The organism is Marinospirillum sp., from assembly GCF_014859565.1.
In genome coordinates this window covers 1-42,068 of the sequence record NZ_JACUUA010000011.1, presented here as the reverse complement: position 1 = coordinate 42,068, position 42,068 = coordinate 1, and the positions used below count along the sequence as shown (strand labels likewise).

Sequence of the window (42,068 nt, the reverse complement as noted above, 5' to 3'; positions counted from 1 at the left end):
AAGTTGGAAGCCTCGCCCGTGGCGCTTTAGCGCTTAGGGCGGGGAGCAGTCACGGCCGTGAAGAAATACCGCCTTCCATAAACCTTGCTTGTGTGACAATAGGTGAATATAGTAAACAAAAGTATTTTTTTATGAAGAAGGGATACCATGCCGCGCAAAACCACATCTGCAGGAGTGACTCAACAGCAGGGATTCACCCTGTTGGAATTGCTTATGGTGCTGGGTTTGATTGCTATCATAGTGGGAGTTGCCATGCCAGCCGGACAGGCGATGATTGAGCGTGGACGATTAACAGCCATCACTAACGAAGTCTACGGGGCGCTTCTTTATACCCGCAATGAAGCTACCCGGCTTAGACGTAACTATCGCCTGTGTTTTGTTAGCAGCTCTACAGCCACTGCTTGTAGTACCACAGCAACCAGCCGGTTAGGAGTGTTTGCAGTTACAGGCAGCACCTTAACCCTGAGCCGAGTATTTGACCTGACGCCCAGCACAGAACTGGAATTTTTCGGTGTTACAGATAGGCAATTGAATTTTCATGGGCTGGGTAATCGTCAGGTTGCTGCTGATAATGCCACTGTCTACTTACAAACCACTGCTGGCAGCCGAAACAAGCAGGTAGAAGTTTGTTTTAATGGGCGCATTGTCATCCGTGAAACCAATGATTCCAGTGAGTGCCAATAATGAAAAACCTTGGCAAGCCAAAAAAACAACAAGGATTCAGCCTGATCGAAGTGCTGGTTGCAGGGTTGGTCATCACCGTTGGGCTAATGGCAATGGTGACACTACAGGTTAGAGGGCAAAACCAAGCTTTGGCAGCCCACCAGCGCAGTCTGGCCGGCTTGTACTCACAGGATATGCAAGAAAGATTGCGGGCGAACTTGTGTTTTCTAAGCGTTGAAGTTAGTGATTTAGAAGATCCTGCAGAGTTAGAGAGCTTTATAAATGATACGGGTACTGATGGATTAAACTCTTTTCTGTCGGGCTTGCATGAGGAGTGGCGGGCTGACCATATGACGGGTTCTCGCAGCGGGTGGGTTTCAAGTTTAGCTGCTGATTTTGCTGATAAGGATCCTTCGCCAGCTGATGAGCAAGCAGGCAAGGTTGTTGAGGATGGTTACTGGCGTTTTACCTTGACGATTACCCCTACCGCACCCATGAAGGACAGCATTACCCAAAGCCTGTTGATTAATTATTGGTCGGGAGGTTGCAATGAGTAATAACCGACAACAGGGTTTTACGCTGATAGAACTGCTGGTGGCACTGGCAATTGGTGCTTTGCTGCTGATGGGTATTGCCTCCAGCATAGCGGCCATTACCCAGGCACAAAACCTCACCCGTGATTATGAACAAGTACAGGAAACACTGCGCTTCACCACCAGTCTGATCAGTCGCAGCTTAAGAACAGCGGAAGTGCTGGCTAATGACACAGCAAATAATGCAACCACAACGAATAATCAGCTTTCTGTGAAGCGCATGGGTGCAGCTGGACGACTCAGTTGTATCGGTGAAGAACCAAGTGAAGGTGTTGAGTTCTTTGAAACCTACTATCAACCGGCAGGGACAAACCACCTTGCTTGTCGTGTGGGCGCAACCACAGAAATCATTGCTTATGACATTAGTAGCTTTGAACTGAAATGTTTGATTTACCACCATGTAGACCAACAGATGCTTGCTCATTATGAGGACTGTGCCGGAGCAACACATGCTGAAGTTATAGCTGTCAGAGTGAAACTGGCTTTTGATGCAACAGAATTCAGAAGGTTGGAAGGTTATTCTGATCACGTATTTACCGCAACTCTGCGAAGCCGATTAAGAGAGCGGGCAACCCAGTAAGCTCAGGAGAAAAGCATGGGTTCAGTAAAACAGGTAAAGGTAAATCGTACCACGCCTCAACAGGGCTTTATTTTGGCGCTCTCCCTGTTAATGATGCTTTTTGTCGGATTGGTAGTCATTACCAGCACCGAACGATCTGGACGGTTTTGATGGTGAGTATGGTTTTGAGAACACTGTAAATACGGTGTACAGCTCGGAAGCACCAGACTTCGATTTTGCTTTTTAACTTTCAGGCAGGTGGGTTATGAATTATCAATATAAACAACAAGGCGGCTTTATCCTGGCCCTGGCCTTATTGATGATGCTGTTTATTGGCGTGATTGTTGTATCTTCCATCGACCGTACAGGTGTGGAGCAGCGTGTTGCGACAACGGTTCAAAGTAGACCTAGCTTGGAATCAGCAACTGAGGCAGCTCTGTTAAGGGTGGAGCGGCGCTTGGCGGCAAGTGACTGTAACCTGACCAGCTTAAATGCATCTGCTGCATGTATTCAAAATGCTTTCTCTACGGATGCAGGGTTGGCAGATTTTTTGAATTTAAATGAATATGGCGATGGCGATGGAACATTAAATAGCAAATATCGTTTTAATCAGTCTCCAGATGTTTATTATTGGATTGATGAGAATGTTGTGTTGATAGATCAGTCAACTTCTCCTTGCACAGGAAGTGCTCTTGGTTCATCTTGTAAAATTAGAGTTGTGGCACGTAGCCAGTCTGGCTCAGACTTGAATAATCCTATTTTAACTCTGGCTGCCGCTGTTAATTTGAAAATAAGCATTCCACAATTCCCACCAAATTCGCCTGTTCAGGATCTTTTTGATCTTCTTGATAACCACCCACAAACCATATTTCTTGGCTCAGGGCAGCCTCCTGAAAAAGCAAATCCTAACCAAAGTAATTGCATTGGTGGGACTGGCCCCAATTGCCAAGGTGGAAAGAATATAGATGATTTAACTCCTGGTGATTATGCCGCATTTGATGATCAGGATATTCTTGATGGAATCTGGGCGCAGCTTTCATCTATGGAGGGCTATGGTTTTCCAGTTGTGAGGTTACAAGCTCCGCAAGGAACAACGGCTAGCTTCTCCCTTGATAATATAAGCTCAATGACCATCATTATTGTTGAAGGTAATGGTGATGTGACCTTCACCGGCAAGGCAAAGGATGAAGATACCAACCAGAACTTTCCTGTACTGCTAATGAGTCAAGGAACCGGTACGCTGACTTTGAATACTGAGGGTCAGAATAGTATGTCTGGTTTGATTTTTGCCCCTCATTCTCGTGTTGCAAGTGTGCAGGGTACGCCACAGCTGGGTTTGTCGGTCATTTCCAATTCGCTTTATCTGGCGCAAAGTACGGATTTGTTCGGTTCTAATCCAAATGAAGACTTTCCTGATAAAGTTGAAAGTAATACTAGTATTGATGGGGATCTTGACTTTGATTACTTTTGATTTGGTTTTGGATTAAAATTATTTTCCCTGCGTTGCGGTGTAAGTGATGGCCGGTCTAATCACCGGCCTTTTTGTTTTTTCATTTTGGTTTTGTTTTTGGTGTATGCCTTATCCCTTGGGGGTAAACCTGTGTGCTGGGTCAGCACTGGTTTAGCACCTTTTTTAAAGGCTTCTGCTTTAGTGGTGCCCTTGATCGGGTCAGTCGGGGGAATCAGGTGTTTTTTGCCGTAACCGATCAGGTCGGCACGCCCCATACTTTTTAAGGCTTCACGCAACAGCGGCCAGTTTTTGGGATCGTGGTAACGCAAAAATGCCTTGTGCAGGCGACGCTGACGCTCACCCTTGATGGCATCCACCCTGTCACTCTTGTAGTTCACCTTGCGCAGTGGGTTGCGTTCGCTGTGGTACATGGCGGTGGCGGTAGCCATGGGTGAGGGGTAAAAAGCCTGCACCTGATCAGCGCGGAAGTCGTTGCGCTTCAGCCAGAGTGCCAGGTTCATCATGTCTTCATCAGTGGTGCCGGGGTGGGCAGCAATAAAGTAGGGAATCAGGTATTGCTCTTTACCTGCTTCCTTCGAGAACTTGTCGAACATTTGTTTGAAGCGGTCATAACTGCCGATGCCCGGCTTCATCATCTTCGATAATGGCCCTTCTTCGGTGTGTTCCGGTGCAATTTTCAGGTAACCACCCACGTGATGGGTCACCAGTTCTTTCACATATTCAGGTGATTCCACTGCCAGGTCATAACGCAGGCCGGAGGCAATTAATACCTTTTTGACACCGGGTAACGCACGGGCTTCGCGGTAGAGTTCTATCAGTGAAGTGTGGTCGGTGTTCAGGTTCTGGCAGATGCCGGGGTAAACACAAGAAGGTTTACGGCAAGCGGCCTCGATATCCGGGTCTTTGCAGGCCAGACGGTACATGTTGGCAGTGGGGCCGCCCAGATCAGATACGATGCCGGTGAAACCCTTGACCTGATCACGCATGGCTTCAATTTCCCGCAGGATGGAGCCTTTGGAGCGGTTCTGGATGATGCGCCCTTCGTGTTCGGTGATGGAACAGAAGGTGCAGCCCCCAAAACAGCCGCGCATGATGTTGACGGAAAAACGGATCATTTCCCAGGCTGGGATACGGGCATCACCATAAACCGGATGGGGTGCACGGGTGTAGGGCTGATCAAAAACAGCATCCATCTCTTCGGTGGTCAGCGGAATCGGCGGTGGGTTGATCCACAAATCCTGCTCTCCGTGTTTTTGTACCAGTGCACGGGCATTGCCGGGGTTGGTTTCCAGATGCAATACCCGGTTGGCGTGGGCGTAGAGCACCGGGTCTTTGGCGACTTTTTCAAAGCTGGGCAGGCGGATCACGGTATGGTCACGTCCTTCCCCGCGAACCTGTTTTTCCAGGCGTTTGCGCTCTGCAGCCTGTTCAGCGGTCAGTAGTTCCAGCGCTTGTTCGGTTTGTGAATCAAAAAGTGGACTGGTCTGTTCACCTTTCTGCTGCTCTATGGCGCAGGCTGCCGTGTCCTGAGTATTCACGTAGGGGTTGATGATCTGATCCACGCGTCCGGGACGATCCACGCGGGTGGAGTCAATTTCCAGCCAGTCCTGCGGGGTGTCTTTGCGGATAAACGCTGTGCCGCGTACATCAGTGATTTGTGCAACTTCTTCACCCTGGGCTATACGGTGCGCCACTTCCACCAGTGCCCGCTCGGCGTTGCCATACAGCAGGATGTCGGCCTTGGCATCCAGCAGGATGGAGCGACGTACCTTGTCCTGCCAGTAGTCATAATGGGCAATGCGGCGTAATGAGGCTTCAATGCCACCCAGTACAATCGGCACATCACTCCAGGCTTCTTTGCAGCGTTGGGTGTAAACCAGACTGGCACGATCCGGGCGCTTTCCTGCCGTACCACCGGGAGTGTAGGCATCGTCAGAACGTATCTTGCGATCAGCCGTGTAGCGGTTGATCATGGAGTCCATATTGCCTGCAGTTACACCAAAAAACAGCTCGGGTTTGCCGAGTTTCATGAAGTCGTCTTTGGATTGCCAGTCCGGCTGGGCAATGATGCCGACCCGGAATCCCTGGGCTTCCAGGGTGCGCCCGATCACCGCCATACCAAAAGAAGGGTGATCCACATAAGCATCCCCGGTGACCAGAATGATGTCACAACGATCCCAGCCGAGTTGATCCATTTCTTCCCGGCTCATGGGCAGGAAAGGGGCAGTACCAAAACATTCAGCCCAGTATTTGGGGTAATCAAAAATCTTGCGGGTGCTGGCTGGTGTGATGTTAGTGTGTGTGGCAACAGATGCAGGCATGGGGTATCCGGGGTGCAGCAGAGGGGAAATTGATGTAGATCATTTTAACTGATCCAGGGTGAAGCGTCAGGTAAAAAAGGTTATCCTACGGCCAGTTTTTCTGGAGATAGGTCATGCAGTGTTTCAAAAAGCCAGTTCAACTGGTCTGTGGTGGGTTATTACTGATGGCAATGGCTTTGCCTGTTGCTGCGTCAGATGTTGCCACTCTGGCTGGTTTGCGCTTCAGTCAGGCCAGTGGTGTTTTTAGTGGTATTAAGGATGACACCGCTACGGGAGTCGGTGCGGTGTTGGGTGTCAGTTATCCGCATTACCGAGTTTATGCTGACTTGAACCTATATAGCTGGGATGAGGTGAATACCCGTACCATACATGCCAATTATGAGCGGCTGTGGCATGTAGGTAGCGACTGGCAGGCTTTTGCTGGTGTATTTGGTGGGGTGGTGGATTTTGAGCTGGGTTCAGCCTTGCGTGGCAAAGATGATTACCAGTCCGGCTTGTCTGGTGGTGTGCAGGTTGGTGTGCTACACCCTGTTGGACGTGGCTGGCAGTTAGAAACAGGTGTACGCTACAACCATTTTAGTGTGGAAACACCCAGCGCTGCACTGGATCGAGACGTACGGCTGAACAATCAGGTTGAAGCTTTTTTAGTTTTGAGTTTTTCATCCTGAGCTGCTCAGAATTGGAAGCCTAGTTTTATGCCTATCCATTCTGGTTCGGCTGAGTAACCCACACCGGGTTCAAAGCGCTGGTATGCGGGGCTGTATATCAATTGGCTGTAAGCCCCGCTGGTTGGTTTATCGTCTCCAAGAGCACGATTGATACGTGCCGACAGGCTACCTGCAGGGTTAAGAAACACCAGGGTGCTTTTGCCAAGAAAGCGAGAACCTAATAGCTTGCTATTATTAGCTTGGATGCGTTGCTCCCAAGTATAGAAGGCTTCACCTACTATAGATCCGATCAGGGGGGTAACAATGATGTCCTGTTTTGATGGGATTTCTGCGAGCGCCTCAATACCCATTTCCCATAAGAAGGTAGACATTAAAAAGGAATAGCCGCCTGATTCAAGTGGGGTCAAGCCTTGGTTGCGTGCTACCATATAATAAACAGCACCAAAATACGGGTGGCCGATGTAATTGAGTTGCCACTCGTCCTGATCCCATACCGGGCCATCTTTGTTGTTCTGAACCCAGTTATCACCCAGCTTGCTGAAGGTCATTTCACTGCGATCCCATTTAGAAATGCTTTCTGGCAGGGCGTAGATTATTGCCATAATCCCCAGTGACATAATGCCTATGTTGCGTGTTTCACGAACCATGCCCTGGTATTTAGGGGGCTGCGATTGATCCGCGAGTGGATTTGCTGCTAGCTTCATATCCATGCTTGGTTGAATATTAGCCAGGTAAGAATAAGCCAAGCTGTTATATGGAAGCGTCGGTTCACTTTGGATTTGTGACCAGACAGGAAAACAACAAAAAAAGAGGCTAAGAAGGAAGTATCTTCTGGTCAGCATGATGTTCTTGAATACCGAGGGATTGAATAAATTTAAGGCGGGATTGTAGCATAAAAAATAAGGGCGGCTAAGCCGCCCGAGGGTCTTTCCATTGCGCTATCCGTGCTGACTGCACATCCAGTTGCAGTCTCCTTTGGGGTGTTTCCCGAAATCCTTGTCTGCATTAATTCGGCTGACCTGCCTTCAGCTTTCCAAAGCTGTCCGGTTGCTCTAGGGTCTGGTCTTCCTGACCTCCTTTGACCTTGCAACTGGCTTCCCTTTATCCTTGTCATCCTGCTCCTTGCTCCCTGACAACACGTTCAGATTAACACTTTATGGCAGGATAGGAAGGGGGTGAAAGTGACTGACATGAATATGCGACTAATCTTTATCTACTTTAAAATCAATTGGATAGATAAAAAAATTGATCTGTATCAAGTGGTTTTGATGCAACTACTGCTGTTAGCACTCATGTATGTATGCTATTGCGTACAAAGAAAAACCGGCTGATGACAGCCGGTTATCACAACAGGAACAAATAAGGCGGAGTTTTTAGTTGCTGATGACCGCCTCCATATCCACACCTTCCCGATCCAGCATTTTTCTGAGGCGTTTTAGTGCTTCCATCTGGATCTGCCGAACCCGCTCACGGGTGAGGCCAATTTCACGACCCACTTCCTCCAGCGTGGTTGCTTCATGGCCGCGTAATCCAAATCGCCGAGTCACTACTTCGCGTTGTTTTTCTGTCAGTTCTTCCAGCCAGATTTCTACATTGTTACAGATGTCTTCACCCTGGATATGGTTCAGCGGATCGCTGTCACCTTCACTGGTCAGGGTTTCCAGCAAGGGTTTGTCAGCCTTCTGGCCTGCCGGATAATCAAAGGAGGTGTTGCGTTCGTTTAATCCCAGCAGCCTTTTGATGCTTTCAACCGGTTTGTCCAGATGGCGGGCAATATCTTCCGGTGTGGCTTCATGATCCAGCTGTTGTGACAGCTCGCGTCCGGCGCGCAAGTAGGTGTTGAGTTCTTTGACCACATGAATGGGCAGGCGCACGGTGCGTGTCTGGTTCATTAATGCCCGTTCGATAGTCTGGCGAATCCACCAGGTGGCATAGGTGGAAAAACGAAAGCCACGTTCAGGATCGAACTTTTCTACTGCACGGATCAGGCCGAGATTGCCTTCTTCTATCAGATCCAGTAGGGATAATCCCCGGTTGTTGTAACGCCGGGCAATTTTAACCACCAGCCGCAGGTTGCTTTCAATCATCCGTTTACGTCCAGCGGCATCACCCTTACGCGCCAGGCGGCCAAAATAAACTTCTTCTTCCGGGGTTAACAGGGGAGAGGCACCAATTTCATTCAGGTAAATCTGAGTGGCATCCAGCGAGGTGTTGGGTGTCAGAGAATCATTTTCGAGTGCCTGCTCAAATTCTTCCGCCTCACTAAGCTCAGTGTCGTTCAGCTGGAGCTCATCACTGTCTTCATCAAGCAGCTTTGCTTCAATATCCAGTGGCTCTTTGGTAAGAGTTGCAGAGATGTTTTTTTCGCTTCTGGTCATAACCCGCTCCTTTGGTGTTGCAGGGCAGAATCAAGTCAGAAGACAGACTCTGCTTAGGGTGACTTCAGTACATTCAAAAACTTGCAATTAATATGCCGGAAAAGATTCACCATGTTTATTTGTTGCGTGGTGCCAGCCAAAGCACTAGCAGCCAGCCACCCAAGGCTAAAATTACGACAGGGATGAGGTGGGAGGGTTCCCCGGTAATTTGAGTATAACTCCAGGGAAGTAACACTTGTGTGTCTAAAGGGATCATTTTTCCTTCTGGACTGATGCGGTAATGGGTCAGTAGTTGCCAAGGCCAGATATGGCTGAGTGAGGCAATCACAAAACCGAACAGGGTGGCAAAAGTGGCTGCTCGGTAATGCTCAAATAACCAGCCCAACAGGTGGGAAAATGACAGTAGGCCAATGCCCGCACCACCAGCAAATGCAAACAGCAGTGGCAGGTTGGCTGCTTTTAATGCCTCGATCAGTGGGCCGTAAAGCCCCATCACCAGTAATAAAAAGCTACCGGATATTCCGGGTAGAATCATGGCACAAATAGAGATCATGCCAGCCAGAAAAAAAGTTAACGGAGTAATCTGTCCGATACTGGGTAACAGTAATCCCAGTAAATTGGCTAGCACCGCACCCAGGGCAATAAAAAACAATCGACTGAATGTCCAGTGAACGATCTGGCGAGAAATGATAATGCCGGAGCTGGCAACCAGACCAAAAAAGAAACCATTCAGATGATGCGGATAGGTCACCAGCAGCCAGCTGATCAGGTGAGCCAGCAACAACAGGCTGGTGAACACACCGGCCAGCAGAGAAAGCAAAAAAGTGCCATCCACCGCCTGATAAATGCCCTTTAAACCACCCTTCCTCCAGGCAGCCAGCAGTTGCCAGTCAAAGCTGCGCAGGCAGTTGATCAGGCGTTCATAAATGCCGGTGATAAAGGCTACGGTGCCACCGGAAATGCCTGGCACTACATCCGCAGCACCCATACCCATGCCGCGCAGATAAATTTGCCATGCTTTCATCGACTGACTCCCGGTAACAGCGGGACAAAGTGAACCGGCTCAATATCCTGACGCAGCATACGGCCTCCTTTTTTATCAAATACACTCAGGATTTGTTGTTCAGTCCCGACGGGTAAAATCATGCGTCCACCTTCTTGCAGTTGGTCAAACAGGGTTTCGGGAATGTGTTCCGGGGCAGCGGTCAGTAGTATGGCATCGTAGGGTGCATGTTTTTTTAAGCCGATACTGCCATCAGCATGAGTCACGCGAGCATTTTTCAGTTGTAATCCAACCAGGCGTAATTGCGCCTTGTGCAGCAAGGGTTCGAGACGCTCCACGCTGTAAACTTCGGGAATCAGGCAGGCCAGCAGTGCACACTGAAACCCTGAGCCAGTACCAATTTCCAGTACACGACGCGGGCTGACTTCCATTAGCAGTTCGGTCATACGCGCCACAATATAAGGCTGGCTGAGGGTTTGTCCCAGACCTATGGGTAGTGCGGTATCTTCATAAGCACGATGTGCCAGTGCTTCGTCCAGAAATAGGTGGCGAGGCAAACGACGCAAAGCCTCCAACACCTGTGGATTGCTGATGCCTTTACTGATCAGGCGATCAACCATACGGTTGCGGGTGCGCTGAGAGGTGAAACCTATACCGCGCAGCTGCGGATTCAGCTGATGGAGTTCATCCATGTGGATACCTGATCCAGGCTCTCGTGTCGGGTCATGTCAAACTGCAGCGGAGTAATGGAAACCTTCCCTTCTGCCACAGCATAAAAATCGGTTCCGGGGCCGGATTCTGCTGCATCCCCTGCTGCTGCAATCCAGTAACGGGGTTTACCACGCGGATCCAGCACTTTGATGGGTTCCGGGCCACGATGCCGATGTCCAAGGCGGGTGGTCTGGTAACCCTTCAGGGCAAACAAGGGCACATCCGGTACGTTGATATTCAGCAGGCTGCGCGGTGGCAGTTGCAGGCGGCTGGTTTGTGACATAAAACCTTCCACCAGTTTACGCACCACCGATGCCGCTGTGGCAAAGTTACGTTCACCATCCAGTGAAACCGCCAGCGCTGGTAAACCGAGAAAACGTCCTTCAGTGGCAGCAGCCACCGTGCCGGAATAAAGCACATCATCACCCAGATTGGCACCGTGATTGATGCCGGAGATCACCATATCCGGCTGGCTGCCAAAAATGCCACCCATGGCCAGATGCACACAATCCGTTGGAGTGCCATCCACCGACCAGAAGCCGTTATCCATCTGTCGGGTACTTAATGGGCGATCCAGCGACAGGGAATTGCTGGCACCACTGCGATTACGATCCGGTGCTACTACCAGTAGTTCAGCCAGATCTTCCAGTGCCGCAGCCAGGGTTGCCAGACCCAGAGCGTGAACACCATCATCATTGGATAAAAGTAGTTTCATGGCAGCAACTCCTGTGAAGACTGGGTGGTTACTTTAGCATGTTCGCGGGTCATGGCATCCTTGGCATCAACCAGTTCACGCAACAGGCTAGTGGCAAAACAACCGCTGGGCAGGGTAAAACCCAGGGTTAACCACGGAGCCTGCCATGCCAATAGGGGTTGCTCGGCCAGCATTCGTAAGGGGCGATATTCGCGTTTTAAGCCTTGGTTTTCCAGTGCGGACCACAAACCTTGCCATTGTCGCTGAAACGCTTCTTCTGCTTCTGCTGCCAAACCATGAGTCTGTGGCCAGCCCTTGCCAGCTAAAGGCCCCGCCGGATTTAAATCCTGCCTTTTGATACGGCTGATCAGTTCATCTTCAGCCGCTTGTGGGTCAGAAAAATAACTGCGGGTGCCTTGCAGGTTAAAACAGCTGCCGGGTAAAGGATTCAGCCACTGATGTTGCTGCAGGCTTTCAGCCAGCCAGCGATTAAACAGTGCGCTGCGAGTTGCAGACAGCCAGATGCTGCGATCCTGACGTTTAGGTGGTTTTGGCCGGGTGGTTGCCAGCAGCCAGTTTAATCCCTGCTGCAGGTTCTGCCCGCCATGACCAAACCGCTGTGGCCCAAAGTAGTTGGGTGCACCGTTTGAGAGTATTTCCTGCCAGCGTTGTTGTAGCCATTCACCGGTGCTGGCGTCTGCATTGTTGATGCGAATACGCAGCTGAAAACGGTTAGCGCGATGGGTGCCGCGCTTGAGTTTGCGAGGATGACGGCAAGCATTAAGTACCTGCCAGTTGTCACCATTCAGGCTGTCCAGGGCAGGATCAACCTTGCCGGGCAAGTGCAGGCAAAACCATTGCCGGGTAACGGCGTGGCGATCCTTGAGTCCAGAAAAAGTCACGGCTGAGGGGTGGATACCCGCTTTGCGAGCCAGTTCCTGAGCAACAAAAGGGGTATTGCTGCCGGTTTTTTCGATCCACAGGTAAAGGTGTTCTCCCTGGCCTTCCGGTTCAAAACCCAGAACTTCTTCCACCATAAAATCCTGTGGCTGCAGGCGATACTCACCCTGCCAAGGTGATGCAGGAAAAGCACGCGGCAGGGGTTGCTGGAGGGATGCCAGCAGGGATTCGATTAGTTGCATGGGGATTCCAGTAATACCACGGCCTGAGCGGCAATACCTTCACCGCGTCCGGTAAAACCGAGCTTTTCTGTGGTGGTGGCTTTGATATTGATACGATCCCAGGTGGTGTTGAGATCGGTTGCCAGCTTGTTTTTCATCGCCGGTAGATGAGGTGCCATTTTGGGTGTCTGGGCAATGATGGTCATATCAGCATTCACCAGTTGATAACCCTGTTGCTGAATGGCTTCCATCACACGGCGCAGTAGAATACGACTGTCCACACCGGCAAAGGCCGGGTCGGTATCGGGGAAGTGATGCCCGATATCCCCTAGTCCACAAGCACCCAGCAGCGCATCACACAGGGCATGAATGAGTACATCACCATCGGAATGAGCAACCAACCCCTGGTGAAAAGGAATACAAACACCACCCAGAGTGATGTGGTCACCGGGGCCGAATTTATGAACATCAAAACCTTGTCCGATACGCATGATCAACGCCTTTTAGCTGAGTGAATGGCTTTTCAGCAGAAGTTCTGCCAGCGGCAAGTCTTCTGGATGAGTGACTTTAATATTGTCGCGCCGCCCGCTGACCAATTGTGGAGAATAACCGGCAGCCTCCAGTGCCGAGGCTTCATCGGTGATGTTAAGCCCCTGATCCAGCGCCGTTTGCAGGGCATTTTTCAGCAGGCCGTAACGAAACAGTTGAGGCGTCAGCGCGTGCCAGAGCTGGCTGCGTTCCACGGTGGTTTCGACCTGCCCTTGTGGATTGCTGCGCTTCATGGTGTCAGCGACGGGTGCCGCCAGCAGGCCGCCCACTGCATGATTTTGCAGCGTGTCCCACAGTTTGAACAGGTCGCTCTGCGTCACGCAGGGGCGAGCCATGTCATGCACCAGCACCCAGTCTGCTGCTGCGGCCTGTTGCTCCAGTATTTTTAGTCCGCAGAGCACTGAATCAGCCCGCTCAGCACCACCAAGGGTCGTTATCAGTTGTAAATTCGGATGATTTTGCAGGATGCGCTGATGAACATCCGGCCACCAGTGATCGTCTGGGTGCAGAGGTAAAATCAGGGTGGCAGCAGGAAAAGCCTGATGCAGCTTGCCGAGGGTGACTTCCAGCAGGGTTTTACCGGCCAGCGGCAGGTATTGTTTGGGATAGTCAGCACCCATGCGCTGCCCTATACCGGCAGCAGGCAGCAAGCACCAGAGGCGAGGCGTAAAGCTCATGGTGAAGTGTTTCCAGATTCGGGAAGTGAGAACTCAGCGGGTGGTTGGCCGATCAGCCAAAAAAAAGTTTCATCACTGCCAATCATGCCCAGATCAAAACGTGCGCGTTCATCCACGGCAGCTAACCCGCTTTTTAAGTCCTGCACTTCGGCATCCAGGCGCTGATTGCGTTTTTTTAGCTGTTGGTTTTCCTGTTCCATGGTGCTAACCAAGGCGCGAGCCTGCCGGAATTCAATCAACCCGTTCTCACCCCACCAAAGGCGATACTGGGTGATCAATAATAAAACTAACAGGATCAGGCTCAGAAATCGGGACATGAACAAACCAGAGTGAGAAGCATAAAAAGCGGCATTATACGCAGAAACGAACAACACATCAGCAATCAGGAGCAGGTTGGTACTGAGTGAACGATCAGTATCAGGGTTTTGGTAGGTGTGATTCAGGTTGGGCTGCAAGGGCAGCAATAAACGAGTAATTGGCAGATTGCCCTGCCGCACGGCTTCATAAAGCGCGTCATTACCACGGCTATCAGTTAATAAGTCTGCGCCTGCGGCCAACAGCTGCTCAACAAGACTGGTATTCCCGTAGCGTACAGCATAGGTCAGTGCCGTAAACCCACTAGGCGTGGTGGCATTGGGTTCAGCACCGGCAGCCAGTAATCGCTGAGCCGCTTGGGTTTGATTATTATAAGCCGCCCAGAGCAGCGCGTTCATGCCATGCTGATCTTTTGCATTGAGGTCTGCACCCGCATCAAGCACGGTTTCTAACCGTTCCAAATCTCCGATGTAAGCAAAGCGATGCAGATCCAGCAGCTGCCTATCGACCGCCAGGGTCGTGGTGATTGATAATGAAACCAAGAGGATCAAAAGTACAAGTCGGCTCATGGAGTTAGCTTGGCTCCTTGGTTGTAATTTGACTGCTCGCCAGTTGCTGTTTGATGGGTTTAACGACCTGGTGAAGTTTTCTGTTCATAACCTGCAGTGGATGAAGTTACCCCCGCGCCCATTCAAAGTGAGACAGGTTTTTTTCCTGAGTAGAAAAATGAATGCCGATGAGGTAGATATCCTTGCCTTCGCTCTGGTACTTGGCGGCATAGCCCTTGTCTTTGAGCTGTTGCAGTGCCTTACCCTTGCCATCGACTTTAAATTCGAGAATATAAATCGCCTGTTCCATCTTGATAGTGAGATCAATGCGGCCTGTGTTGGTCACATCTTCGCCGATGATATTCAGCCCCAGGCTTTGCAGGTACACATAGACAACACTGGCATAAAAGCCTTCATAGTTTTGAATGTCGTTTTTGGTGAAGTGGTTGTAGGGAATGCTGGCAAACAGACTGGTGAGGGCTTGTTGGAAGCCTGGCATATCCGCTTCCAGCAGGCTTTTGTAGATGTGGGTTTTGGTTGGAATCGAGCGTTTGTCTTTGATCAGGGTGTCGATGATGTAATCGTTCAGCGATTGCTTGACTTCTTTGTTAGGAATTTTCAGGGTGTATTCAAGGGTGTCAAACAGCGTGGTTTGCACGGTATCTATTGTCAGGTAACCGCTTTGATAAAGGATCACTTCCAAATCCAGGTTGTCGATATCAAAGCTGTTAAGCAGTTTTTCATCAACCCGCAAATCAGCAAGATTGGGCAGGAAGTAGTGTTGTTTTTTGATCAGCTCCATCAAAAAGGTGGGCGTGCCGCTTTCAAACCAGTAGTTCTTAAAAGTGTGTTCATTGGCAATAAACTTTAAGATATCAAAGGGGTTATACATCTGATTGCCAAGGAAATTATAGCCGTTGTACCACTCCTTCACCTTTTTCATATCAACACCCGTTAAATAGGGTGCGAAGGTGGTTTCTACATCCTGCTGGCTGTAACCGCAAATGTCGCCGAATTTACGCTGTAAGGAAATATCAGTGATGTTGTTCAAGCCGCTGAAAATGGAGGTTTTAGTGAACTTGCTCACGCCGGTCAAAAACGCAAAGCGTAAAAATTCATCGCTACCTTTGATCACGCTGTAAAAATTCACCAGACCATCGCGGAGTTCTTGCGCTAGAGGGGTATTGGTGATGTTGTCCAGAATCGGCTTGTCGTATTCATCCACCAGCACCACGACCTGCTGCTGGTATTTTTCATGGGCTTTGCGAATCATTTCACTAAAACAGCGTCGGTCTCTGGCCTCAAACTGGCAGGTGATGCCCAGCCGCTCCTGATTGATGATAAAGATCTCTTCAAACTTGTCTGCAAGGTCATCGCAGGATTTGATTTTACCTTCAGCGAAGGAAATGTGAATCACCGGATAACTAACGCTCCAATCCCACTGGTCTTCAATCGCCAAGCCGGAAAAGAGGTGCTTTTGGCCTTCAAAAATATTACGCAGGGTATCCAAAAACAGGGATTTACCAAAACGCCTGGGGCGGCTTAGAAAGACATACTTGTAGCTTTGCAGCAGCTCATAAGCCAGCGCAGTTTTGTCGATGTAAACATAATCGCCTTCGCGGATTTGGCTAAAAGTTTGAATGCCAATCGGCAGTTTTTTGAGTGTCATCTTGATTTTCTCCTAAACATCCCCATGGATAAATCCAGGGGGTTTTGGTGGTGCTTGATGATTCAGGGTCTCCTGACTCTCGCTCGACTCAGACTCAAATCGAGTTACAACATCCAGGCCGTAGCCAAATCCACACCCCTTTAACAAGCGAGTCGCTCTGACGGCTTTGCCGTAGGCAAGACAATTGTCCCGCCATTCGCAACTTCTATTGGACGACACCAGCCCGCTTGCTCTAGTCGCTGTTTCACAACCGGCCAGCGCGTATGCAGCTGGCTAGACTGGTGTTCGTTTTCAATAACGCAAAGCGCCAGAAAAGCAGAGTAGCAATCACGCTGAACCAGCAGGGCGCTTTCGGAAGTCTTGCCTCCAAGAAAGTGCCAGCGTTCGCTCAGTGTTTTTTTGGTGTACTCACCGCTCACATGGTCGTATTGCGACATTTTCAGGCGCTGCGTATTCAGTTCGATGAGTTGTCCACCGGCACTTTCAGCCTTGCGTTTCAACCCAGCAATGAATGTCGCAGGAGCCTTTGTCTTGATGCTTTTCCCGTAGAGTTTCTGCCAAGCCTTGTACGACAGCTTTTTGGTTTTGATGATATTACCCAGGCGCAGCACATCGTTGACCAGCTGACCTTGAGAGCGCTTTCGCTCAGCTGCCAGCTTGCGTTCCAGTTCCGCCACAGCCTGCTTCAGAGCGAGATAGTTCTTGGAAACCACCTTAACCTTCGCGCATTTTTTCCAGGTACCGTTTTCGTTGTAGCAATGCGGGTTCGTGGCGCGACGCGAACGATCCATCGCCCACTGAAGTGTCCTGATCTCTTTCCAGGGTTGTTCGATGGTCGGGCAGAAGGCCAGCAGGTCGCTAGCGGTCTCTGAGACGACGGCAACCGATGAAGGGCCAACATCCAGACCCACTTCATTGTTTGGCAAGGTCGAATTCTTTTCCTTGGCAGGTGAAAGCCCTGCCTGGGCAAGCTGCACGTACCAGCGCCGCTTTCCTTTGACGTTGCGCCACACCAGGCGGCAGAACTTGGTTTTCGCTTTCAGGGCTTCATCCAGCCATCGATCCTTGCCCGCAGGCGGGTATTGGATCGGTAGAATCAGTCCAGCCCACTCAACGATGCCGAGTTCGGGGCGGTAGCGAATGCCTGCCTTGTTCGTTTTTCCTGAAAAAGACTTGAGCGGTCGCTTTGCGCTTTTGAAGCGAGGGCGACCACGCTTGCCATAACTGTGCTGTTCAGCGGCGGCGAAGGCGGTTTCTGCAATGCGCTGTGTCTCATTGGCACTGAGGCGAGACTTCCATCCTGCTTCATTTTTGCAGCGCGTAGCGAATGTAGAAACCGATGCAGAGGTGAACTCGAATTTTTTGACGACTGACCGGAAAGCATGGGTGCGCTCCTCATCTTCCAGTTTTCTGGCTGCCTTCCAGTCTTTGGATTCACGCATAAGATCCAAGCGACGCAGCGCCTCACCCAGTGCAGCATTGTAAAGACGCGCACCCGCCAATAATCGTGCAGTCAGCTGCCTTTCCGTCTCTTGCGAAACGGAAACAGGCAACTCAACGATAAAGGTCGGATTCTTCGCTCGCTTCACTTTTATACGTTTCTCTGTTTTTCAATGTATTGCTTGATCACTTCGAGCGGTGCGCCGCCCACCGTGCAACAGAAATAAGAATTCGTCCACAGCGTAGGCAAACGAGACTTTAAGCTGGGAAACTCGGATCGCAGCAACCGAGAAGATCGGCCTTTAATCGCTTTGACCAGTTTATGAATGCCGTACTGTGGATCGACTTCAACGAGCAGATGCACATGATCGGGCATGGTTTCCAGCTCGATTATCTCAGCGCGATGATTACTGACTACGTCGTGTATAATTTCTTTTAGTCGCGCATCGATGTCGCCCTGAATGACGGGTCTACGGTATTTAGTGTATCCAGGCTGGGTGAGTGCTTACCAGAGGCCAGAGCATTTTCCAGGCGTGCTATTGCAGGTGCCTTGGTTCCCATCCGTTCAGCGATCTGTGCCTGAGTCAACCCGGCTGAGCGCCGTGCTGCCAGCATTTCATCCAACAGCGCATATTCTTCACGATTGACGCGTTCATATTCGGCTTTTGCCTCTGGGTCTGCCAGAGCTTTGGCTTTTAGTTCAGCATGTGTCAGCATGGTTCTTTACCTCTTTCATTCGAACTTCAGCCACTCGCTTCTCTTTGGCTGGTGTTTTGTCTGTTTTTTTAATAAAGCTGTGCAGAATCACAACTTGTTTGTTGATCAGGGTGCAGTAAAAAACCCGTGCAATACCTTCTGCTGACTTGATTCGGAGTTCAAGTAGTCCATTTCCGAAAGCCTTACTGTGCGGCTCACCGAGATTGGGGCCGTGCAACTCCATTCGGTCGGTCAAGGCAAAGTACCGACCTCGAAGCCCCGGCGGCAGGTCGAGTATGTCCTTCTAAACCTTGTCACTGTAGTAGGTGATGGTGTAAGTCATGCATGAATAATAGCAAATATGTTATTATTTGCAGCGCTTGGGCAGAGGGCATCCTCACGGCTGCCAGTATTGAGGAGCTGTTGCGGTATTGATGGTTTTAGAGCAAAAAAAAGCAGCCCGAGTTGGGCTGCTTGAAGTCGACCATCCTTGGTCGCGTGTGTAGAGCCCTTCCAGAGAGACTTACCAGTCGTAACGCATACCAACTGTCATCACGCTCTTGTCACCAAGGGTGTAGTCTTCATTGTTTTTGTCGTTACCCATGGCAAACTCACCATAGGTACGGAAGGCGCGGGAGAGTTTGTAGTTGGCACCAATGGCCAGATCCAGGCCGGACTCATTGCCGTCATCCATCATGGACACCAAGCCATAAACATCACCCGGGCCATAGGTGTAAGAGCCACCGGCTGCAATGTGCATAAAGTCGCCAGAGCTTTCAATCAACAGGGAGGCTTTTAAAGCATCCATTTTGTAGGTGGCACTGGCACCAATGATTGGATCGCTGTCTGCACCGCCATCCAGCTCTTCAATGTTCTGATCAAAGGCAATGGCCAGTGTCAGGTTATCAACCATGGTGAACTGACCATAAGCCTGCAGACCAAAAGCTTCGTCGCTGGCGTCGGTTTCAGGTGCGTGTTTGGCAGACAGACCAAACTGCATACCACCTAAGTCGGCAGTTTCAAAAGCAATGGTGTCACCGCGGGCATTACTGTCGCCCTTGTTCAAAGCGCGGAAACCTTTGTTTTCAAACAAATCGGCAACATTGGAAACAGCCTGGTAATAGAGTGAGTCAAAGTTACCCACAGTCACCTTACCAAAACCACCTTGCAAGCCGACATAGGTATTACGCAGGTCATTAAACACCGGATCTCCGTTCTTTGACTCTTGGCGCTCATCAGCCGAAAAACGGAATTCTGCACGGGCAAAAGCAGTCAGGTCTTCGTTGATCTTGTCGCTGGCGCGAAAACCGATACGTGAAGTGTTATTTTTAATAGCATTATCGCCATCATTATTTTCCAGCATCAGGTTGATGCGACCATACATATCAACTTTGGCGGTGTCTGTTTGAGCGATGGTGGCAGCCTGCACTGATGTGGCAGCCAGGGTTGCAGCAACAGCAGAGGCGAGTAGTGTCTTTTTCATCAGGGTTTACCTTTTGCTTTTGGTGTGTTCATGGGTTAATGAGTTAACGTGGAAAAGTTAGCAGCCTTAAATGACAGATTTGGGTCAGATGTATGAATCTGATGAAGAAAGGATAACACATTTAGCAACAGCGTAAACCCCCGCCCAATTGGGCGGGGAGCATTCACCAGCTGTAAGTGTAGGTGAATTCCAGGTAGCTGGCATCGCTGTCATCAAGATTGAGAGCAAAAGCACCGGTAACATACTGCTGAGGCATGATTTCTTTGCCTACACCTAATTCCAGAGCAGTGTCACCTTCGCTGGCATCTTGCACGCCAAGAGTCAGCAGGGCAAACAGGTCAACAGCATCCAGTGCGTAGTCGGCACCAAATTCCAGATAGATGCTGTCATCAGCTTCTGGCAGGTAAAAATAGGCGCTAACGCCCAAGGCTTCATTTACAGAGTAGTTACCACCAAAGTACAGTTCGTATTCGGCATCAGCATCGCTGTCCATAGGGATGGTGTAAGTCAGGCCAGCATCATAACCAGCAGCGTCATTGATTGCACCAGCATAACCCAGGTTCAGTTCGATTTCGCTTTGTTTAAATTCCGAGTCGGAATCCAGCAGATCCATAGTGGTGAACAGCAGGCCAGCATAAGCGCCAGACTCATGGCTGTATTCAACACCGGCTTCAAGTGTCATCATGGTATCGAGATCAGAGTTGGTAGGTTGGGCTAAAGTAGCACCAACATGGCCAGCAACCTCAGCAAAAGCAGGCGCTGCAACAAAACCAGCAGACAGAGCAGCGATAGATGCAGCAATCAGTGTTTTCTTCATCATTTACTTCCTATTTTAGTGGATCAATCCAGTTGGAGTATTCGTTTGATTGTGTTAGTACAAGCAAGCCAGAATTTTTACTTTACAACCTTAATAATTCATACATTAAAATGCAAAGGTTATCCAGTTGATATACCCAAAGTCAGAGCTGGATGCAGTGAATTCATCGGTAACTGACCGGGGTCTCTCCAGGCCATCCAGATTCTCTTGGCACAATGCAGCGAGCGTGCCAATTTTACATTTTTATGGCGGTTTTTATTGTTTGTGTCTTAAGTACACTGGCCGGATAGAGAACAATCTGGCGGGTTTCTATTTAGCGATATATCTTTTTCAGGAGTAAAAAATGCAGTGGATTCAAGTATGTAAAGAAGAAGAGCTGGCGGAAGGTCAGTTCAAAATTGTTGAGAAGGATGACGGTGATGAGCTGCTGGTTGCTCGTGCCGAAGGTGAGTTGCTGGCGGTGGTGAATGAATGTTCACATGATCGGCGTGGGTTTGATGGCGGTTGTATTGAGGCAGGGCTGCTGGTTTGTCCCCGTCATGGTGCACGTTTTTGTTTGCGCACCGGAAAGGCGCTTACACCACCGGCTTATGTTGATATAGATACCTTTGTTGTGAAAGTTGAGCAAGGCATGATTCTAGTGGAGGCTTAAACCCTCCTGTCCCAATGATTCCAGTCGGAATTGATTAAACTCGCCAGGGCTGCTCATCAATTGAGTCAGTCTGGCGCGTTGTACACCCTGTCGGGTGCTGATGGATACCTTTTGCCCTTCCCGAAAAGGCAGTAAGGGGGTGATCACGCTGGCAGCAATACCCAGCACCTGCAGTTCTGGTATCAGAAAACCGGGCATATAATCCAGGGGTTCCCCCACTTTAATGATGGGCTTGATGGCGCAGGGCTGCATTCGGCTGCCGAGGCGCTCAATGCCCAGTTGGTGACCGCCGGGTACTTCTTTGATCCAACGGATTAATCCCGGCTGCCAGGGATCAGCCGCTTTTTCTTTTAGTGCTATCAGTTCACCGGTTCGCAGCAAGGGTGACGCGGTACCCTGCCAATGCAGGCAATAACCTGTGGCGCTGGTATTCACCAGTTGCAGTTCATGTTGTGGGTGGCGTTTATCCAGTTCTTCTTCCAGCGAGGTGCTCAGGTTGTTTTCTATCTCAACCAGTTGGATATAACCCATGCTGTTGTTTTCGGTTGCATCGTGTGCGGATGCCCAGGGGTCAACTTTTTGCTCTTGTAAAAAAGGGTTGTCTCTGGTCTGGGGCGCGAGATTTTGTCCGGCCACCAGGCTTTCAAAAGGTCGCCGACCGTTAAGATGAAAATGTACACTGCGCAGCCCCAGGGTCAGTTGAACGGAGCCGCTGGTGTCCACTCTGGGTGTGCCTCTTTCTGAGGTTTCACCCAGGGTCGTTTGCAGGTGTTGGATAAGTCGGTTGCCGAGTGATGAGTGCCCCTGTTGGAGTTCAGCAAAAAGCAGTGTAACAATATCACGGGTATCCAGCCCCAGCTCTCGGTCGGTTGCTGCCTGAGTCAGGGGCTCTGCTCTGCGTGGTAAGTAGTTGTTTTTTGCCAGTACCTGAAACAGGTTGTCTGAGTCACCAGCAGGCAGCAGGGTTAGCTGTTTACTCCACAAAGCAAGTTGTGGGAAGAGTAACTCCAGCTCATCACTGCGCAGGTTTTCTGCCTGTACCAGCCCCAGTAACACCAGTTGCAGGTAGGCCTGCTGGCAGTTCTGGGGTGGATTGTGTTGTACGGGTTTAAGTTGCAGACGACTTTGGCAGGCAACATGGTAGAGCAGGTTCAGCTCTGGCCAGCATTCAGTGGGTGCGTTGATGCTGAGTTTACAGGATCGGTAAATCAGTGCGCCGGTATGCTGGATAGCTGCGTGAAGTGACTGAAGCAGGCCGCGTGCCAGCAGTGGAGCGGGCAGTTGATCTCTTAACTCCAGCAAGTCATTAACAACTCGCTTGTAACCCTGTGCCAGCTGTTGTTGTAAGCCCTGTGCCTTGTCTCCGGCTAAAGGATCATTGTTGTGTTCCAGTTCGTTCAACACCTGTTGTATAGCAGGTTGCAGGGTGTTCAGCCACTCCTGTCGCCGCAATGGCAGCAAGCGCAGCTGGTTGAGCTCATTCATCAGTTGCGCCAGTTTTTCCTGGCTGGCCATTGGGTGAGCCATGGGTAGCTGTTTAACCCATCGTTCCAGTGCATCCAGCTGGGTGGCGCAGCTTTCCAGCTGATCCCGGCAGAGTTCAGGAAAATTGAATGGCAGCTGTCTCATGTTGTTTTTTCCACCTCTTGTTGACCAGCACGCTGGTTTACCAACCGTCTATTTTATTTACCAGCCTAATGGAGTCTTGGCCGGTTGATCAGGATACTCGCGGACTAGTTTGGGTACCAGATATCCGGGGAGAAGTGTCAGTAGCCCGGCATAAATCTGACGCGCCTGCTGATCATCCACTGCAAAGTGGGCTGCTCCGGCCACGGGATCAAAAGCGTGTAGATAATAAGGCATAACCCCCTGCTCAAACAAAGTTTCTGATAGCTGTGCAAGAATTTCTGCTTGATCATTAATGCCCCGCAGTAACACACTCTGGTTCAGCAGGGTGATTTCTGTGCGCCTAAGACGTTGTAATGCCTCACAGAGTTCGGTTCCAACTTCCTGCGGATGATTAATATGCAACACCAAAATCACTTTCAGATGAGTGCTGGCAAGGGTCTGCAACAACTCATCGGTGATGCGTGATGGTAAAACCACCGGCAGGCGGGTATGAATTCTCAGGCGTTTCAGCTGAGGTAATTGCTGCAACTGCTGGATTTTATCAGCCAGACGCAGGTCTGGTGTTGCCAAGGGATCGCCGCCGGACAGAATCACCTCATTCACTTTTGGGTGGTGTTGCAGGTAATCCAGAATGGCGCTGGTGGCTTGTTGACTCAGGCTGTTTTCAGCATAAGGAAAATGCCGCCGAAAACAATAACGGCAGTTGATGGCGCAGGCACCGCTGCTGGTGAGCAGCACCCGCGATTGATATTTATGAATCAAGCCCGGCAAGGGGTTGGATTGATGCTCCTGCAGTGGATCAGCAACAAAACCTGCTTGTGGCAGATTTTCCTGAGCCAGCGGCAGCACCTGTAACAACAGTGGATCTTGTGGATTGCCACGCTGCATCAGGTTGATGAATGGGTGCGGCACCAGTGTGCGGAACAACTGGTGTCCCTGTTGCAGCCCACTGGTACCACCCGGCAGTTGCTCCGGATTGATATTGAGCAGGCGACAGAGTTCCAGTGGATCTCGAACCGCTCGTTTTAGTGTTTCACTCCAGTGGTGAGTCACTGAGCTTTTGGGTATTATGAGCGACCCGTTTTTTAATGTCTGTTCCATGTGATTATTTATTCAGAGATCTGACTTATGGCGAATTTCGCAACCAATGAATTCAAGGGCGGCCTCAAGTTTATGCTGGATGGCGACCCCTGCTCGATGATGGAGATTGAGCATATCAAACCCGGCAAAGGCCAGGCATTTACCCGTGTTAAGTACCGCAACCTGATGAGCGCCCGTGTTGGCGAAAAAACCTTCAAATCCGGTGAGTCGGTAGAGGGCGCGGATGTCATGGATGTGGACATGGAATACCTCTACACCGACGGCGAATTCTGGCACTTCATGAAAACCGACGGCTCCTTCGAGCAGGTGGGTGCTGATGCCCGTGCTCTGAGTGATACCAGCAAGTGGTTGAAAGAACAAGAAGTGTACATGGTTACGCTGTACAACGGTGCACCGATCAGCGTGACTCCTCCGAATTTTATCGTATTGCCGGTGACTGAGACAGACCCCGGTGTGAAAGGTGACACAGCTCAAGGTGGTTCCAAACCAGCCGTATTGCCAACAGGTGCAACAGTTCGGGTGCCCTTGTTTGTAAACGAAGGTGATCTCTTAAAGATTGATACTCGCACAGGCGAATACGTCAGTCGTGCTTAAAGATCTACTGCTGAAACGTGCCGGGTTGTTGAATACAACCCGGCTTTTTTTCGCCCGGCGTGGGGTGCTGGAGGTGAATACTCCAGTGCTGGGGCCGGGTGGATCAACCGATCCGCTGCTGGATTCGTTTGTGACGCGTCTGGAAGGTGGCTCGGCGCAGCCGCAGGCACTGTACCTGCAAACCTCGCCAGAGTTTTACATGAAACGCCTGCTGGTCGCAGGCAGTGGGCCGATTTATCAACTGGGGCCGTGTTTCCGTAATGGTGAGGTGAGCCGCAGACATAACCCTGAGTTTCTGATGCTGGAGTGGTATCGCCCCGGCTGGTCGTTGGCCGAACTGGAAAGTGAATGCCGGGCGCTGGTGGATGAGCTGCTGGGTGTTGCGGATTATACGCACCTGACTTATCGGGAAGCTTTTTTACAGCTGGTCGGGCTGGACCCTTTTACTGCTGAACTGGAAACCTTGCGTGCAGCTTGTGTGACCTGCTCAGGTATTGATGCACAGATGCTGGATCGGGATGCCTGTCTGGATTTACTGATCAGTCATCAGGTAGAGCCGGGATTCAAAACACTGGGTCGGGTGGTGTTGTATGAGTTTCCGGCCAGCCAGGCAGCGCTGGCGCAGGTGCATCAGGATGCTTTTGGCAATGCCGTGGCCAGTCGTTTTGAGTTATATGTGGATGGTCTGGAGCTGGCCAATGCCTATCAGGAACTGACTGCGGCGGATGAACAGGCTGCTCGTTTTGTGGCCGATAATGCCCAGCGTCGGGCATTGGGCAAAGAGCAAATCACTCCCGATACCAAGCTGATTGAAGCCCTGCAGCAAGGCTTGCCGGAATGCAGTGGTATTGCGCTGGGATTTGATCGGCTGGTGATGCTGGCACTGCAGGCAGATTCACTGGATGAGGTGCTGACCTTCAGTGCGCTGCGTTGGTAGTGCAGGATCAACTGATCAGGTGGTCAGTCAGTTCCTGATACTGTTTAAAAGCCTGGTCAAGGCTGATTAAAGGCAGGTTGTGGATCAAACTGGTGGCGATGATAAACCGATCAGCGGGGTCGCGGTGGTGTTCTGGCAGGTTGGCGGCCAGTTCAGCGATGCCACGGTTAACTGGAATCACCTGGATACCTTCACAAGCCAGATTCAGCCATTGCTCCATCGGCATCTGTAGCCTTAAACGGTTACGTTTGACCAGTTGACCCAGCTCCCAGCAGGAAATGGCACTGATGGCCAGGGTTGGTGACAACTCAATCTTTTCAACTAAATGCCCAGGTAAGGCTTGTTCCCCGTCTGAAGCAGTCAGCCAGCGAATCCAGATATGGGTATCCATTAGCATCAGTGTGCATCCCAATCGCTTTCGGGTGCGGCCGGTGCAATCAGATCGTCTGAAAGTTGCAGACTATTCATCAACAACGGGTTGGGTTTGCGCCGCTCATGCACTTTTGGCTCATTGGCGGGCAATACGATGACTTCAAGCTGTTCGATATTGGCCAGCGCCGCTGGGAGACGAACGATTACTTGTCCATCGACGGGCTGGGTATAAAAACGCACGGCTTCCATCAGAATCTCCTCAAATGCTGCTGGCTGTTGTGAGCATAGTGCCTGAGCAAGTATGAAGGCAAGGTTTCAACTCACGCCCTGGTAACGTCCCGGTTTGTGGTTGAGGGTGAGGATCAGGTTGAGGATAGCAGCTCCACCAATGGAGAGTAGTACCTTGTCGAGTGGTAATACCAGCAGGGCGGCCAGTACAATCACCAGATCAACACTCATCTGGAATTTTCCGGCGCGGATGTTGAAGCGATCTTGCAGGTAGAGTGCCAGGATGTTGACGCCCCCCAGGCTGGCGCGGTGGCGGAACAACATCAGCATGCCCAGTCCCATACACATACCACCCAGCAGGGCGGCATACACTGGATTGATCTGATGCAGACTCACCCATTGCGGCGTGAGTTCAGCAAACACGGATACTAGTCCCACAGCACAGAAGGTGCGCAGGGTGAATTTCCAGCCCATGCGCAGAAAGGCCAGCACATAAAACGGTAGGTTAAGCACAAAAAACACCGGGCCGAAGCCCCATTCTGTCAAATACTTGATCAGAAAGGCCAGCCCTGCGGTACTGCCGGTCAGCAGCTCTGCGTGACTGTAAAAGGTGATGCCCAGTGCCACCAGCGGCGTGGCAGTGATCAGTGCCAGGGCATCTTCAACCAGACTGTGCTGGCGGTGTTTGTTGTCTTCAATCACAGGTGGTTGCTCATAGAGCTTTTAACTGTTCCTGCTGCTCCTGCAGTTTGTTGCAGGCCATACGATTTTCTTCGATTTTGGCCTTTTCCTTGTCCACCACGGCAGCTGGCGCTTTACTGACAAAGGCTTCGTTACCCAGCTTGGCTTCGGTGCGCTGAATGTCCTGCTGCAGGCGGTCGATTTCCTTCTGCAGGCGGGCAATTTCAGCATCCTTGTCGATAAAGCCGGCCAGCGGCAGGTGCACTTCCATCTGACCCACCAGCTGCATGGCGCTCATTGGCAGGGTGTCGGCCAGCTCAATGCTTTCCAGTTTGGCCAGTTTCTGCAGGAACAGGCGGTTGTCTTGCAGACGTTGCTGATCTTCGGCGCTGGCGTTGTGGATCAAAATCGGCAGGGGTTTGCCGGGTGCCAGATTGTTGGCGGCACGCAGCTCCCGTACTGCCAGAATCACACCTTTAACCCACTCTATGTCACTGACCGCAGCGGCATCAATGCGTGATTCATTCGGCACCGGCCACTGAGCCTGCATCAGGGTATCCCCTTCCACACCGGCCAGCCCTTTCACACGTTGCCAGATTTCTTCGGTGATGAACGGCATCATCGGGTGGCCGAGGCGCAGGATGACTTCCAGTACCCGCACAAGGGTGCGGCGAGTACCACGCAGGGCTTCAGGGCTGGATTCTTCGTTCCACAACACCGGCTTGGACAGTTCCAGATACCAGTCGCAGTAGTCGTTCCAGACAAACTCGTAATAGGTGTTGGCGGCCAGGTCAAAGCGGTAACTTTCCAGATGCCGGGTGATGGCGGCTTCGGTTTCCTGCAGGCGGGAGATGATCCAGCGGTCAGCCAGGGTCAGTTCCACTGCTTCGTCATTGACGCCGCAGTCTTCGCCTTCGGTGTTGCTGAGCACATAACGGGCGGCGTTCCAGATTTTGTTACAGAAATTCCGGTAACCTTCCAGACGTTTCATGTCCCAGTTGATATCACGGCCAGTGGTGGCCATCGCCAGCAGGGTGAAACGCAGCGCGTCTGTGCCGTGGGCACCGATGCCTTCCGGGAAGGCTTTGCGGGTCTGTTTGGCAATTTTTTCTGCCAGCTGGGGTTGCATCATGCCGCTGGTGCGTTTTGCCAGCAAGCTGTCCAGATCAATGCCGTCAATCATGTCCAGCGGGTCGAGTACGTTACCCTTGGATTTGGACATCTTCTGGCCGTTGTCATCACGGATCAGGCCGGTGACATACACGGTTTTAAACGGCACCTGATCGGTGAACTTCAGTGTCAGCATGATCATGCGTGCCACCCAGAAGAAGATGATGTCAAAACCCGTCACCAGCACACTGGTGGGGTGAAAGGTTTTTAATTCATCAGTCTGTTCCGGCCAGCCCAGGGTGCCAAAGGTCCACAAGCCGGAGCTGAACCAGGTATCCAGCACGTCGCTGTCCTGTTCCAGACTGATCTCGTCGCCCAGATTGTATTTGCGGCGGGCGGCTTCTTCACTTTGTGCCACATAAATATTGCCGCTTTCATCGTACCAGGCCGGTACACGATGCCCCCACCAGAGCTGGCGGGAAATACACCAGTCCTGAATATCCCGCATCCAGGCGAAGTACATGTTTTCGTATTGTTTGGGTACAAACTGGATGTCGCCGTTTTCCACCGCCTTGATTGCTGGCTCGGCCAGCGGGGCAATTTTCACAAACCATTGATCGGTCAGTAGCGGTTCAATCACCACACCGGAGCGGTCGCCGTAGGGCAGGGTGTTGTTGATGGCTTCTACCTTCTCCAGCAGCCCCAGGCTGTCCATTTCCGCGACCAGCTTCTTGCGTGCTTCGTAACGATCCAGTCCGCGGAAAATTTCTGGCAGGGTGGGGTCAACTTCACTGTTGGCACTGCCATCCAGGTTATAAACTTCAGCTTCTTCACGGATGGCAGCATCAATGGTCATCACGTTGATCAGTGGCATGTGATGGCGCTTGCCGACCTGATAGTCGTTAAAGTCATGTGCTGGGGTGATTTTTACACAGCCGGAACCTTTATCCATATCGGCATGGTCATCGGCTACCACTGGAATGCGGCGACCGACCAATGGCAGGATCACGTCTTTACCGATGATGGAGGCATAACGCTCATCTTTGGGGTTAACGGCAACGCAGGTATCCCCCAGCAGGGTTTCCGGGCGGGTGGTGGCAACAATCAAATAGTCTTTGCCATCGGTGGTTTTTACACCATCCGCCAGCGGGTAACGGAAGTGCCAGAAGTTGCCCTGCTGATCCTTGTTTTCCACTTCCAGATCAGAAATGGCGGTGTGAAGTTTTGGGTCCCAGTTGACCAGGCGTTTGCCACGATAAATCAGGCCTTCGTCATACAGGCGAATAAACACTTCCTGCACAGCTTTGTAAAAACCCTCATCCATGGTGAAGCGTTCACGATCCCAGTCCACTGAGGCACCGAGGCGGCGCAGCTGGCGGGTGATGGTGCCGCCGGATTCTTCTTTCCACTCCCAGACCTTCTCCAGAAATTTATCACGGCCCAGATCATGGCGGGTTTTGCCTTCTTCAGCGGCCAGTTTACGCTCCACCACCATCTGGGTAGCAATACCGGCGTGATCTGTGCCCACCTGCCAGAGGGTGTTTTTCTGCTGCATGCGCTGCCAGCGGGTCAGGGTGTCCATGATGGAATCCTGAAAGGCGTGGCCCATGTGCAGGCTGCCAGTAACATTCGGTGGTGGAATCATGATGCTGTAGCTTTTTTTGGGGCTTGTGCCTTCACCCTGACCGGATGGACGGAAATAACCTTTTTCTTCCCATTCTTTGGCCCAGCGCTGTTCAATTTCGGTGGGTTGGTAGGTCTTGTCGAGAGAGGGTTCTGGCTTGCTGGTCATGAGGGTTCCGTTGATTTGCTGATGCTGCTGGACAAAAGGTTTGATTGCGCGGGATTATAGCTTTTTGCAACTGGTGAGGGTAGGTTGCAAAAACTGTGATGGCTTTGGCTGTACCTCCTACATGCTACTGATTTTCCACCTGCGGGACTTAACGGCGACGCATATCATGTGCCTTGATCAGGTAGCCCCGTTCCTTGTAAAAGCGCCAGTCCGCTCGTTTGGGCTCTCGTACCTGCTCACTGTCATCAATGATTTCCGCCACTCTCTGAAAGCGCGAAAAGTGCACCGGTACCTTTAAATCCAGATTTAACAGCACATCGTGGTGGTTGCCGGGATCATCCTGCCAGCTAATTTCGACTGGTGATGGCGGCTGGTTTCCCAGCAGCCCATGTGGCAGAAATGCATCCGGTTTAAAACTCCACAAGCGTTCATCCAGTTGTCTGGCCATGGCTTCATCGGCCACCTGAATATACAGCTGGTGTCCCTTGCGCCAGATGGTTTCAGCCAGACGGCAGGCAAAATCCATGCGACTGCTGCCGTCACCCTCCGGCAGCAGGTAAAAGTCGATCTGCGTCATTATTCTACAGCCGCTTCCAGATCCATCAGGTATTGCACCAGCAGACCAACGGGACGGCCAGTTGCACCCTTTTGTTTGCCGGAGTTCCAGGCAGTTCCGGCAATATCCAGATGCGCCCAGCGGTAGTTTTCAGCAAAACGTGACAGGAAACAGGCAGCAGTGATACTGCCAGCCGGGCGACCACCAATGTTCTGCATGTCAGCAAAATTGGAGTCCAGCTGTTCCTGATACTCTTCCCAGATTGGCAGCTGCCAGGCACGGTCGTCAGCATCTATACCGGCTTTTAACAGTGCAGCGGCCAGTTCATCGTTATTACTCATTAAGGCTGTGGTCTGGTGACCCAGTGCAATGATGCAGGCTCCGGTTAAGGTGGCAATATCTACCACACTGTCCGGATTAAAGCGTTCGGCGTAAGTCAGGGCATCACAGAGCACCAGACGACCTTCGGCATCGGTGTTTAATACTTCGATGGTTTTACCGGACAGGCTGGTGTAAATATCGCCGGGTTTGCTGGCGCGACCAGAAGGCATGTTCTCGGCGGCAGCAATTATGAACACCAGGTTCAGTTTTGGTTTTAACTGGCGCACCGCTTCCAATGCACCCAGTACACTGGCCGCGCCACACATGTCGAACTTCATTTCGTCCATGCCTTCACCGGGCTTCAGGCTGATACCACCGGTATCAAAGGTGATGCCCTTGCCGAGCAGTACATGGGGGCGAGCTTCTGGGTCTCTGGATCCCTTATATTCCACCACGATCAGGCGTGGCGGCTGGTCGCTGCCTTTACCAACCGATAGCAGGCTATTCATGCCCAGCTGAGCCATCTGGTTTTCATCCAGAATGGTGGTCGTGAATGCTGAATCTTTTGCCACCAGTCCCAGCGCTGTATCTGCCAGATGGATTGGGGTGCAGACGTTACCGGGACGGTTGCCCAGGGTGCGAGCCAGGTTTTTACCCTGCCCTATGGCTTGACCGGCACGCAGAGCTTTTTCACCCTCGATACCTTCATGGTTATCCGGCCAGAAAAACAGGATCTCGGAAGGTAGATCTTCTTGTGGTGTAGCTGTTTTGAATTCGGTAAAACGATAAAAGCTGGTTTCAGCCACTTCGGCCAGCAATCGCAGTTTCCAGGCAGAATCACGATTTTTCAGCGGGGTATCAGCGAGTGTAATCAAGCAGTCATGCAGGCTGAGTTGCGCCAGTTGATCATAAGCAGCCTGACAGGCTTTGCGGAATTTGTTGTCAGTAAGCTTAGCTTCTTCACCCATGCCCACCAGCAGGATGCGCTGGGCTTCAGCGCCGGGAGCAAAAGGCATCAGAAAGGTTTTGCCAAGTTTGGCCTTGAAGTCTCCCCGCTCAATCACCTGATGAATCAGGGATTCTGTTGCCTTGTCGAGTGCTTCACCACTGGAGGTAAGGCTACCCTCTTGCAGAACGGGAAGTACCACACAGGCAGTTTCCGTAAGGGCTGGAGATTGGGTAACCAGTTTAAAATTCATAGCTGCTCCGTAACAGTTTAGTTAGATAGAGGTGCCATTTTGGCCAGTAACAAGACAAGCCTGATGCACCTGTAGGATAATGGCTTTATGTAAGAAATGCATCGTCTGTTTACTGGAGTCTTTTTTTGATTCTTTATCGTTACATTGCGCGGGAAGTGCTAATCACCACCCTGGCGGTGAGCAGTGTGTTGCTGCTGGTGATTGTTGGCAGCCGGTTTGCCCGTTTGCTGGGGCGGGCGGCTTCTGGGCGTATATCCCTGGATGTATTGGGGCAACTGACACTGCTGTATACTCCCTATGCACTGCAGTTGATTCTACCGATCAGTTTTGTACTGGCGCTGATGCTGACCTTTGGTCGCCTGTATATGGAAAGTGAAATGTCAGTGATTCAGTCCAGCGGTGTGAGCCAGAACCAACTGCTGAAACTGGTTCTGGTGCTGGCGCTCCTGGTCGCTGGTTGCACTGCTGTGGGTAGTCTGTATGTAACCCCCAAAACTCAGTATGCCAGTGCCCTGTTGATGGCTGAACAGCGGGAGCGTACCGGTTTTGAATCCATCACACCCGGGCAGTTTGTGCGGATTGGTAATCAGGCAGTGTATGTTGATGGTATCAGTGAGGATCAGCAAACTCTGGCCCAGGTGTTTATTGCCCAGTCCTCTGCAGAAGAAAGCAGCCTGGCATTGGCCGAGCGAGGTTATCAGCAAATCACTGATACTACTCGCAGTCGCTTTCTGCTATTGGAAGACGGTCACCGCTATGTACTGCCACAAGAAGATTTGCGCAGTACCGATTTGCAGTTTGAGCGTTATGCGTTGCGGATGAGTATTTATCAGCCTCCGAGTGTGCGACAACAGGTGGCAGCCATGCCGAGCAGTGAGCTTTTACAGAATGACCTGCTTGCTTCGCAGGTTGAACTGCAGTGGCGACTGGGTTTACCGGTGATGGTGCTGGTGATGGTGTTTATTGCCTTGCCTTTGACTAAGGTGAACCCCCGCCAGGGGCGTTTTATGGCTATTTTGCCGGTGCTTTTATTGCAGATGCTGTTTCTAGGTGGGTTGATGTCTTTGCAAGGTACAGTCAATAAAGGGCAGCTTCCTCTGTGGCCGGGATTATGGCTGGTGCATGGTGCTTTTCTGGCAGCTGGGCTGCTGCTTTGCTGGCGCAAAGGAGTATTTGCTAAATGAGGCTGCTGGGACGTTATATCGCTTCATCGGTTTTAAAAGGCACGCTGGCCGTGCTGGTGGTGATTGTTGGCTTGGATCTGATTTTTTCCATGCTGGATGAGTTGACTTCATTAGCCGGTGGTTACGGATTAAAAGAAGCGGCTGTGTATATGTTGTTGCGTCTGCCTGAGCGGTTTTATATGTTCCTGCCCATTGCCATACTGGTGGGGGTGTTGATCGGTCTGGGCAGCCTTGCATCCACCAGCGAACTGACCGTGATGCGGGCAGCCGGAGTATCCATTCCAAGGTTGATTCTTCATGCTTCTCGCCCGGTATTTTTGTTGCTGGTGGTAGCCATGCTAGCCAGTGAGTATCTATTGCTGCAGTGGGTACAGGCAGCGGAAACCTGGCGCTGGGAAAAACGCACTGGTCAGCAACAAAGCAGTGTAAACACGGCTCAGGATTTGTGGTTAAAAGAAGGATCACTTTTTTATCGTATTAATGTCGCGCGGGATGATGGTCTGCTGCTGGGTATTACCTTGTTTGAGCTGAATGAGGACTGGACGCTTAAACGGCAGGTGACAGCCCCCCGGGCAAATTATGAAGAGCATGGCTGGCAGGTGCAGGATGCCAGAGAGTTGCATTTCACTGCTGAGCGGGTAGAAGAAACACGCCATCAGCAGTTGTTGATGAATTTGCCGATCCAGCCGGAATTTGTGGCATTACAAGCCTTTGATCCACGGGATTTGCCACCGTCAAAATTATGGCACTATGCCCGCTATTTGCAGGATAAAGGTCAGGCAGCCGGTTTTTACTGGCTGGCTTTCTGGCAAAAGGTGCTGCTGCCAGTGACTGTTTTTGCTGTGGTGTTGTTAGGAGCCTCATTCACCTTTGGTTCTCTGCGCTCGGTTCCGGCCGGGACTCGGGTGTTTCATGGGGTCATCATCGGGCTTTCGGTCAAATTCATACAGGACCTGCTGGGTCCAACAGCTCTGTTGTGGGGGTTTACCCCTGCTCTGGCGGTGTTGATTCCTGCTGCTTTCTGCACCATCTGGGCGTTATGGCAGATTCGCCGAGCCGGTTAATGTACTTCTCAAAATTATCAGTGGAAAAAGTTATGCCGCGTGTATTTGGTCATTTAAACGATGTGTACCCCTCTGGACTCTTTCGCCGTCTGGCTGCAATGGTTTATGACCTGTTCTTGCTGTCTGCGTTGTTTATGATGGCTGGGTTTATCGGTGTGGCAATCACTGATGGTGAGGCCAATGAACACCTGTTATTCAAACTCCTGGTCTGGATGGTGCCTTTTCTTTTTTACTGGTACTTCTGGCGGCGCAGTGGTCAGACGCTGGGGATGCTGGCCTGGCGTATTCGTGTACAAACCCCGGAAGGTAAAGCCTTGGATGCCCGGCAGACCTTTTTACGTTTGATCGGCGGGCTGTTGTCCTGGACCTGTCTGGGACTGGGTTATCTATGGTTGAAGTTTGATCGTGAGCAACGCACCTGGCCGGACATCCTGTCCAAAACTCAGGTGGTGGTGCTGCCAAAAATCCGTGAGTGACTGCTCCCCCCCGCCCTAAGCGCCACGGGCGAGGCTTCCAGCTTCTCAGGCTGCGGCGAGTGCGTGACTCGTCTGACGCTGGCCTCCATTGGCAGAGACCGACAGTCCTGCGGCCTTGCTTTAAAGCTTCAGATCAAGGCTGGAAGTCCGGCAGTTTTTTGCTGACCAGTTTGTGCTGCAGGCGAACATACTGCGGCATACCATCTTTATAAGGTGGGAAGTCTTCACCCTGGATTAAGGGTGTAAGGTACTGGCGACCCAAAGCGCTAATGCCAAAACCATCCGGAGTGATGTAATCACGCGGCATGAATTTTTCGACATTGGCGATATCAGACAGGCAGGCTTCACCGATTTCCCACTGATAGGGTGTTTCACTGGTGCGCTGGATGGTTGGCATCACCGAGTTTTTGCCTTCCAGAGCCAGTTTGACTGCAGCCTCACCAACAGCATAAGCCTGAGATACGTCGGTGGCTGAAGCCAGGTGACGTGCTGAACGCTGCAGGTAATCTGCCACCGCCCAGTGGTATTTGTAACCCAGATCCTGCTTGACCATACCGGCCAGAGTCGGAGCTACACCACCCAGCTGTTTGTGACCAAAAGCATCAGTGGTACCGGCATCAGCCAGGAAAGTGCCATCGGCATAACGGGCACCTTCAGAAATCACAATTACGCAGTAGCCGTATTTTTTAACGCAGTCATCCACACGAGCCATCACTGTAGCGCGATCAAAGGGGATTTCCGGGAAAATGATCAGGTGTGGTGGTTCACCTTCACCCTGACCGGCCAGACCACCGGCACCAGCAATCCAGCCAGCATGACGACCCATCACTTCCAGAATAAATACCTTGGTGGAAGTGGCACACATGGATTCGATATCCATGGCCGCTTCCTGAGTGGAAACAGCAATATACTTGGCAACGGAACCAAAGCCGGGGCAGTTGTCGGTAACGGGCAGGTCGTTATCAACCGTCTTGGGGATATGCACCGCTTTTAACGGATAACCCATGGATTCAGCCAGTTGTGCCACTTTCAGGCAGGTGTCCGCAGAATCATTGCCACCGTTATAAAAGAAATAACCGATCTCGTGAGCCTTGAACACCTCAATCAGGCGTTCGTACTGGCTGCGGTGTGAGTCAATGTCCTTGAGTTTGTAACGGCAGGAGCCAAAAGCACCACCCGGGGTATGGCGCAGAGCGGCAACAGTCTCATCTGACAGGGCTGAGGTGTCGATCAGCTCTTCAGTCAGTGCGCCAAGAATACCGTTGCGACCGGCATAAACAGTGCCAATCTGATCACTGTGACGACGCGCTGTTTCAATCACACCACAAGCACTGGCATTGATCACTGCAGTAACGCCGCCGGATTGGGCGTAAAAGGCGTTTTTCTTCGCCATGAGTAGGAAAGCTCCTGATAGGTTTGTTGGTTGCTCTTTGCTGCAAGGCAGCAGCATTCAAAAAATTCTGGGCATTTTACCGGATATTACTAAGGGTTGCATGAGGTGTTTGTAACCCGAAAAGTATTTTTGATTGGTATGGCGAGGTGGCTGCAAAATTAAAGCTTTCTATCCAAGCGGATAGCTGATGATCAGCGCTAAGCCGCTGAAACATAAAAATCAGGTCCAGATTTCCAGTGTCTGATTCACCAGTCCCAGCATCAGGTCTGAGCGGGTAACCAGCCCCAGCAGATCACCAGTGTCATCATCAATTATGGGCATGGCTCGCACCTTTTGTGCCAGCATAACCCGTGCAATATCCCGAATATCGGTATCCGGGCTGGCACAAACCAGTGGTGTGTCAACCAGCGTGCTGATAGCCATTGTTGCCAGATTCACCTCATCCTGTTTGCTCAGCTCACCAATCCCGGCTGCCTCTTGCAAAAGCTGGCGGTCATTCACTATGCCAGTTGGTTTACCCTCGTTATCCAGCAACACCAGATAGTGAATCTTCTCAGCATTCATGATGCGCCACGCTTCGTTCAGGCTGGCATCAGCATTTAGGGTGATGACCGGTGAGCGCATGACTTGATGGGCGGGAAGTACCGGTACACGCGGTTTTTTGCTCTGCTCTACTGCAACATAGGCCTCCATCGCCTTGTTGATGGGTGGATGATTTTTTTCGCCGGAATCATCCGGGTAACCATGAATCCACGTTTGATCACTGATGTTCTGGTTATGCTCGGCATCACCATTGTGATCCATCAGACGGCGGGTAGCACTGGTTTCCTGGGTTTGACGTACACCCGGACGAGCCAGAAGTTTTTCTTTGGGTGTATGGATACGCAATCCCTGTTCATAGATGGCAAAAACCATGATTTTGCTCCGTCATCGTGGAAGCTTCTCTTTTAGCATAACTCTGGTTAAGGAGCCAGCAGACTTGAATCAAAACAGCGACTTGGCTTGAATGTGCGGTTGCGAGATAAATTTATACTTAAGTTAATGAAATTCAAATAAAAAAACTTCATGTGTCAACAGTGGCTGGCTGGCGAGTCAGCTGCCATCTTAAATATGGGTATTCACCCAAAGTAGTAGATTTACAGGCAGAGGGAGCCTTGTATGAGCGAAGAAACTTTGATGGCACTGGTTGAAGAGCTGCAAACGCGGTATCTGTGGGAGGAAGCGCTCTTTGCAGAGGCTGGGCAACACACGCAGCTACAAATGGCAGCTTAATCTTCTGGCTTTATCTACCAAGTGCAACAGCGCCTGTTTTAAAAGCCTCCACTTAAGAGAGGCACAAAAAACCCGGAACCATAAAACTGGTTCCGGGTTTTTCTTTTTGCAGGGCAGAAATCAGCCCAGATACATAATCATTACACCGGCAGCCACCGCCGAACCGATGACACCCGCCACGTTTGGACCCATGGCATGCATCAGCAGGAAGTTCTGCGGGTTGGCTTCCAGCCCGACCTTGTTGGATACCCGTGCTGCCATCGGAACAGCGGATACACCGGCAGAACCGATCAACGGGTTGATGGGCATTTTGCTGACCTTGTTCATCAACTTGGCCATCAAAATACCGGTGGCAGTGCCGATGGCAAAAGCCACAATACCCAGTGCCATGATGCCCATGGTTTCTACCGTCAGGAACAGATCAGCTATCAGGCGTGAACCCACCGCCAGCCCCAGGAAAATGGTGACGATGTTGATCAGTGCATTCTGTGCGGTATCGGACAGGCGCTCAACCACACCACATTCACGCATCAGGTTACCCAGACAGAACATACCCAGCAGCGGAGCAGCAGAAGGCAGGAACAGGGCAACCAGCCCCAGTACTGCCAGTGGGAAAATGATCTTCTCACGCTTGGTAACGGGACGCAGCTGAGTCATCACAATGGCACGCTCAGCTTGGGTGGTCAGGGCACGCATGATGGGCGGCTGCACAATCGGCACCAGCGCCATATAAGCATAAGCGGCAACAGCAATAGCACCCAGCAGCTCTGGAGCCAGCACACTGGCAACGTAGATGGCGGTGGGGCCATCTGCTCCACCAATGATACCAATGGCAGCAGCCTGATAGATGGTGAAATCCACAATACCCAGTTGGCTCATACTTACAGCACCCAGCACTGTGGCAAAAATACCAAACTGGGCTGCAGCACCCAGGAACAGGGTGCGTGGGTTGGCGAGCAGCGGACCAAAGTCCGTCATGGCACCTACACCCAGGAAGATCACCAGCGGTGCAATACCCGAGGCAACCAGCACTTTATAAAACACATACAGGAAACCATCAGTGTATCCGGCCAGTGATACCAGCTCGTAGAGTTTGTGTTTTACCTGAGGATCATCAATGCCTTTGATGGCATCCATCAGGATCACCTTGTTGGCTGCTTCCGTTCCGGCATTTAAACTGACACCCAGCTCAGATGCCAGCAGGTTCATGGTTTCCAGGTTAAAAATACTCAGTGCCTGATCAAAGGCTGACAAGGCCAAACCGGCTTCCGGCACGTTGGCCAGCAGCCCACCAAAACCAATCGGCAGCAGCAAAAGTGGCTCGAATTTCTTGGCAATTGCCAGATAAACCAGCCCCAGACAAATCACCATCATAATCAACTGACCGGGACTCAGGTTATACAAACCTGAGTTTTCCCACAGCAGCAGAATTTTTTCCATAGGGTAGAACTCCGCTTAAAGAGTCAGCAGGGTGTCGCCAACCTGTACGGCATCACCCTCACGTACAGAGATGGTTCCGACAGTACCGGCGTTGACTGCACGAATTTCGGTTTCCATCTTCATGGCTTCCATGATGATGACCACCTGATTGGCTTCTACAGCATCACCGGGTTTAACCAGAATTTTGAAAATGTTACCGGCCAGAGGTGCAGAGATGGCTTCACCCGTTGCTGCAGCGGCAGGAGCAGCAGCTGCGGGGGCTGCTGCCGGTGCGGCTGTGGTGATGGCAGAAATATCACCCCCTTCAGAAACCTGCACTACATAGGCCTGGCCGTTGACTTTAACGGTGTAAACACCTGAGTCATCACCCGTTTTGGCAGGTGTTTTGGGTGCCATGGCCGCCTGAGCACTTTCCAGTGTTGGGGCGGGTTCAAAGGCAGAAGCATCACCACGGTTTTTCAGGAACTTCAGGCCGATTTGCGGGAACAGGGCGTAGGTCAGCACGTCATCAATTTCATTGCCACCACTGGCCAGCTTGATGCCATCTTCTTTGGCTTTTTGTTTCAGCTCAGCGGCCAGCTTGTCCATTTCGTCGTCAATCTGGTCAGCGGGGCGACAGGTGATGGCTTCTTTACCTTCCAGTACCCGTGCCTGCAGTTCAGCATTGTAAGGTGCCGGTGCTGCGCCGTATTCACCCTTGAGGATGCCTTGCACTTCTTTGGATATGGATTTGTAACGCTCACCCATCAGGATGTTGATAACCGCTTGAGTACCAACAATCTGCGAGGTTGGAGTCACCAGTGGGATAAAGCCCAGATCTTCACGCACACGCGGGATCTCGGCCAGCACTTCATCAAACTTGTCTGCAGCACCCTGTTCTTTCAGCTGGCTTTCCATATTGGTCAGCATACCGCCGGGCACCTGAGCCACCAGAATACGGGAATCCGTGCCGCGCAGAGAGCCTTCAAAGGCGGCGTATTTTTTACGGACTTCACGGAAATAAGCAGCAATTTCTTCCAGTGCTTCCAGATCCAGACCGGTATCACGATCTGTACCGGCCAGAGCCGCCACCACGGATTCAGTGGCAGAGTGACCATAGGTCATGGACATGGACGAAATGGCCGTATCCACCCGGTCGATACCGGCTTCCACCGCTTTCATGATGGTCATGTCGGACAGACCAGCAGTGGCATGGGCATGAAGCTGAACTTCCAGACCGGTTTGTGCCTTCAGGCGTGAAACCAGATCAAAAGCATTGTAAGGCGTCAGAATGCCAGACATGTCTTTAATGGCAATGGAGTCTGCCCCCATGTCTTCCAGTACCTTGGCATAATCCACCCACATTTCTGTCGTGTGCACTGGGCTGGTGGTGTAAGAAAGGGTGCCCTGAGCGTGTTTGCCGCATCCTTTAACAGCTTTGATCGCCTGCTCCAGATTGCGTGGGTCATTCATGGCATCAAAAATACGGAATACGTCTACACCGTTGGCGGCGGCACGTTCAACAAACTTGGTCACCACGTCATCAGCATAGTGGCGGTAACCCAGCAGGTTCTGACCACGCAGCAGCATTTGCTGTGGTGTTTTGGGCATGGCTTTTTTCAGCTCGCGGATACGATCCCATGGATCTTCGCCCAGATAACGGATGCAGGAATCAAAAGTCGCACCACCCCAGCTTTCCAGTGACCAGTAACCAATCTGATCAAGCTTTTCAGCGATGGGAAGCATGTCATCCAGACGCATACGAGTGGCAAACAGCGATTGGTGTGCGTCACGCAGGACAACATCGGTGATGCCGAGCTTTTTCTTGGGTGCAGTCATGGTCGTTACCTGTCTAGTAGTCAGAATTCGTTCGTCAATAAGTGAGTTGTTTTATTTCTGTTGACGCTGGCGATGCATGTGAATTGCTGCAGTGATGGCCGCAATCATATCCGGGTTTTGTCCGCCGGATACTGCTGGTTTCTTCTGGCCGAAAGCAACAACAGGCTCCGGTTTGGAGAAACGCAGGATAATTTTGGACATCAAGGTTGTGGCGATGACCAGTACGGTCAGGAAGACAAATACAAAACCCATGCCGAGGAGCATTAGGTTAAAGCCTTCCATCATCAGATCTGTATCTTGCATTGCACGTCCTCTTATTGGGTAAGTGCCCCTGAAACAGACCTAACCTTGCACCAGATTTTTTTTTGTAGCAACTACAAGAATCACTACCTTGTTAAGCACTTGCTCCTGAGCAAGGAAAACAACCCAGTAGTCATCCGGATTTTTTACCTGTTTCAAGAAAAAACGACTGATTGGTCATGTACTTCGGCAACTTGGCAGGTAAACTGCCGCTTTTGCAGCAAAAGCCGCTTTTTTCAATTTTCAGGTGAATTTTGGACGTTAAAACTCCTCCTTTAGTAGCACTGGCACCTATGGAAGGTGTAATGGATGTCACCACCCGTGATTTGATGACTCGTCAGGGTGGTTGGGATTTTTGTGTCACTGAATTTCTTCGGGTGACCAATGGGCGTCAGCCCGGTCGGGTTTTTTACCGTCTGTGTCCGGAGCTGCGACAAAATGCCCTAACTCCGTCCGGTGTGCCGGTGCATATCCAACTGCTGGGCAGTGATCCACAGGCGCTGGCCTCCAATGCCCGTGTTGCCGCCCGTGTTGGTGCAAAAGTAGTGGATCTGAACTTTGGTTGCCCGGCAAAAATTGTCAACCGTAATCTGGGGGGTGCCAGCCTGTTGCGCTACCCGGACAAGTTGTATGAATCCAGCAAAGCGGTGGCTGAAGCGCTAAAACCGACCTCTGCGATGCTGACCGCCAAAATGCGTCTTGGTTATGACGATACAGAGTTAGCGCTGGATAATGCCCGTGCACTCAATGCTGCAGGAATCACCCAACTGGTGGTTCATGCCCGTACCAAAACACAGGGATACAAGCCACCTGCTCACTGGGAATGGGTGGCACGTATTGCCGAAGTTGTGGATGTACCGGTACTGGCTAACGGCGAAATCTGGACGGTAGAAGACTACCAGCGTTGTGTTGAAGTCAGCGGTATCAGGGATGTGATGCTGGGTCGTACCGCCATGACCAACCCATGGCTGGCTTTACAGATCAAACAACATACAGCCGGTGAAGAAGTGGAAACCGTGGATTTTAAACGGGTGATTGGCCTGCTGCTGGAATGGCTACTGCAGGATGCCCAAATCTACCGCGAAGATGTCAGAGTTATGCGGGTTAAACAGTGGCTAGTATTATTACGTCTGCGCTGGGGAGAAGAAGCAAAACGGCTTTTTGAAGCCTGTAAGCGGTGTGAGACGGAACAGCAGCTGGTTGACCTGCTGGGTCAGGTTATCTGATTACCATCCATTACCAATCATCGGTTCCAGGTCTTTTACAGATAAACCCTTGCGCTCCATCTCAAACTTGATAGCTTCGACAGGATCGGGCAATTCCATTGGGAAGTGTTTAGCTTCATAAGCTTCAACCAGTGTGACCAGCACATCCAGTTTCTCGCCTTCAGGAGTATCCGGCTCTGCTATCATCAGCTGCTCTATGCTTTGTAATGCTGAACGATAGTCAGCATCATTTTTAATGGGCTTGATTTCCACAATATTCTCCGGCATTAAATGGTTTGTGCAGCAAATTCAGCTGCCTTTCCAGCGCCCATTCCACATGTTCTCTAACCACTGTTTCCGGGTGCAGG

The 42,068-nt window shown here is 51.2% G+C and carries 42 protein-coding genes and 2 pseudogenes; 13 read left to right on the top strand and 31 right to left on the bottom strand.

The genetic code is table 11. The features are described from left to right. Positions 1 to 147: 147 nt before the first annotated feature. From IBX50_RS03300 to IBX50_RS03280, 5 genes are all read left to right on the top strand, one after another. Positions 148 to 684: a Tfp pilus assembly protein FimT/FimU gene (locus IBX50_RS03300; protein WP_292253266.1), complete on the top strand. Its 537-nt coding sequence runs from the start codon at positions 148 to 150 to the stop codon at positions 682 to 684. Then, on the top strand, positions 684 to 1,220 hold the full coding sequence (gene pilV, locus IBX50_RS03295; RefSeq protein WP_292253263.1) for a type IV pilus modification protein PilV: 537 nt from the start codon (positions 684 to 686) through the stop codon (positions 1,218 to 1,220). Before IBX50_RS03300 ends, pilV begins: the two co-directional genes overlap by 1 nt. Beyond that, positions 1,213 to 1,836, top strand: coding sequence for a PilW family protein (locus tag IBX50_RS03290; protein WP_292253262.1), 624 nt, complete (start codon positions 1,213 to 1,215; stop codon positions 1,834 to 1,836). Before pilV ends, IBX50_RS03290 begins: the two co-directional genes overlap by 8 nt. A gap of 15 nt (positions 1,837 to 1,851) precedes the next feature. Then, positions 1,852 to 1,986 (top strand): hypothetical protein, encoded by a 135-nt coding sequence (locus tag IBX50_RS03285; protein WP_292253260.1) that lies wholly within the window; start codon positions 1,852 to 1,854, stop codon positions 1,984 to 1,986. A gap of 94 nt (positions 1,987 to 2,080) precedes the next feature. Beyond that, positions 2,081 to 3,286 (top strand): hypothetical protein, encoded by a 1,206-nt coding sequence (locus tag IBX50_RS03280; RefSeq protein WP_292253259.1) that lies wholly within the window; start codon positions 2,081 to 2,083, stop codon positions 3,284 to 3,286. A 59-nt stretch (positions 3,287 to 3,345) separates the two neighbouring features. On the opposite strand, the gene IBX50_RS03275 is transcribed toward IBX50_RS03280, so the two are convergent. Next, the gene (locus tag IBX50_RS03275) at positions 3,346 to 5,607 is read right to left on the bottom strand and encodes a YgiQ family radical SAM protein (protein ID WP_292253258.1); all 2,262 of its coding nucleotides are present in this window, start codon (positions 5,605 to 5,607) and stop codon (positions 3,346 to 3,348) included. A 113-nt stretch (positions 5,608 to 5,720) separates the two neighbouring features. Between IBX50_RS03275 and IBX50_RS03270 the strand changes: the two genes are divergently transcribed. Then, a complete protein-coding gene (locus IBX50_RS03270; protein WP_292253257.1) occupies positions 5,721 to 6,275 on the top strand; it encodes a TonB-dependent receptor in 555 nt (184 codons plus the stop codon). 5 nt (positions 6,276 to 6,280) lie between these two features. On the opposite strand, the gene IBX50_RS03265 is transcribed toward IBX50_RS03270, so the two are convergent. The 16 genes and pseudogenes from IBX50_RS03265 to IBX50_RS03195 form a co-directional block, all read right to left on the bottom strand. Continuing rightward, positions 6,281 to 7,117, bottom strand: a complete 837-nt coding sequence (locus tag IBX50_RS03265; protein WP_292253256.1) for a DUF3943 domain-containing protein — start codon at positions 7,115 to 7,117, stop codon at positions 6,281 to 6,283. Positions 7,118 to 7,648: 531 nt separating this feature from the next. Then, positions 7,649 to 8,653 (bottom strand): RNA polymerase sigma factor RpoS, encoded by a 1,005-nt coding sequence (gene rpoS, locus IBX50_RS03260; RefSeq protein WP_292253255.1) that lies wholly within the window; start codon positions 8,651 to 8,653, stop codon positions 7,649 to 7,651. A gap of 115 nt (positions 8,654 to 8,768) precedes the next feature. Next, on the bottom strand, positions 8,769 to 9,677 hold the full coding sequence (locus tag IBX50_RS03255) for a DUF368 domain-containing protein (protein WP_292253254.1): 909 nt from the start codon (positions 9,675 to 9,677) through the stop codon (positions 8,769 to 8,771). Continuing rightward, positions 9,674 to 10,330: a protein-L-isoaspartate(D-aspartate) O-methyltransferase gene (locus tag IBX50_RS03250; protein ID WP_292253267.1), complete on the bottom strand. Its 657-nt coding sequence runs from the start codon at positions 10,328 to 10,330 to the stop codon at positions 9,674 to 9,676. The genes IBX50_RS03255 and IBX50_RS03250 overlap by 4 nt, the downstream gene beginning before the upstream one ends. Further along, positions 10,327 to 11,082: a 5'/3'-nucleotidase SurE gene (gene surE, locus IBX50_RS03245; protein WP_292253253.1), complete on the bottom strand. Its 756-nt coding sequence runs from the start codon at positions 11,080 to 11,082 to the stop codon at positions 10,327 to 10,329. The genes IBX50_RS03250 and surE overlap by 4 nt, the downstream gene beginning before the upstream one ends. Next, positions 11,079 to 12,203, bottom strand: coding sequence for a tRNA pseudouridine(13) synthase TruD (locus tag IBX50_RS03240; RefSeq protein WP_292253251.1), 1,125 nt, complete (start codon positions 12,201 to 12,203; stop codon positions 11,079 to 11,081). Before IBX50_RS03240 ends, surE begins: the two co-directional genes overlap by 4 nt. Further along, on the bottom strand, positions 12,194 to 12,673 hold the full coding sequence (gene ispF / locus IBX50_RS03235; protein WP_292253249.1) for a 2-C-methyl-D-erythritol 2,4-cyclodiphosphate synthase: 480 nt from the start codon (positions 12,671 to 12,673) through the stop codon (positions 12,194 to 12,196). Before ispF ends, IBX50_RS03240 begins: the two co-directional genes overlap by 10 nt. A gap of 12 nt (positions 12,674 to 12,685) precedes the next feature. Continuing rightward, positions 12,686 to 13,408 carry a 2-C-methyl-D-erythritol 4-phosphate cytidylyltransferase gene (gene ispD / locus IBX50_RS03230; RefSeq protein WP_292253247.1) on the bottom strand — a complete coding sequence of 241 codons (723 nt, stop codon included), beginning with the start codon at positions 13,406 to 13,408 and terminating at the stop codon, positions 12,686 to 12,688. After that, positions 13,405 to 14,292 carry a cell division protein FtsB gene (ftsB, locus tag IBX50_RS03225; RefSeq protein WP_292253246.1) on the bottom strand — a complete coding sequence of 296 codons (888 nt, stop codon included), beginning with the start codon at positions 14,290 to 14,292 and terminating at the stop codon, positions 13,405 to 13,407. Before ftsB ends, ispD begins: the two co-directional genes overlap by 4 nt. A 106-nt stretch (positions 14,293 to 14,398) precedes the next feature. After that, on the bottom strand, positions 14,399 to 15,940 hold the full coding sequence (locus IBX50_RS03220; protein WP_292253244.1) for an ATP-binding protein: 1,542 nt from the start codon (positions 15,938 to 15,940) through the stop codon (positions 14,399 to 14,401). 140 nt (positions 15,941 to 16,080) lie between these two features. Beyond that, positions 16,081 to 17,529 carry a hypothetical protein gene (locus IBX50_RS03215; protein WP_292253243.1) on the bottom strand — a complete coding sequence of 483 codons (1,449 nt, stop codon included), beginning with the start codon at positions 17,527 to 17,529 and terminating at the stop codon, positions 16,081 to 16,083. Positions 17,530 to 17,531: 2 nt separating this feature from the next. Further along, positions 17,532 to 17,861, bottom strand: a pseudogene (gene tnpA, locus IBX50_RS03210) (IS200/IS605 family transposase); the annotation flags it as partial. After that, positions 17,816 to 18,097, bottom strand: coding sequence for a helix-turn-helix transcriptional regulator (locus IBX50_RS03205; protein ID WP_292253242.1), 282 nt, complete (start codon positions 18,095 to 18,097; stop codon positions 17,816 to 17,818). The gene IBX50_RS03205 and the pseudogene tnpA, both read right to left, overlap by 46 nt. Beyond that, positions 18,081 to 18,374 carry a type II toxin-antitoxin system RelE/ParE family toxin gene (locus IBX50_RS20680; RefSeq protein WP_366930687.1) on the bottom strand — a complete coding sequence of 98 codons (294 nt, stop codon included), beginning with the start codon at positions 18,372 to 18,374 and terminating at the stop codon, positions 18,081 to 18,083. The genes IBX50_RS03205 and IBX50_RS20680 overlap by 17 nt, the downstream gene beginning before the upstream one ends. A gap of 225 nt (positions 18,375 to 18,599) precedes the next feature. Next, positions 18,600 to 19,559 carry a porin gene (locus tag IBX50_RS03200; protein ID WP_292253240.1) on the bottom strand — a complete coding sequence of 320 codons (960 nt, stop codon included), beginning with the start codon at positions 19,557 to 19,559 and terminating at the stop codon, positions 18,600 to 18,602. Between the two features lie 163 nt (positions 19,560 to 19,722). Further along, positions 19,723 to 20,379, bottom strand: a complete 657-nt coding sequence (locus IBX50_RS03195) for a TorF family putative porin (protein WP_292253238.1) — start codon at positions 20,377 to 20,379, stop codon at positions 19,723 to 19,725. Positions 20,380 to 20,719: 340 nt separating this feature from the next. Here IBX50_RS03195 and IBX50_RS03190 point away from each other — a divergent pair, with 340 nt between their 5' ends. Beyond that, on the top strand, positions 20,720 to 21,028 hold the full coding sequence (locus IBX50_RS03190; protein WP_292253236.1) for a Rieske 2Fe-2S domain-containing protein: 309 nt from the start codon (positions 20,720 to 20,722) through the stop codon (positions 21,026 to 21,028). On the opposite strand, the gene IBX50_RS03185 is transcribed toward IBX50_RS03190, so the two are convergent. Together IBX50_RS03185 and epmB are read right to left on the bottom strand one after the other, a co-directional pair. Beyond that, on the bottom strand, positions 21,014 to 22,657 hold the full coding sequence (locus IBX50_RS03185; RefSeq protein ID WP_292253234.1) for a hypothetical protein: 1,644 nt from the start codon (positions 22,655 to 22,657) through the stop codon (positions 21,014 to 21,016). The genes IBX50_RS03190 and IBX50_RS03185 overlap by 15 nt on opposite strands. Positions 22,658 to 22,714: 57 nt before the next feature. After that, the gene (gene epmB, locus IBX50_RS03180) at positions 22,715 to 23,710 is read right to left on the bottom strand and encodes an EF-P beta-lysylation protein EpmB (RefSeq protein ID WP_292253232.1); all 996 of its coding nucleotides are present in this window, start codon (positions 23,708 to 23,710) and stop codon (positions 22,715 to 22,717) included. Positions 23,711 to 23,785: 75 nt separating this feature from the next. On the opposite strand from epmB, the gene efp reads away from it, so the two are divergent. Then, on the top strand, positions 23,786 to 24,352 hold the full coding sequence (efp, locus tag IBX50_RS03175; RefSeq protein WP_292253231.1) for an elongation factor P: 567 nt from the start codon (positions 23,786 to 23,788) through the stop codon (positions 24,350 to 24,352). Then, entirely contained in the window at positions 24,345 to 25,289 is a 945-nt protein-coding gene (gene epmA / locus IBX50_RS03170; RefSeq protein ID WP_292253229.1) for an EF-P lysine aminoacylase EpmA, read from the top strand. Before efp ends, epmA begins: the two co-directional genes overlap by 8 nt. 7 nt (positions 25,290 to 25,296) lie before the next feature. Here the strand turns inward: epmA and IBX50_RS03165 are convergent, their stop codons facing one another. From IBX50_RS03165 to IBX50_RS03140, 6 genes are all read right to left on the bottom strand, one after another. Further along, positions 25,297 to 25,686 carry a type II toxin-antitoxin system VapC family toxin gene (locus tag IBX50_RS03165; protein WP_292253228.1) on the bottom strand — a complete coding sequence of 130 codons (390 nt, stop codon included), beginning with the start codon at positions 25,684 to 25,686 and terminating at the stop codon, positions 25,297 to 25,299. Then, complete coding sequence (locus tag IBX50_RS03160) at positions 25,686 to 25,910, bottom strand: hypothetical protein (protein ID WP_292253226.1); 225 nt, start codon at positions 25,908 to 25,910, stop codon at positions 25,686 to 25,688. Before IBX50_RS03160 ends, IBX50_RS03165 begins: the two co-directional genes overlap by 1 nt. A 66-nt stretch (positions 25,911 to 25,976) precedes the next feature. Further along, positions 25,977 to 26,591 (bottom strand): YitT family protein, encoded by a 615-nt coding sequence (locus IBX50_RS03155; RefSeq protein WP_292253224.1) that lies wholly within the window; start codon positions 26,589 to 26,591, stop codon positions 25,977 to 25,979. A 10-nt stretch (positions 26,592 to 26,601) separates the two neighbouring features. Continuing rightward, positions 26,602 to 29,472 (bottom strand): valine--tRNA ligase, encoded by a 2,871-nt coding sequence (locus tag IBX50_RS03150; protein WP_292253222.1) that lies wholly within the window; start codon positions 29,470 to 29,472, stop codon positions 26,602 to 26,604. A 148-nt stretch (positions 29,473 to 29,620) separates the two neighbouring features. Then, complete coding sequence (locus IBX50_RS03145; protein WP_292253220.1) at positions 29,621 to 30,049, bottom strand: DNA polymerase III subunit chi; 429 nt, start codon at positions 30,047 to 30,049, stop codon at positions 29,621 to 29,623. Continuing rightward, entirely contained in the window at positions 30,049 to 31,548 is a 1,500-nt protein-coding gene (locus IBX50_RS03140; protein WP_292253219.1) for a leucyl aminopeptidase, read from the bottom strand. The genes IBX50_RS03145 and IBX50_RS03140 overlap by 1 nt, the downstream gene beginning before the upstream one ends. A gap of 125 nt (positions 31,549 to 31,673) precedes the next feature. Here IBX50_RS03140 and lptF point away from each other — a divergent pair, with 125 nt between their 5' ends. From lptF to IBX50_RS03125, 3 genes are read left to right on the top strand one after another with little or no spacing between them, the layout of a single operon-like run. Continuing rightward, positions 31,674 to 32,732 (top strand): LPS export ABC transporter permease LptF, encoded by a 1,059-nt coding sequence (gene lptF / locus IBX50_RS03135; RefSeq protein ID WP_292253217.1) that lies wholly within the window; start codon positions 31,674 to 31,676, stop codon positions 32,730 to 32,732. Then, complete coding sequence (lptG, locus tag IBX50_RS03130) at positions 32,729 to 33,796, top strand: LPS export ABC transporter permease LptG (protein WP_292253216.1); 1,068 nt, start codon at positions 32,729 to 32,731, stop codon at positions 33,794 to 33,796. The genes lptF and lptG overlap by 4 nt, the downstream gene beginning before the upstream one ends. A 32-nt stretch (positions 33,797 to 33,828) precedes the next feature. Next, the gene (locus IBX50_RS03125) at positions 33,829 to 34,272 is read left to right on the top strand and encodes an RDD family protein (RefSeq protein ID WP_292253215.1); all 444 of its coding nucleotides are present in this window, start codon (positions 33,829 to 33,831) and stop codon (positions 34,270 to 34,272) included. A gap of 133 nt (positions 34,273 to 34,405) precedes the next feature. Here IBX50_RS03125 and IBX50_RS03120 read toward each other — a convergent pair whose 3' ends face one another. The 5 genes from IBX50_RS03120 to IBX50_RS03100 form a co-directional block, all read right to left on the bottom strand. Beyond that, a complete protein-coding gene (locus IBX50_RS03120; protein ID WP_292253214.1) occupies positions 34,406 to 35,665 on the bottom strand; it encodes a 6-phosphofructokinase in 1,260 nt (419 codons plus the stop codon). A gap of 219 nt (positions 35,666 to 35,884) precedes the next feature. Further along, positions 35,885 to 36,580 carry a CBS domain-containing protein gene (locus IBX50_RS03115; RefSeq protein ID WP_292253212.1) on the bottom strand — a complete coding sequence of 232 codons (696 nt, stop codon included), beginning with the start codon at positions 36,578 to 36,580 and terminating at the stop codon, positions 35,885 to 35,887. Between the two features lie 477 nt (positions 36,581 to 37,057). After that, positions 37,058 to 38,377, bottom strand: a complete 1,320-nt coding sequence (locus IBX50_RS03110) for a sodium ion-translocating decarboxylase subunit beta (protein WP_292253210.1) — start codon at positions 38,375 to 38,377, stop codon at positions 37,058 to 37,060. A 15-nt stretch (positions 38,378 to 38,392) separates the two neighbouring features. Continuing rightward, positions 38,393 to 40,195, bottom strand: coding sequence for a sodium-extruding oxaloacetate decarboxylase subunit alpha (gene oadA, locus IBX50_RS03105; RefSeq protein WP_292253209.1), 1,803 nt, complete (start codon positions 40,193 to 40,195; stop codon positions 38,393 to 38,395). Between the two features lie 51 nt (positions 40,196 to 40,246). Further along, the gene (locus IBX50_RS03100; protein WP_292253207.1) at positions 40,247 to 40,498 is read right to left on the bottom strand and encodes an OadG family protein; all 252 of its coding nucleotides are present in this window, start codon (positions 40,496 to 40,498) and stop codon (positions 40,247 to 40,249) included. Between the two features lie 251 nt (positions 40,499 to 40,749). Here IBX50_RS03100 and IBX50_RS03095 point away from each other — a divergent pair, with 251 nt between their 5' ends. Next, a complete protein-coding gene (locus IBX50_RS03095; protein ID WP_292253205.1) occupies positions 40,750 to 41,721 on the top strand; it encodes a tRNA-dihydrouridine synthase family protein in 972 nt (323 codons plus the stop codon). A 12-nt stretch (positions 41,722 to 41,733) separates the two neighbouring features. Here IBX50_RS03095 and IBX50_RS03090 read toward each other — a convergent pair. Beyond that, positions 41,734 to 41,973 (bottom strand): annotated as a pseudogene (locus IBX50_RS03090) (transcriptional regulator); the annotation flags it as partial. Between the last annotated feature and the right edge of the window lie 95 nt (positions 41,974 to 42,068).

Bases quoted from the DNA above. Each gene is read 5' to 3' on its own strand.
- ispD (WP_292253247.1), bottom strand. From the start codon at position 13,408: ATGAGCTTTACGCCTCGCCTCTGGTGCTTGCTGCCTGCTGCCGGTATA.
- IBX50_RS03275 (WP_292253258.1), bottom strand. From the start codon at position 5,607: ATGCCTGCATCTGTTGCCACACACACTAACATCACACCAGCCAGCACC.
- IBX50_RS03190 (WP_292253236.1), top strand. From the start codon at position 20,720: ATGCAGTGGATTCAAGTATGTAAAGAAGAAGAGCTGGCGGAAGGTCAG.
- rpoS (WP_292253255.1), bottom strand. From the start codon at position 8,653: ATGACCAGAAGCGAAAAAAACATCTCTGCAACTCTTACCAAAGAGCCA.
- IBX50_RS03205 (WP_292253242.1), bottom strand. From the start codon at position 18,097: ATGCTGACACATGCTGAACTAAAAGCCAAAGCTCTGGCAGACCCAGAG.
- IBX50_RS03290 (WP_292253262.1), top strand. From the start codon at position 1,213: ATGAGTAATAACCGACAACAGGGTTTTACGCTGATAGAACTGCTGGTG.
- IBX50_RS03300 (WP_292253266.1), top strand. From the start codon at position 148: ATGCCGCGCAAAACCACATCTGCAGGAGTGACTCAACAGCAGGGATTC.
- IBX50_RS03220 (WP_292253244.1), bottom strand. From the start codon at position 15,940: ATGACACTCAAAAAACTGCCGATTGGCATTCAAACTTTTAGCCAAATC.
- IBX50_RS03140 (WP_292253219.1), bottom strand. From the start codon at position 31,548: ATGAATTTTAAACTGGTTACCCAATCTCCAGCCCTTACGGAAACTGCC.
- IBX50_RS03255 (WP_292253254.1), bottom strand. From the start codon at position 9,677: ATGAAAGCATGGCAAATTTATCTGCGCGGCATGGGTATGGGTGCTGCG.
- IBX50_RS03200 (WP_292253240.1), bottom strand. From the start codon at position 19,559: ATGAAAAAGACACTACTCGCCTCTGCTGTTGCTGCAACCCTGGCTGCC.
- IBX50_RS03285 (WP_292253260.1), top strand. From the start codon at position 1,852: ATGGGTTCAGTAAAACAGGTAAAGGTAAATCGTACCACGCCTCAACAG.
- IBX50_RS03100 (WP_292253207.1), bottom strand. From the start codon at position 40,498: ATGCAAGATACAGATCTGATGATGGAAGGCTTTAACCTAATGCTCCTC.
- IBX50_RS03195 (WP_292253238.1), bottom strand. From the start codon at position 20,379: ATGATGAAGAAAACACTGATTGCTGCATCTATCGCTGCTCTGTCTGCT.
- ispF (WP_292253249.1), bottom strand. From the start codon at position 12,673: ATGCGTATCGGACAAGGTTTTGATGTTCATAAATTCGGCCCCGGTGAC.
- IBX50_RS03125 (WP_292253215.1), top strand. From the start codon at position 33,829: ATGCCGCGTGTATTTGGTCATTTAAACGATGTGTACCCCTCTGGACTC.
- IBX50_RS03270 (WP_292253257.1), top strand. From the start codon at position 5,721: ATGCAGTGTTTCAAAAAGCCAGTTCAACTGGTCTGTGGTGGGTTATTA.
- IBX50_RS03110 (WP_292253210.1), bottom strand. From the start codon at position 38,377: ATGGAAAAAATTCTGCTGCTGTGGGAAAACTCAGGTTTGTATAACCTG.
- oadA (WP_292253209.1), bottom strand. From the start codon at position 40,195: ATGACTGCACCCAAGAAAAAGCTCGGCATCACCGATGTTGTCCTGCGT.
- IBX50_RS03165 (WP_292253228.1), bottom strand. From the start codon at position 25,686: ATGCTAATGGATACCCATATCTGGATTCGCTGGCTGACTGCTTCAGAC.
- IBX50_RS03150 (WP_292253222.1), bottom strand. From the start codon at position 29,472: ATGACCAGCAAGCCAGAACCCTCTCTCGACAAGACCTACCAACCCACC.
- IBX50_RS03160 (WP_292253226.1), bottom strand. From the start codon at position 25,910: ATGGAAGCCGTGCGTTTTTATACCCAGCCCGTCGATGGACAAGTAATC.
- IBX50_RS03265 (WP_292253256.1), bottom strand. From the start codon at position 7,117: ATGCTGACCAGAAGATACTTCCTTCTTAGCCTCTTTTTTTGTTGTTTT.
- IBX50_RS03145 (WP_292253220.1), bottom strand. From the start codon at position 30,049: ATGACGCAGATCGACTTTTACCTGCTGCCGGAGGGTGACGGCAGCAGT.
- IBX50_RS03280 (WP_292253259.1), top strand. From the start codon at position 2,081: ATGAATTATCAATATAAACAACAAGGCGGCTTTATCCTGGCCCTGGCC.
- IBX50_RS03115 (WP_292253212.1), bottom strand. From the start codon at position 36,580: ATGGTTTTTGCCATCTATGAACAGGGATTGCGTATCCATACACCCAAA.
- ftsB (WP_292253246.1), bottom strand. From the start codon at position 14,292: ATGAGCCGACTTGTACTTTTGATCCTCTTGGTTTCATTATCAATCACC.
- IBX50_RS03240 (WP_292253251.1), bottom strand. From the start codon at position 12,203: ATGCAACTAATCGAATCCCTGCTGGCATCCCTCCAGCAACCCCTGCCG.
- surE (WP_292253253.1), bottom strand. From the start codon at position 11,082: ATGAAACTACTTTTATCCAATGATGATGGTGTTCACGCTCTGGGTCTG.
- lptG (WP_292253216.1), top strand. From the start codon at position 32,729: ATGAGGCTGCTGGGACGTTATATCGCTTCATCGGTTTTAAAAGGCACG.
- IBX50_RS03120 (WP_292253214.1), bottom strand. From the start codon at position 35,665: ATGGCGAAGAAAAACGCCTTTTACGCCCAATCCGGCGGCGTTACTGCA.
- efp (WP_292253231.1), top strand. From the start codon at position 23,786: ATGGCGAATTTCGCAACCAATGAATTCAAGGGCGGCCTCAAGTTTATG.
- IBX50_RS03185 (WP_292253234.1), bottom strand. From the start codon at position 22,657: ATGAGACAGCTGCCATTCAATTTTCCTGAACTCTGCCGGGATCAGCTG.
- pilV (WP_292253263.1), top strand. From the start codon at position 684: ATGAAAAACCTTGGCAAGCCAAAAAAACAACAAGGATTCAGCCTGATC.